44 protein-coding genes, 3 tRNA genes and 3 pseudogenes (1 of these 50 running past the window's edge) are annotated in these 57671 nt (G+C 71.9%); 30 read left to right on the top strand and 20 right to left on the bottom strand.

What is annotated here, in order from left to right; translation table 11 throughout:
- Positions 1–199: 199 nt before the first annotated feature.
- The 3 genes from ABZ953_RS01550 to ABZ953_RS01560 form a co-directional block, all read right to left on the bottom strand.
- Positions 200–904, bottom strand: a complete 705-nt coding sequence (locus tag ABZ953_RS01550; protein ID WP_361714863.1) for a hypothetical protein — start codon at positions 902–904, stop codon at positions 200–202.
- A gap of 107 nt (positions 905–1011) precedes the next feature.
- Positions 1012–2355, bottom strand: coding sequence for a helix-turn-helix domain-containing protein (locus ABZ953_RS01555; protein ID WP_361715637.1), 1344 nt, complete (start codon positions 2353–2355; stop codon positions 1012–1014).
- A gap of 57 nt (positions 2356–2412) precedes the next feature.
- Positions 2413–2565, bottom strand: coding sequence for a hypothetical protein (locus ABZ953_RS01560; protein WP_361714866.1), 153 nt, complete (start codon positions 2563–2565; stop codon positions 2413–2415).
- Between the two features lie 256 nt (positions 2566–2821).
- Here ABZ953_RS01560 and ABZ953_RS01565 point away from each other — a divergent pair, with 256 nt between their 5' ends.
- The 10 genes from ABZ953_RS01565 (at position 2822) to ABZ953_RS01610 (ending at position 15223) form a co-directional block, all read left to right on the top strand.
- The gene (locus ABZ953_RS01565; RefSeq protein WP_361714869.1) at positions 2822–3856 is read left to right on the top strand and encodes a DUF3068 domain-containing protein; all 1035 of its coding nucleotides are present in this window, start codon (positions 2822–2824) and stop codon (positions 3854–3856) included.
- Positions 3857–4091: 235 nt separating this feature from the next.
- Positions 4092–5276 (top strand): glycosyltransferase family 4 protein, encoded by a 1185-nt coding sequence (locus tag ABZ953_RS01570; protein WP_361714872.1) that lies wholly within the window; start codon positions 4092–4094, stop codon positions 5274–5276.
- Positions 5273–5992: a class I SAM-dependent methyltransferase gene (locus ABZ953_RS01575; protein WP_361714875.1), complete on the top strand. Its 720-nt coding sequence runs from the start codon at positions 5273–5275 to the stop codon at positions 5990–5992. The genes ABZ953_RS01570 and ABZ953_RS01575 overlap by 4 nt, the downstream gene beginning before the upstream one ends.
- Positions 5989–10377 carry a DUF3367 domain-containing protein gene (locus ABZ953_RS01580; RefSeq protein WP_361715640.1) on the top strand — a complete coding sequence of 1463 codons (4389 nt, stop codon included), beginning with the start codon at positions 5989–5991 and terminating at the stop codon, positions 10375–10377. The genes ABZ953_RS01575 and ABZ953_RS01580 overlap by 4 nt, the downstream gene beginning before the upstream one ends.
- On the top strand, positions 10374–11909 hold the full coding sequence (locus ABZ953_RS01585) for a condensation protein (protein ID WP_361714878.1): 1536 nt from the start codon (positions 10374–10376) through the stop codon (positions 11907–11909). The genes ABZ953_RS01580 and ABZ953_RS01585 overlap by 4 nt, the downstream gene beginning before the upstream one ends.
- Positions 11906–12649, top strand: coding sequence for a class I SAM-dependent methyltransferase (locus ABZ953_RS01590; protein ID WP_361714881.1), 744 nt, complete (start codon positions 11906–11908; stop codon positions 12647–12649). Before ABZ953_RS01585 ends, ABZ953_RS01590 begins: the two co-directional genes overlap by 4 nt.
- A 17-nt stretch (positions 12650–12666) precedes the next feature.
- Positions 12667–13575: a hypothetical protein gene (locus ABZ953_RS01595; protein WP_361715643.1), complete on the top strand. Its 909-nt coding sequence runs from the start codon at positions 12667–12669 to the stop codon at positions 13573–13575.
- Positions 13572–13799, top strand: a complete 228-nt coding sequence (locus ABZ953_RS01600; protein WP_361714884.1) for a Trm112 family protein — start codon at positions 13572–13574, stop codon at positions 13797–13799. The genes ABZ953_RS01595 and ABZ953_RS01600 overlap by 4 nt, the downstream gene beginning before the upstream one ends.
- A gap of 49 nt (positions 13800–13848) precedes the next feature.
- Positions 13849–14649 (top strand): FkbM family methyltransferase, encoded by an 801-nt coding sequence (locus ABZ953_RS01605; RefSeq protein ID WP_361714887.1) that lies wholly within the window; start codon positions 13849–13851, stop codon positions 14647–14649.
- The gene (locus ABZ953_RS01610) at positions 14630–15223 is read left to right on the top strand and encodes a hypothetical protein (protein ID WP_361714890.1); all 594 of its coding nucleotides are present in this window, start codon (positions 14630–14632) and stop codon (positions 15221–15223) included. The genes ABZ953_RS01605 and ABZ953_RS01610 overlap by 20 nt, the downstream gene beginning before the upstream one ends.
- On the opposite strand, the gene ABZ953_RS01615 is transcribed toward ABZ953_RS01610, so the two are convergent.
- Entirely contained in the window at positions 15213–15524 is a 312-nt protein-coding gene (locus tag ABZ953_RS01615; protein ID WP_361714893.1) for a hypothetical protein, read from the bottom strand. The genes ABZ953_RS01610 and ABZ953_RS01615 overlap by 11 nt on opposite strands.
- A gap of 166 nt (positions 15525–15690) precedes the next feature.
- On the opposite strand from ABZ953_RS01615, the gene ABZ953_RS01620 reads away from it, so the two are divergent.
- The 3 genes from ABZ953_RS01620 (at position 15691) to ABZ953_RS01630 (ending at position 18330) form a co-directional block, all read left to right on the top strand.
- A complete protein-coding gene (locus ABZ953_RS01620) occupies positions 15691–16596 on the top strand; it encodes a LysR family transcriptional regulator (RefSeq protein WP_361714896.1) in 906 nt (301 codons plus the stop codon).
- Between the two features lie 97 nt (positions 16597–16693).
- Positions 16694–17263 carry a cysteine dioxygenase family protein gene (locus tag ABZ953_RS01625; protein ID WP_361714899.1) on the top strand — a complete coding sequence of 190 codons (570 nt, stop codon included), beginning with the start codon at positions 16694–16696 and terminating at the stop codon, positions 17261–17263.
- The gene (locus tag ABZ953_RS01630) at positions 17263–18330 is read left to right on the top strand and encodes a putative sulfate exporter family transporter (protein WP_361714902.1); all 1068 of its coding nucleotides are present in this window, start codon (positions 17263–17265) and stop codon (positions 18328–18330) included. Before ABZ953_RS01625 ends, ABZ953_RS01630 begins: the two co-directional genes overlap by 1 nt.
- 81 nt (positions 18331–18411) lie before the next feature.
- Here ABZ953_RS01630 and ABZ953_RS01635 read toward each other — a convergent pair whose 3' ends face one another.
- Both ABZ953_RS01635 and ABZ953_RS01640 read right to left on the bottom strand, forming a co-directional pair.
- Positions 18412–19668: an acyltransferase gene (locus ABZ953_RS01635; RefSeq protein ID WP_361714905.1), complete on the bottom strand. Its 1257-nt coding sequence runs from the start codon at positions 19666–19668 to the stop codon at positions 18412–18414.
- Complete coding sequence (locus ABZ953_RS01640) at positions 19665–22202, bottom strand: glycosyltransferase (RefSeq protein ID WP_361714907.1); 2538 nt, start codon at positions 22200–22202, stop codon at positions 19665–19667. Before ABZ953_RS01640 ends, ABZ953_RS01635 begins: the two co-directional genes overlap by 4 nt.
- A 302-nt stretch (positions 22203–22504) precedes the next feature.
- Between ABZ953_RS01640 and ABZ953_RS01645 the strand changes: the two genes are divergently transcribed.
- Positions 22505–23995: an acyl-CoA synthetase gene (locus ABZ953_RS01645; protein WP_361714910.1), complete on the top strand. Its 1491-nt coding sequence runs from the start codon at positions 22505–22507 to the stop codon at positions 23993–23995.
- Between the two features lie 121 nt (positions 23996–24116).
- On the opposite strand, the gene ABZ953_RS01650 is transcribed toward ABZ953_RS01645, so the two are convergent.
- Positions 24117–27944, bottom strand: coding sequence for a S8 family serine peptidase (locus tag ABZ953_RS01650; RefSeq protein WP_361714913.1), 3828 nt, complete (start codon positions 27942–27944; stop codon positions 24117–24119).
- 312 nt (positions 27945–28256) lie between these two features.
- On the opposite strand from ABZ953_RS01650, the gene ABZ953_RS01655 reads away from it, so the two are divergent.
- The 6 genes from ABZ953_RS01655 (at position 28257) to ABZ953_RS01680 (ending at position 39019) form a co-directional block, all read left to right on the top strand.
- Positions 28257–28616 (top strand): CU044_2847 family protein, encoded by a 360-nt coding sequence (locus ABZ953_RS01655; protein ID WP_361714916.1) that lies wholly within the window; start codon positions 28257–28259, stop codon positions 28614–28616.
- Entirely contained in the window at positions 28613–30442 is a 1830-nt protein-coding gene (locus ABZ953_RS01660) for a trypsin-like peptidase domain-containing protein (RefSeq protein WP_361714918.1), read from the top strand. The genes ABZ953_RS01655 and ABZ953_RS01660 overlap by 4 nt, the downstream gene beginning before the upstream one ends.
- Positions 30443–30473: 31 nt before the next feature.
- Positions 30474–31541, top strand: coding sequence for a MoxR family ATPase (locus tag ABZ953_RS01665; protein WP_361714921.1), 1068 nt, complete (start codon positions 30474–30476; stop codon positions 31539–31541).
- On the top strand, positions 31531–35904 hold the full coding sequence (locus ABZ953_RS01670) for an SAV_2336 N-terminal domain-related protein (RefSeq protein WP_361714924.1): 4374 nt from the start codon (positions 31531–31533) through the stop codon (positions 35902–35904). The genes ABZ953_RS01665 and ABZ953_RS01670 overlap by 11 nt, the downstream gene beginning before the upstream one ends.
- 332 nt (positions 35905–36236) lie before the next feature.
- A complete protein-coding gene (locus ABZ953_RS01675; RefSeq protein WP_361714927.1) occupies positions 36237–37274 on the top strand; it encodes a rod shape-determining protein in 1038 nt (345 codons plus the stop codon).
- 155 nt (positions 37275–37429) lie between these two features.
- Positions 37430–39019, top strand: a complete 1590-nt coding sequence (locus ABZ953_RS01680; protein ID WP_361715646.1) for a GAF domain-containing protein — start codon at positions 37430–37432, stop codon at positions 39017–39019.
- 10 nt (positions 39020–39029) lie between these two features.
- On the opposite strand, the gene ABZ953_RS01685 is transcribed toward ABZ953_RS01680, so the two are convergent.
- From ABZ953_RS01685 to ABZ953_RS01695, 3 genes are all read right to left on the bottom strand, one after another.
- On the bottom strand, positions 39030–41006 hold the full coding sequence (locus ABZ953_RS01685; RefSeq protein WP_361714930.1) for an ABC transporter permease: 1977 nt from the start codon (positions 41004–41006) through the stop codon (positions 39030–39032).
- A gap of 20 nt (positions 41007–41026) precedes the next feature.
- Positions 41027–41833 carry a molybdate ABC transporter substrate-binding protein gene (gene modA, locus ABZ953_RS01690; protein ID WP_361714933.1) on the bottom strand — a complete coding sequence of 269 codons (807 nt, stop codon included), beginning with the start codon at positions 41831–41833 and terminating at the stop codon, positions 41027–41029.
- Between the two features lie 137 nt (positions 41834–41970).
- Positions 41971–42369 carry a helix-turn-helix transcriptional regulator gene (locus ABZ953_RS01695; protein ID WP_361714936.1) on the bottom strand — a complete coding sequence of 133 codons (399 nt, stop codon included), beginning with the start codon at positions 42367–42369 and terminating at the stop codon, positions 41971–41973.
- A 1182-nt stretch (positions 42370–43551) separates the two neighbouring features.
- Between ABZ953_RS01695 and ABZ953_RS01700 the strand changes: the two genes are divergently transcribed.
- Entirely contained in the window at positions 43552–43998 is a 447-nt protein-coding gene (locus ABZ953_RS01700) for a hypothetical protein (RefSeq protein ID WP_361714939.1), read from the top strand.
- Between the two features lie 5 nt (positions 43999–44003).
- On the top strand, positions 44004–44642 hold the full coding sequence (locus tag ABZ953_RS01705; RefSeq protein ID WP_361714942.1) for a hypothetical protein: 639 nt from the start codon (positions 44004–44006) through the stop codon (positions 44640–44642).
- Positions 44643–44767: 125 nt separating this feature from the next.
- Here ABZ953_RS01705 and ABZ953_RS01710 read toward each other — a convergent pair whose 3' ends face one another.
- The gene (locus ABZ953_RS01710) at positions 44768–46597 is read right to left on the bottom strand and encodes a hypothetical protein (protein ID WP_361714945.1); all 1830 of its coding nucleotides are present in this window, start codon (positions 46595–46597) and stop codon (positions 44768–44770) included.
- Between ABZ953_RS01710 and ABZ953_RS01715 the strand changes: the two are divergent.
- Positions 46547–46957, top strand: a pseudogene (locus ABZ953_RS01715) (type I-E CRISPR-associated endonuclease Cas1); the annotation flags it as partial. The gene ABZ953_RS01710 and the pseudogene ABZ953_RS01715 sit on opposite strands and share 51 nt — an antisense overlap.
- Positions 46954–47301, top strand: a complete 348-nt coding sequence (gene cas2e, locus ABZ953_RS01720; RefSeq protein ID WP_361714948.1) for a type I-E CRISPR-associated endoribonuclease Cas2e — start codon at positions 46954–46956, stop codon at positions 47299–47301. The pseudogene ABZ953_RS01715 and the gene cas2e, both read left to right, overlap by 4 nt.
- A 575-nt stretch (positions 47302–47876) precedes the next feature.
- On the opposite strand, the gene ABZ953_RS01725 is transcribed toward cas2e, so the two are convergent.
- Both ABZ953_RS01725 and ABZ953_RS01730 read right to left on the bottom strand, forming a co-directional pair.
- Positions 47877–48350 carry a carboxymuconolactone decarboxylase family protein gene (locus ABZ953_RS01725; RefSeq protein ID WP_361715649.1) on the bottom strand — a complete coding sequence of 158 codons (474 nt, stop codon included), beginning with the start codon at positions 48348–48350 and terminating at the stop codon, positions 47877–47879.
- Between the two features lie 336 nt (positions 48351–48686).
- A complete protein-coding gene (locus tag ABZ953_RS01730) occupies positions 48687–49442 on the bottom strand; it encodes an XRE family transcriptional regulator (protein WP_361714951.1) in 756 nt (251 codons plus the stop codon).
- 179 nt (positions 49443–49621) lie between these two features.
- Here ABZ953_RS01730 and ABZ953_RS01735 point away from each other — a divergent pair, with 179 nt between their 5' ends.
- Positions 49622–50140, top strand: a complete 519-nt coding sequence (locus ABZ953_RS01735) for a hypothetical protein (RefSeq protein ID WP_361714954.1) — start codon at positions 49622–49624, stop codon at positions 50138–50140.
- 86 nt (positions 50141–50226) lie between these two features.
- Here the strand turns inward: ABZ953_RS01735 and ABZ953_RS01740 are convergent, their stop codons facing one another.
- From ABZ953_RS01740 to ABZ953_RS01750, 3 genes and pseudogenes are all read right to left on the bottom strand, one after another.
- Complete coding sequence (locus ABZ953_RS01740) at positions 50227–50634, bottom strand: PIN domain nuclease (protein WP_361714957.1); 408 nt, start codon at positions 50632–50634, stop codon at positions 50227–50229.
- Positions 50631–50864 (bottom strand): type II toxin-antitoxin system VapB family antitoxin, encoded by a 234-nt coding sequence (locus ABZ953_RS01745; RefSeq protein WP_073724608.1) that lies wholly within the window; start codon positions 50862–50864, stop codon positions 50631–50633. Before ABZ953_RS01745 ends, ABZ953_RS01740 begins: the two co-directional genes overlap by 4 nt.
- Positions 50865–51113: 249 nt before the next feature.
- Positions 51114–51209 (bottom strand): annotated as a pseudogene (locus ABZ953_RS01750) (carboxymuconolactone decarboxylase family protein); the annotation flags it as partial.
- Positions 51210–51270: 61 nt separating this feature from the next.
- On the opposite strand from ABZ953_RS01750, the pseudogene ABZ953_RS01755 reads away from it, so the two are divergent.
- Positions 51271–51372 (top strand): annotated as a pseudogene (locus tag ABZ953_RS01755) (carboxymuconolactone decarboxylase family protein); the annotation flags it as partial.
- 145 nt (positions 51373–51517) lie between these two features.
- On the opposite strand, the gene ABZ953_RS01760 reads toward ABZ953_RS01755, so the two are convergent.
- Positions 51518–52648 (bottom strand): helix-turn-helix transcriptional regulator, encoded by a 1131-nt coding sequence (locus ABZ953_RS01760; RefSeq protein ID WP_361714961.1) that lies wholly within the window; start codon positions 52646–52648, stop codon positions 51518–51520.
- 158 nt (positions 52649–52806) lie between these two features.
- Between ABZ953_RS01760 and ABZ953_RS01765 the strand changes: the two genes are divergently transcribed.
- Positions 52807–53385 carry a hypothetical protein gene (locus ABZ953_RS01765; protein ID WP_361714964.1) on the top strand — a complete coding sequence of 193 codons (579 nt, stop codon included), beginning with the start codon at positions 52807–52809 and terminating at the stop codon, positions 53383–53385.
- A 152-nt stretch (positions 53386–53537) separates the two neighbouring features.
- Here ABZ953_RS01765 and ABZ953_RS01770 read toward each other — a convergent pair.
- The 3 genes from ABZ953_RS01770 to ABZ953_RS01780 all read right to left on the bottom strand — a co-directional run bounded on the left by ABZ953_RS01770 (position 53538) and on the right by ABZ953_RS01780 (position 53941).
- A tRNA-Ile gene (locus ABZ953_RS01770) sits at positions 53538–53614 on the bottom strand.
- A gap of 176 nt (positions 53615–53790) precedes the next feature.
- Positions 53791–53863 (bottom strand) — tRNA-Asn (locus ABZ953_RS01775).
- Positions 53864–53868: 5 nt separating this feature from the next.
- Positions 53869–53941 (bottom strand) — tRNA-Asn (locus ABZ953_RS01780).
- Positions 53942–54122: 181 nt separating this feature from the next.
- On the opposite strand from ABZ953_RS01780, the gene ABZ953_RS01785 reads away from it, so the two are divergent.
- The 3 genes from ABZ953_RS01785 to ABZ953_RS01795 form a co-directional block, all read left to right on the top strand.
- Positions 54123–54428, top strand: a complete 306-nt coding sequence (locus ABZ953_RS01785; protein WP_361714967.1) for a YtxH domain-containing protein — start codon at positions 54123–54125, stop codon at positions 54426–54428.
- A 159-nt stretch (positions 54429–54587) separates the two neighbouring features.
- Positions 54588–56015, top strand: coding sequence for an FGGY family carbohydrate kinase (locus tag ABZ953_RS01790; protein ID WP_361714970.1), 1428 nt, complete (start codon positions 54588–54590; stop codon positions 56013–56015).
- A gap of 196 nt (positions 56016–56211) precedes the next feature.
- Positions 56212–57671 carry the 5' portion of an ABC transporter ATP-binding protein gene (locus ABZ953_RS01795; protein WP_361714973.1) on the top strand. The gene runs 274 nt beyond the window's last position, so only the first 1460 of its 1734 coding nucleotides appear in the window; it begins with the start codon at positions 56212–56214; its stop codon lies beyond the right edge, outside the window.

The raw sequence follows: 57671 nt of genomic DNA on the forward strand, positions 1-57671 counted from the left end.
GGTGATCTCGGGTGCGGGTCCGCTGTGGTCGCTCGCGCAGTTCCCCGCGCCCCTGGGCCGTCCGGAGTGCTCGGCGCCCTGAGGTGAGGGGGGTGCGGGGGTGGTGATCTCGGGTGCGGGGCCGTCGTGGTCGCTCGCGCGGTTCCCCGCGCCCCTGGCCGTCCGGGGGCGCCCGGCGGCTGGAAGTGGAGCGCGACTGCTATGTGCACCACCACAGGAAGCGGTCGCAGGTTTGGGTGGGGGCGGGGGGCGTCGTTGGTTTGGGGTGAGTGGTGGCGGGTGGGGGTGTCGGGCGGGGTGGGGCCGGGGTGTTGCCCGGGGGTGCGGGGGCGTTTGAGGGTGGGGGGTCGGCGCTGTCGTCGCCCTCGTCGGCGCCCTGCGCCTTGTCGCCCTCGCGGCCCTCGTCCGCACCCTCGTCCCGCTGCCGCTTCCTCTCCGCCGCACGGCGGGCCGCCTCCGCCGACGGTGCCGCCGACGTGGCCGACGCGTCCTCCACCGCGGTGCCGCCGTCCGCACCCGCACCCGCGTCCGGGCCCGCGGACCCCGTGGGGGACGGATCCGCCGTCGCGTCGCCGTCCGGCACGGACGACGCCGCGGGGTCCTCGGACGCGCCCTCCGTGCCCAGCTCGGCGAGGCTCAGGCCGCCCGCCGCCAGTGCCAGGCCCGCCGTGACGAAGAGGATCTTGCGGCGCCTGCGCCGGTGCGCCCTGCGCCCGCGCTCCCTGCGGCGGCCGCGGCCTCGCGGGGACGACTCCTCGTACCCGTCGTCACCGGCGCCCGCTTCTCCCCGCGACGGCGCGGCGACCGACTGCGCATACTCCCGGCACGCTTCGGCCGGGGTTCCGCACCCCGGGCAGGCGAGGGCGCCATTGAGGTGCCTGCGGCACGGGTGGCAGTAGTCCATGAGGCCTGGAGGCTAAGTGCCGCATCGGCGACAGCGGAAGTCGACACTGTGAAAGTTGTGTGCGGAATCGAAAGGTCCGGTCGCGACCGGGGTTCGGGGGCAGGCGCTCAGGCTCTGCCCAGGAGTCCCCGCAACCGGCGGGCCCGCAGTACCAGTTCCAGTTCGAACCGGCGGTCCGGGTCGTCGATCTCGTCGCCCCAGAGTTCCCTGATCTGGCGCAGGCGGTAGCGCACCGTCTGCGGGTGAACGCCCAGGCGGGCCGCCACCTCGGGGGCGCCGCCGCGGGTTTCCAGCCAGGCGAGCAGGGTCTCCGCGAGGCGGCGCCCGTGGGCGGGGCCGCAGTGGTCGAGCGGGGCCAGACAGCGGCGGGCCAGGTCCTCGATGAGCTCTTCGGGCTGCAGGAGCACCAGCGCCTCCGTGTGCTCCGTGCAGTGCAGGACCTCACCGGAGGGCAGCAGGCCGCGCTCCATCAGGCGTACGGCGGCCTCCGCCCAGCGCAGCGACTTCGCCGCGTCGACCAGGGCCACGGGCGGGCCGATGGCGCCCGACCAGCCGGACATGGCGCGGCGCAGGAGCTCGGGGCGGCCTGCCGCGTCGGGGTCGGGCACCACCATGCGCGGCTGTTCGGCCTCCATGTCGAGGAGGACGCCCTGTCCCACCGCGGGCGCGACGGCCTCGCGCGCGGGGCGCAGGAGTACGCCGACGGCGACGCGTTCGGGCAGCTGCCAGCCGACGCGGGCGGCGCGTTCGCCGAGGCCGTTGCCGAAGGACGCGGGTCCGGTGCCCGACGAGGTGCCCGACGAGGTGCCGGATGAGGTGCCGGAACCGGTGCCGTGGAATGCCCCGGGTGCCCCGGGTGCTCCGGTCGTCGCTCCGGCGTCCGAGCGCCGCTCCGCCAGCAGCAGCTCCATCAACTTCCGTTGCAGGCGCAGGCGTTCACCCGCCTCGCGCGCCGCCGCCTCCGCGTATCCGCGTACGGACTGGTCGACGAGGCCGTCCAGGTACTCGAAGCCCGACTCGGCGAGCTCGTACATGGCCGGGGGCGGGATCTCGATCTGCTGGCCGATCTCGGCGAGGCGCCGCCAGGCGAGGCGCACCCCGAGGCGGTAGATCGCCTGCAACGAGTCGAGGGTGCGGCCGTGCAGGCCCTCGCCGCGGCCGAACTCCTGGAAGACCTCCAGGTGGTAGCGCGGCCGCCCCTCCTGGGACGCGATCTCCTTGACGAAGCCCTCCAGGGCGCGGCGGATGCCGATCAGGGCCATCGGCTCGCCCGAGTCGTCGAGGACGACGGGGAGGCCGGGGTACTCCGCGCGGATCTCGCGCAGGATGTCCTGGGCGAGCGCGGGGACCTCCTCCAGGGCGAGCGCGGCGAACTGCCGCACCTGCCGCGGCGGTACGTCACGCCAGGCGGAGCGGGCCGCCGGGCGGTCCGGGTCCTCGTCGGCGGTCATGGGAACGGGGGCGGCGGCGGTCTCGGCGGGCTGGATGTCGGTCGCGGCCACGGCCGGTCACTGTCCCCGCGCCGGTGTCTCGTAATGCACCAGTGGCGTGTTGGGCTGGTCCGGTGTGGCGTCGAGGAGCGCGACGATGCCGAGCGCGGCGCCCACAGCGAGGAGCGCGCCGGCGGCGACGGTCAGTGAAGCGGCGAGCAATCGGTGCATTGCGAGGGTCAGCCTCTCTGTCGGAGGTCGTCCCCACCCGGGTCACACAGCCCTGGTCACGCAGACTCTCGGCCAGGTCGAGCGGCTCGGCCGCAGTGCCCTGGTCACACAGCATGTGGTCACACAGCATTTACCGGCCCCGCCCGGCAAGTGCCCAGTCTCTGCAATGCATTGACACTTCGTCAAGGGTGCGCTTACGGTTCCCGGCCCATACGGCTCGGTAACACTCTCCCGCCCTCAGCCCAGGAGTGACCTCATGCGCCGCACCGCCTCTCCTCTGTCGCTGATCCTTCTCGGGCTCGGCGCGTTTCTTCTGGTCCTGGCACCGATGCTCGCCTGGTACGTCGAGCCGCGCGCGAAACGCACGCCGGTCGACATCGACACCGTCACCGTCTTCAAGGGCAAGGGGAGTTACTTCGACACCGAGAAGATCAAGACCGTGCACGACAAGAACCTCACCGTCACCCGGCAGGTGCGCGGCGACGTCGACGACAGCGAGGACAGCGGGCGGGCCGTCTGGGACGTGTCCACGTCCGTGGACCCGGACAAGTCGCTGCCCGCGGCGGACCCGCACGACTCGCTCCAGTGGACGCTGGAACGCTGGGTCACCGATCGGAAGACGAACGCGCCTGTGCACTGCTGCGGCGAGGAGCCCTACTTCGAGGGCGAGGCGTACCTGAAGTTCCCCTTCGACGTGGAGAAGCGGTCCTACCGCTGGTGGGACAACACGCTGGGCGCGACGGTGCCGCTGACCTACCGGGGCACGAAGAAGATCCAGGGGTACGAGGGTTACCGCTTCACGGCCACCGTGAAGGCCGCCAAGACGGGCACGCGTCAGGTGCCGGGGCGGATGGTCGGGCAGCCGCGGAAGAGCCAGGTGATCGCGGACGAGTACTACGCCAACCACGGCATCGAGCTCGTCGCCGACCAGCGCACGGGGCGGATCATCTACGCCGCCATCGGCCCCCGCAAGACGCTGCGCGCGCCGGGCTCGGACAAGGACTCGACGGTGCTGCTCGACAGCGAGCGGATCGCGTTCACGCCGGCCACGCAGAAGGAGCAGGTGAAGCTCGCCGACGACGACAGCGGCCGGTTGAAGCTGGTCGGCGAGACGCTTCCGGTCGCGGCGGCGGTGCTGGGCGGGGTGCTCGCGGTGGCCGGATCCGTGCTCCTCGCGCGAGGGCGTCGTGGCGACGGGGCAAACGGTCCCGGAAGGCCGGGTAAACCGGCGGAGCCGGGGAGTCCGAATCCTGGGACGTCGCCGACCTCCCTGCAGACGACCACGATGTGATGAGGTGTCAGCTGTTGAAAGCCCGGAAATTGTCACTTCCGTGAGTAGCCGCGCGGTACGGGGCGGCGAACACTGACCACCCCACCCGCGCACAGCCCCCGCATGAACCGAGCACCGCCCCGCACGGCCCCGCTCCACCCCGCTCCACCCCGCAGGATCCAGCAGAACCCAGTAGGACCGTTCTTCCCGACCGGACCCCCCACAGTTCCGCACCCTGAGACGAGTTGGAGCACGCATGCCCCAGCACGTACCGCCCTCGCTGCGCGCGGCCACCCCACGGCGCGCGCAGCGCCTTCCGGCGCCTCCCCCACACCCGCGCCGGATCGTCTTCCTCGCCCATCGCGACCTCGGCAACCCGGCCGCGGGCGGATCCGAACTCCTCGTCGACCGGCTCGCCGACGGACTCAGCAAACAGGGCCACCAAGTCACCCTGCTGTGCGGCGGACCCGCCGCCTACCGCGACTACCGCGTGGTCTCCGCGGGCAGCGACAAGGGCCACTACCTGCGGGCGCGCGCCGCGTTCGCCCGGCAGATCGGCGACTGCGACCTGCTCGTCGAGGTCTGCAACGGCATGCCGTACCTGGCGCCGCTGTGGCACCGCGGGCCCACCCTCTGCCTGGTCAACCACGTCCACACCGACCTGTGGGGAATGCGCTTCCAGGGCGCGCTCGCCCCTGCCGCCCGGCTCGGCCGCAGACTGGAACACTGGGCCCTCTCGGGGGCGCAGCGCGGCAACCTCCTGGTGGCCGTCTCGCCGTCGACCGCCACGGCGCTGCGCGGCATCGGCGTCGAGCGCGAGCGCATCCGGATCGTGCACAACGGCGTCGAGGAGCCGGGGCCGCTGCACGCCCGCTCCGACGAACCGCTGTTCCTGGCGATGGGCCGACTCGTCGAGTACAAGCGGATCGATCTGCTGCTGCGCCTGTGGGAGCGCGTCAGACCCGTCACGGGCGGCCGGCTCGTGATCGTGGGCGACGGCCCCGAGCGCCGCAGACTGGAGCAACTGGCCGGTACCGCCGTCGAGTTCAAGGGCCACGTCTCCGAGGCGGAGAAGCACCGGCTGCTCTGCGAGGCCTGGATGCTGCTCCATCCCTCGGCCGTGGAGGGCTGGGGGCTCGTCATCACGGAGGCGGCGACGCGCTCGACGCCCTCGATCGGTTTCGACGTCCCCGGCGTGCGCGACTCCATCGAGGACGGTGTGACGGGCCTGCTCGCGCGGGGCGAGAGTTCCTTCGCCGCCGCCTGGTGCACGCTGGCGCTCAGCGCCGAGCGCCGCAGGTCGCTCGGCAAAGCCGCCGGTGAGCGGGCCACCCAGTTCCGCTGGGGCAACACGGTGCGGCAGTTCCAGGCGGTGGCGGCCGAGGCGGCCGCCGCGCACCTGGCGGCCCCGGGTCCCCCGATACCCCAGGGGTCTGTGTGAAGGACCCGTCGCTGCGCCGTTCCGCCACCCTGTTCCGGGCCTTCCTGCGCGAGCAGCAGGAGCCCGAACGCTGCTACACGCTCCTCGCCCGTGACGCCGCCGACCAGGTCGAGGCGTACGGCCCGGTCGAGGGACGGGTCGTCGTCGATGTCGGCGGCGGGGGCGGCTACTTCACCGAGGAGTTCCGGCGGCGCGGCGCGCAGTGCTTCCTCTTCGAGCCGGATCCGGCCGAGTGGGGGGCCAAGCCGCCCGAGGGGGCGGTGGTGGCCGACGGGTACCTGCTGCCCCTCGCGGACGGCGTCGCCGACGTCACGTTCTCCTCGAACGTCCTGGAGCACGTCGACGACCCGCAGACGTTCCTGAGCGAGCTGGTCCGGGTGACCAGGACCGGCGGGCTCATCTACGTCTCGTTCACCAACTGGTACTCCCCGTGGGGCGGCCACGAGTGGGCGCCCTGGCACTACCTGGGCGCGGGCCGGGCCCGCGCCCGCTACGAGCGGCGCACCGGGCGGGCCGCGAAGCACACGCTCGGCGAGAACCTCTTCGCGCACCACGTCGGAACGACCCTGCGCCAGGTGCGGGAGCGCACCGACGTGGACGTCGTGTCGGCGCGCTCCCGCTACTGGCCGTTCCTGGCCGGGGCGATCACCAAAGTGCCGGGTGTGCGCGAGGTCGCGACCTGGAACCTCCTCCTCATCCTCAGGCGGTGTCCATGACCACGGTCCAGGCCCCACCCCCGGCGGCCGTAAGACCCACGACCGATGCCCCTGAACCCTCGCGGGGGCCGCGCTCGCGGCGCTGGTTGCTGGGGTTCTGGGCCGTGGTGTTCGTGGCGTTCCTCGCGGTGCAGCCGGGGCGGATGACGTTCGACACCAAGCTCGGTGTCACCGTCGACCCCTGGCAGTTCCTCTCCGACCTGGGCCAGTTGTGGCACGACCGGGGCGGCTTCGGCGGGATCCAGGACCAGTACGTCGGCTACGCCTTCCCGATGCTGCCGTTCTACGGCCTGGCGAAACTCGTGCACCTGCCGGTGTGGCTGGCCGAGCGGCTCTGGCTCTCGCTGATCGTGACGGCGGCGTTCTGGGGGGCGATGCGGCTCGCCGAGCGCCTCGGCATCGGCAGCCGTAACAGCCGTCTCCTTGGCGCGCTGGTGTTCGCGCTGTGGCCGACGTTCACCATCGTGGTCGGCTCGACGTCGGCGGCCGCGCTGCCCGGCGCGGTGCTGCCGTGGGTGCTGCTGCCGCTGACCGACGAGCGGATCAGCGCGCGCCTCGCCGCGTGCCGCTCGGCGCTGATCATCCCGTTCATGGGCGGCGTGAACGCGGCGGCGACGCTCGCCTCGCTGCTGCCCGTGGGCCTCTATCTCCTCTCCAGGCCGAACGGCCCGCGCAAGCGGAAGCTGATCACCTGGTGGGTGCCGGGCGTCGTCCTGGCCACCGCCTGGTGGGTGGTGCCGCTGCTGATGCTCGGCATCCACGGCGAGAACTTCCTGCCGTACGTGGAGAACGCGGCCACCACGACGGGCACGATGTCGGCGACGGAGACCCTGCGCGGCGCGGGCAACTGGGTCGCGTACCTGCACTTCGGCGAGGCCTGGCTGCCCGCGGGCTGGACGGTGGCGACCGCTGTCGTGGCCGTCGTCTGCTCGGCGCTCGGCGCGGCGCTCGGTCTCGCGGGCCTGGCCCGGCGCGATCTGCCGGAGCGGCGCTGGCTGGTCCTGACCGTCCTCTCCGTCGTCCTGGTGACGCTCGCCGGGTACGGCGGGGCATTCGGGGCGCCGTTCCACGGGACCGTCCAGTCCTGGCTGAACGGCGGCCTCGTCCCCTTCCGCAACATCTACAAGTTCCAGACGGGTCTGGCCCTCGCGCTCGCCTTCGGCCTGATGCACCTGGTGGGCGTGGCGGCCCAGGCGCGCGGTGCGCGGCCGGTGCGCGGCAGGCGGTACGCGCCGCTGATCGCCGCGGTCCTCGTGCTGCCCGGCCTGGCGTTGCCGTATCTCAACGGCTCGATCCTGCAGCCGGGTTCGTTCAAGAAGCTGCCGACGTACTGGCAGGCGACGGCCGACTGGCTGGAGAAGTACTCCCCCGACTCCCGTGCGCTCGTCGTCCCGGCGACCGCGCACGGCATCTACACCTGGGGCTCCCCCATCGACCAGCCCCTCGACGTGCTCGCCGACTCGCGCTGGGCGCAGCGCGACTACGTGCCGTTCGGCACGCCGGGCAACCGCCGCGCGATGGACGCGGTCGAGCAGGCGCTGATGACCGGCGGCCGAGTGCCGGGCCTGCGCGACTACTTGACGCGCGCCGGTCTCTACTACGTCGTCGTACGCAACGACCTCGACCCCGACCAGGTCGGCCACGTCCCGTCCGCGACGGTGAAGCGCACCCTGGAGGAGTCGGGCTTCAGCCGGGTGACGGGCCTCGGCCCGACCGAGACCGACGGGACGATCCACCACGACACCCCGCTCCAGATCGAGGGGCTCTACCCGCGCCAGCGCGCCGTGGAGATCTACGCCCCCGGCAAGGGCGCCGAGCGCCCCGGCCAGGCGGGCCTGAAGCCGGTCGCCAACACGGCGGTCGTCAGCGGCGGCCCGGAGTCCCTGCTCCCGCTCTCCGCCGACCCGACGATGCGGGATCGCCCGACCGTCCTGACCGGCGACAACCATCCGGGCGTCGGGGCGCCGGGGCTACAGGTGGTCGGCGACGGCCTGCGCCGCGCCGACACCCGCTTCGGCCTGGTCAACACCAACACCTCGTACACGTACACGCGCGACGAGCGGAACGCGGTCGACGCGCAGCAGGACGCGGGCAAGAAGCCGCACCAGATCCTGCCGACCAAGGGGATCGAGCACCAGACGACGGCGGAGCTGCGCGGCGCCAAGTCGGTCTCGGCGTCCAGCTACGGCAACTGGCTCTTCCACCTGCCGCAGTACGACCCGGTGAACGCCTTCGACGGCAACCCGGCCACGGCCTGGGCCGAGGGCAACGCCGATTCGGCGGACGGCGAGTGGATCAAGGCCGAGTTCCGCTCCGCGGTCCAGGTCCCGGCCTCCTTCCGCGTCACGCCGCTGCCGCAGGACGGTGTGCGGTCCGCGCCGACCCGGGTGCGTGTGGAGACGGAGCGGGGCAGCGTCACCAGCGATCTCCAGCCGAACGGCATGGCGCAGCGGATCAAGGCCCGCGAGGGCGCCACGAAGTGGATCAAGATCACGATCCTGGACACCCAGGTGGCGAGCCCCGGTCTGGCGGGCGCGGGCTTCGCGGAGATCAGCATCCCCGACGTGCGCGTCACCAAGCTCCTCCAACTCCCCACGGACGCCGAGAAGTCGACCGACGCCGGCGCGAAGACGTACTCGATGCACCGCTCCAGCGACCCGAGCGCCCTCTCGCCGGTGAACTCCGAGGCGGGCCTGCACCGCCGCTTCACGACGGCGGGCGACGGCGCGTACACGTTCAAGGCGAGCGCGGTGGCCGTGCCGGGCGCCGAACTGGACGAACTGCTCTACAAGGTCGCCCCCGAGCAGGAACAGCAGATCATCGCCACCGCGGACGCCACGGCGAAGCTCGGCACCGGCCTGTCGCCGCGCAACCTCACGGACGGCGATCTGACGACGGCCTGGATCGCGGGCTCCACCGACCGCCCGGTGATCCACCTCAAATGGCCGGACAAACAGCCGGTGGGCGAGATCGTGCTGCCCGCAGCGGGCGGCCTGTCCACCCGCCCCGTGAAGATCGAGATCAGCTCGCCGGACGGCGCGGCGACCGCGGGCGTCGACGAGAACGGCCAGGCCCGCTTCACTCCGATCACCACCGATCAGATGGACATCACCATCACGGAGACCGCGCCGCTGACCGTGCACAACCCGGTCGCGGACAGCGACCTCCAACTGCCCGTCGGCCTCACCGAGGTGTACGTCCCCGCGCTCGACAAGTACCGGACGCCGCAGCCCGCGGCCGACGAGCGCTTCTCGCTGCCCTGCGGCCAGGGCCCGGTGATGTCGATCGACGGCGAGCTGTACGAGACGAGCGCCAAGGGCAAGGTCCAGGACCTCACCGACCGGCGCCCGGTCGACATCACGCTCTGCCGACGCGGCGACAAGGACCCCGAGGTCCGGCTCGACGCGGGGGCGCACAGCGTGGAGACGGGCGACGCGGGCCCGCTCGCCGTCATGGACGCGTCGCTGACCCTCGGCACACCGACCGCGCCCGACACCACCTCGCGCGAACTGAAGGTCAAGGACTGGCTCGGCGACCGCCGCGAGCTCACGGTCGGTTCGGGCGCGGCCTCGTACCTCACGACGTACGAGAACGAGAACGACGGCTGGAAGGCCGAGCTCAACGGCAAGGAACTGACCTCGGTCCGGCTCGACGGCTGGCAGCAGGGCTGGCTCGTGCCGCAGGGCGAGGGCGGCACGGTCAAACTGAGCTACGAGCCGTCGCAGATCTACGAGATCGGGCTGATCCTGGCCGGTGTCGGCGTCCTCACGCTGATCGCCCTGGCGGTGCTGTGGCGCCGCGAGCGGAACCACGAGGCCCCCTCCCCCGCGCCGCCCGCCCCCGGCCTGATCCTCGGCACGGTGGCGCTCACGCTGGTGGCCGCGGTCGTCGCGGGCCCCTTCGCCCTGCTTGTCCCCGCCCTCGCGCTGCTCGCCCGATGGCGCCACGCGCTCCTGGTGCCGCTCGCGTTCCTCGCGATGACCGGCGCGGGCATCGCGGCGGCGACGGGCGCGGGGGAAGCGGTCACGGCGGACGAGGGAGCGTTCGGCCGTCCGGCCCAACTCCTCGCTCTCATCGCGCTGTTCGCGGCCCTGGTGTCGGTACGGGAGACACCGCCGCGCGCCGCGGATACGTTGGAGTACGGCCCGGTCGGCCCACCGCCGTACGCACCCGGTCCCGATCCCGACCCCGCGACGCCGCCCCTGCCCCGCCGCAAGCGCGACCCGGACACCCCGCCCGATGCGCCCCACCACGACGCGGGCCCGACCGTATCGGCCAGGGGCCCCGCCTCGGCCCAGCCGGAGCCCGCGCCGCCGGGCGCCAGAACCGTGCGCTTCCCGCGACGCAGGCGACCGTCCACGACAGCAGAAGGCACCCAGCGATGACCGCACTGGAACACCCCGCACGACGGCCGGGCGGCCCCGCACGGCCGCGGGACCGCGTGCCGTTCCCCGTCGTCGACGAGGTCTCCCGGCACTGCCTCCAGGAGGAGGAGCCGGAGACCGTGCACATCGAGGTGCACCTGCCGGGCACCCCGGACCCGGACCGCCTCACAGCAGCCTTCACCGAGGCCCTGCGCCGCCACCCCCGCATCCTGATGCGGGAGGCGCGGGGCCCGTGGTACCGCCGCCGCTACGAGTGGGAACTCACCGACACCCCCGACACCGAGGTGGTGACGTTCCCCGCCCCCGGCCCGGACGCCCTGAAACGAGCCCGCGAAAGGGCCCTGGCCGAGGCGCCACCCCTCTCCACCTCCCCACCCATCCGGCTTGAGGTGGTGGCACAACCCCCTCCCACGGGCGGCCGCGCATCCGAGCCGAGGGGACGTACCGGTATTTCCGCCCGGAGCACAGAGGCGCAAGCTCCGTCGGCCACAACCGAGGCAGAGTCGCAAGGATGGCGAGGACGGACATACCGGGGCGGCCCCGCCCCACAGCCGGAGGAGCGCACACCCGCACCCGCCCCCGGCTCCGTACTCCTCCTCACCATCAACCACACCGCCCTTGACGGCCCCGCCTGCCTCCGTGTCCTCGCCACCGCCGCCGAGCTCTACGGCGGCCGGGACAACTCCCCGGCGGCGCCCCCGACCCGTACCCCCACGAGCCCGGGAGCCCCCGGGGCCACCCCCGAACCGCCGCCCGACGCACCCTCCGGCTGGACACCCCCGGCACGGGTCGCCCGGGGCGCCCCGGAGCCCTCCCCGGGCAACGGGATGCTCGTGGCGGAGCTGCCGGTGCCCCGCCGCCCCAAGGGCTCGCCCTTCACCGTGAACGACCAGCTCATGGTCGCGACCGCGCTGATGATCGCTCACTGGAACCACGAACACGGCGCGCGCCCCCGCCCGTTCCGCATCACGATGCCCGTCGACGACCGCCCGCGCGACGCCACCATGCCGATCGGAAACGGCACCCGGCTGGTGGAAGTCCCCTTCGAGGCGGCCGAGTTGGCCATGCGGGACTGGACCCCGGAGGCCATCCACGACCTCCTGCGCCGCACCTCCGACCGCACCCGCGCCCTCAAGGCACTCCCCCGCCCCCAACTGGGCCACGGCGCAGCCCTCCTGACCGCGCCGGTGCTCCCCGTCACCCTCAGGGCCGCCGTCACCCGCGGCCTGCGCAGGGCGGCGGCGCCCTGGACGTCGACCACGCTCCTGAGCAACATCGGCCGCGTCCCGTACGCCCTCGACTTCGGCGACGCGGGCCGCGCGCACGCCGTGTGGTTCTCCGCACCGGCCCGCCTGCCCCGCGGCCTCACCGTGACCACCGCGTCGACGGCGGGCCGTCTGCACCTGGCGCTGCGCTGGTCGAAGACGCTGCTCAGCCACGGCGACGGCGCACACCTGCGCGACCTCTTCGAGCGCTACCTCCACGCGACGGAACACACCGAACCCCACCGGACCCACGGGGAGCCCACGTGACCACCGCGACCACCCAGCCCCAGCACCCCGCGGGCCTCCGGGACTTCTACGAGGACCCGGCCGTCCCCGTCGCCTCGGGAGACGCCCGAAGCCTCCGCCAGGCCCGCATCCTCGCCGCCGCACTGGGCCCCGCCACATCCCGTACCGCCACGGTCCTCGACATCGGCTGCGGCGACGGCACGGCAGCGGCGACCGCGGCGCCGCTCCTCGCGGGCCACCGCGTCATCGGCGTCGACTGGTCGCAGGACGCCCTGCGGCGCGCGCACGCCCGCCTGCCGTACGTCGTGCGGGGCGAACTCAGCGACGGCGGGCTGCCGTTCGCGTCCGGCGCCGCCGACGCAGTGCTGTTCAGCGAGGTCATCGAACACCTCGTCGATCCGGACAGCGCCCTCGACGAGCTCAGCAGGGTCCTCGCGCCGGGCGGGCACCTCATGCTCTCCACCCCCAACCTCGCCGCCTGGTACAACCGCGGGCTGCTCCTCGCCGGCGTACAGCCCGTCTTCTCCGAGGTGAGCCTGCGCGCCATCCACGGCCGCCCCGGCAAGGAGGTCGTGGGGCACCTGCGGCTGTACACGGCGCGCGCCCTGCGGGAGTTCGTCACGGCCGCGGGCTTCGAGGTGGTGCGGCTCTCCGGCGCGCCCTTCCACGGCGTACCGCGTCCGCTGCGCGCCCTGGACCGCCTTGCCTGCGCCGTGCCCGGCGCCGCATCGATCCTCCTGCTGCACGCCCGAAAGGTCTGAGGCCCGTGTGGTGGGGCGTGGCCGCGGCGCTGTTCGCGAACCTGCTCTACAGCACCGGATTCGTCCTGGAGAAGAAGGCGTTGACGGCCATGCAGGCGGTCAGCGTCCGCAACCCCGCGAAGCTCCTGAGGCAGGTGCTCGGCAGTCCGCTGTGGATCGGCGGCTCGCTCTCCCTCGCCGCGGGCTTCGGCGCCCAGCTCGCCGTGTACCGCACCCTGCCGATCGCCGCCGCGCAGGGCATCTTCGTCTCGGGCCTCGTCCTGCTCCTGCTGCTCTCCTCGGTGCTGCTCGGCGAGCGCACCTCGGGCCGGGAGCGGTACGCGGTCGGCGGCATCCTGATCGCGCTGCTCATGGTGGTCCTCTCGCTCAGCGAGGACAGCGACACGGTCAGCCGCAGCGCGCCCGTGGCGTTGATCCTCACGGTCTGCCTGCCGTCGCTCGCGGCGGGCGTCTGGCTGTACGGCTCCGCGGAGCGCCGCTCCAAGCACCGGCACCGGATGCCGACCGCCGGGGTCGAGTACGGCGTCGCGGTGGGCCTGCTCTACGGGGTGAGCTCGCTGGCCATCAAGGGCGTCTCCAGCTATCTGACGACGCGGGACATCGGCGGCGCGCTGGGCGACCTGCTGCGCTCGCCCTACCCCTATCTGCTGCTCTTCACGGGCGCGTTCGGCCTGGTCATGTCGCAGGCGGCCCTGCAGCGCTGCCGGGCGTCGCTGATCGTGCCGGTGTGCACGACGGTGACGTCACTGTTCACGGCGGTGCTCGGGACGCTCGCGTTCGGCGAGGCGCTGCCGCACGAGCCGGTGCGCCTCGCCCTGCGGATCACCGGCACGGTCCTCGCCGTCTCCGTGCTCCTCGCCATGCCGAAACACGACGACACCGCTCCCCGAACCGCCACCGCCCCCAAGGAGTTGACCAGCGGATGAACCCCGACGACCCGCTCCTGAAGATCCTCGCGTGCCCGCTGGACAAGGGCCCGCTGCACCTGCTGTCCCCGGCGGCACCCCTCGTACCGGAGGAGTCGCTGTACAACCCGCGGCTGCGCCGCCGCTATCCGGTTGTCGACGGCATCCCGCAGCTGCTGCCCTCCTCCGGCGAGCAGGTCCCGGACGACGAGCACGAACAGCTCCTCAAGCTGATGTCCCCGTGACGGCTGACGTCCCCGTGACGGCTGATGCCCCCATGACGAGAGGGTGCGCATGACCTTCGCCGCCCGCGTGGCGCCCTACGTCCCCGACCGGCTGATCGCCGCCCTGGCCCGGCTGGTCTACCCCCGCTTCGAACCGGAGCTCGCCCGCCTCGCCGACCTCTGCCCGCCGGGCTGCGGCACTGCCGTGGACGTCGGCGGCTGGTACGGCCCGTGGTCGCGCAGGCTCGCCTCGCGCGCGCGGCGCGTGGTGACCGTCGAGCCGGTGCCGCACCTGGCACGGCTGCTCGCCGCCAGCACGCCCCGCAACGTCCGGGTGGTCCAGGCAGCGGCGTCGGACCGACCCGGCACGGCCCGGCTCTGGCTGCCGCCCGGCGACCGGGGCGAGCGGGGCGTGTCGTCGCTGGTCCGGCGCGACATCCACGAGAACGCCGTCGACGTGCCGTGTCTGACCCTGGACGGGCTCGGCCTGCGGGACGTCCACTTCGTCAAGATCGACGTGGACGGCAACGAGCTGCGGGTGCTGCACGGCGCGCGGGAGCTGATCGCCCGCGACCGCCCGGCGCTCTTCATCGAGCTGGAGTCCCGCATCCAGCCGATCGCCCCGATCGTGGAGCTCCTGACCGGCCACGGCTACCGCGGCTGGGTCCTGCCGCGCGACACCTGGCTGCCGCTGGCCTCCTTCGACCTGGAGGCCCACCAGGCCGACACGTCGTACGTCGTCTCGCAGGGCCTCCTGCGCCGGGTCCTCACACCGAGACGCCCCCGGTACGTGAACTCGGTGCTGTTCCTTCCCGAAGGGCGCCGCCCCGGCGAGCGCGCGGTGCGCGACGATGGGGTGCATGCCCGCTAGCCCTTCCCGCGCCTCCGCCCCGTTCGGCGCGCTCGACTTCCAGCTCGTCCTGTTGCGCAGGATGGCCGACCACAACGCCGACCTGGTGGACGACGCCCGCCGCGACCTCGGCGTCTCCGTCGCCGAGATGCGCGAGGCCAACCGCCGCTGGCAGGCGATGGCGCGCTCGCCGCGCTCCCGGGGCGCCGCGTCCCGGTACCGCTCGGCGCTCGGCGCCCCGCAGACGGCCCGCCGCACCATCGGCGACCTGGAGTGCGAGGCGCTGCGCTGGCCGGTCCCGCTCTGGCCGGAGCTGCGCTTCGAGGTCCTGCTCGCGCCGAACGGCGCGGTGTGGAACGAGTGGCTTGTGCGCGCTCCCGGCGCCCCGGCGCCGGAGCTCCGCACGGTCGAGGACCTCACGCCGTGGTCCTGCACGGTCGACGAGGCGGCCCGCGCCTTCGCCCCGGCGCGCCCCATGGAGGGCACCGCCCCGACCCGGTGGGGGCTCCTGTTCGAGGCACCGGACGCGCGGGGCGAACGGCGGCCCTACGCGGCGGAGTTCACGTGGGGGCTGCTACAGCGGGTCAGAGAATGAAGACGCTCCGCGCCGTCTCCGTCAGGTAGGTGACGCCCGGATACACGAGCTCCTCGACCTGGCCGGTACAGCGCGGCCCGGTGTGGACCTCGGCGATGGCGTCGGTGTGATTCGTCACCGAGCTCGGGAAGCGGGGCACGGCGAAGCAGCCGCCGGGATTCTGGTGGCCGCGGCCGTTGACGATCAGGACGCCCTGCGCCGCGTACGCACAGGCCGGTACGGAGAGCGCCAGTGCCGCGGCCGTCACGAGCGCCCCGAGCGCCGTGGTCACCTTCGTCTTCGTCGTGCGTCGTCGCGTCATGTGCGTGCCCTCCACCGCGCGGACCGCTCACGACGCGCTCCGCTGAAGTCACCCAAGGTAGCGGTTCGAGCACGTCACGTAACCAACCCGTAATCGCCGTGCCCGCGAGGCAAAAGCCCGGACCCGGCCTTGTTCGCCGACTCCAACATCTGCTTATGATTCAACGGTGTTCGATTCACGGCACATCAAGACGTTCCACGAGGTGGTCCGCTCCGGTTCGTACTCGGCGGCCGCCCGCACTCTCGGCTATACGCAGCCGGCGATCACCCAGCAGATGAAGGCCCTCGAACGGTCCGTCGGCACCCCGCTGTTCACCCGCGTCGGCCGCCGCATGCGCCTCACGGAGGCCGGTGAGGCGCTGTCCCGGCACGCGGGGATCATCCTGGACGACATCTCCGCCGCTCAGCAGCAGATGACCGCGATCACCCGGCTGCGCTCGGGGCGGGTACGGGTCTGCGCGTTCCCCAGCGCGAACGCGACCCTCATCCCGGAGGCCCTGGCCCGGCTCGCCACGGGGCATCCGGGGGTGCGCGTGGAGCTCCTGGAGGACGAGCCGCCCGAATCGCTGCGGCGCGTGGTGCGCGGCGAGTGCGACATCACGCTCGCCTTCACCTATCCGGGACTGCACGACGAAGTGCCCGATGAGCTGGTCGAGATCCCGCTGATGGAGGACCAGCTGACCGTGCTGCTGCCCGCCGGGCACCGGATGGCGCGCCAGCGTTCGGTCAAGCTCGCCGAGCTGGCGGAGGAGCGGTGGATCGCGGGCTGCCCGCGCTGTCGCGCCAACTTCCTGCACGAGTGCGCCGAGCTGGGCTTCGCACCTGACATCGCCTTCACGACCGACGACAACCTGGTGGTGCAGAGTCTGGTCGCCGAGGGCCTGGGCATCGCGATGATGCCGGGGCTCGTCCTGAACTTCCTCTGCCACGGCAAGGTGACGGGCCGCGCCCTGGACCCTGCCTCGCGGCGCCAGGTGTCGGCGTACGTCCTCAAGGACCATCTGCGGATACCGGCCACCGCGCTCGTCCTCGACGAACTGAGGACCGTCGCCGCGAACCGCGTCGGCTGCTGACCGCCCGCCTGCCCTCCCTGATCCATAAGCAGAGTTTGGGGGGTGGCGAAAAGACTGTCGTTGGACGTGATGGATCGGGCGGCGCGACGCTGCCGGTATGAGCACTCCGACCGCGTACCGGGCCGCCCGGACCACAGAGCGCCTCGACACCCTCGTCGCCGACGTGCGCGAGGCCGTGGGGCGCGGCCTGCCTCCCGACCTGACCGCGTATCTGGTCGGCGAGCGGCTCGCCCCGCACCTCGGCGGCGCCGATCTGCTCACCGCCGAGCAGAGCGAGGGCGACCCCGACCACTACCGCCAGCACGTCCTGCACGCCGAGCAGGACGGCAGCTTCTCGATCGTGGCGCTCGTCTGGCTGCCGGGGCAGCGGACCTCCGTCCACGACCACGTGTCGTGGTGCGTGACCGGCGTGCACGAGGGCGAGGAGCAGGAGCGCCGCTACCGTCTCGTGCCCGCCGCCGGTCCTGGCGGCGCCGCCCGGCTCGTCGCCACCGAGGACGTCGTCAATCCGCAGGGCGCCGTCTGCGGCTTCGCACCGCCCGGCGACATCCACCGGGTGTGGAACGCCTGCGGGACGCGCGCGATATCGATCCACATCTACGGCGCGGACATCGCCCGGCTCGGCAGCAGCGTCCGCCGCGTGTACGAACTCCCGGCCGACCGGTAATGGCGCTGCTCGGGCAGCGCCCGACGACCCGTACGGCGCCGGCAGGGCCGCCCGTCGTACGCCCGCCCGGCAAGGCGGCGGGCCTGACGCTCGCCGCACTCGGCGTCGGTGTCGCCTGGGGCGTGCACCAGCTCGTGCCCGCTGTGCCGATGCTCACCGCCGCCGTGGTCCTCGGCATCGCGGCGGCCCACGTGCCGGGCGCCGCGCACGCGTTCGTGCGCGGCCCCGGCAAGGCAGGGCTCACGTTCGCCGGGAAGCGGCTGATGCGCGTCGGCGTCGTGCTGCTCGGTCTGAAGCTGAGCCTGGACGACGTGCTCGGGCTCGGCTGGGCGTCGGTCGCGATGGTCCTCTGCGTGGTCGCGGTCACCTTCTTCGGCACCTGGTGGCTGGGCCGCCGCATGGGGCTGCGCGGCGACCAGCCGCTCCTTATCGCCACCGGCTACTCGATCTGCGGCGCGTCCGCGATCGGCGCGGTCAGCGAGGTGTCCGAGAGCGACGAGCGGGACACGGCCACGTCGGTGGCGCTCGTGACCCTGTGCGGCACGCTCGCCATCGCCGTACTCCCCCTGCTCCAGCAGCCGTTGGGGCTCAGCGACGCGGAGTTCGGCCGCTGGGTCGGGGCGAGCGTGCACGACGTCGGGCAGGTCGTGGCGACCGCGCAGACCGCGGGCGCGGGGGCGCTCGGCGACGCGGTCCTGGTCAAGCTGATGCGGGTCGCGCTGCTCGCGCCGCTCGTCGCGGCGGTGGCGCTCTCGGTGCGGGCGCGGCGGCGCCACGGGCGCGGGGCCGAGGCCGCGGCGGGCACCAAACGGCCGCCCCTCGTGCCGCTGTTCGTCGTCGGCTTCCTCGCCATGGTCGCGCTGCGCACCACCGGGTGGCTGCCCGGCACGGCGATCGACGTCGCGCAGACGGCTCAGGAACTCCTGCTCGCCGCCGCCCTGTTCGGCCTGGGCAGCGCGGTCGACCTGCCGTCCCTGACCCGCACCGGCGGCCGGGTCGCGGCACTCGGGCTCGTCTCGTGGTTCGTGATCGCGGGGATCTCGTACGCGGGCGTGCTGCTGACCTGACCCGTTGGACACCCGCGGTCCGCGGCGACGCCGCCTCCCCGTCCCACGGGAGGCGGCGTCGCCGTGTGCGTACCGTCCTGTTCAGCGGGTCGTGGTGGTCTCCGGGTAGAACTCCCGGGCCCTCCCCCTGCTGTCCTTCGCCCTGCCGAGCAGGCTCGCCGGGTACTCCACGCACCAGTAGCTCGCCGTGCCGACCGCCAGGGCCACCAGGACCGCGACGAGCACCGCGACCGGGAAGCCCGCCTGTGCCGACGGCAGCAGACCCGACGTCCCCAGCCAGAGCATCACCGGCTCGTGCCAGATGTAGAGGCTGTAGCTGATGAGCCCTACCGCCGTGGCCCAGCGCGCCCTCAACAGGCCGTGCCAGCGCACCCGTTGCCGCTCCCGGTGCCGGATGTGCAGCGTCGCGTAGAGCAGCGCGAACCACAGCACGGCGGCGATCGGGTGGTAGAAGGTCTGCGCGAAGTTCTCCGGTGCGGAGAGGTGCGACAGGGTCAGCAGCCCGGCCAGGGCCGCGGCCGACAGTGCGGTCGTCCAGCGGGCCCGCAGCCTGCCCCGGTCGTCGCCGAGCGCCGTGAGCAGGACCGCGAGGGCCATCCCCGCGGCGAAGCCGCCGAAGCGGGCCTGCGGACCGAAGTACACCGGCCAGTCGGTGTGCGGCACACCGAGGACGTAGTGCGCCCCGTAGATCCAGGCGAGCGGTACGGCGAAGAGGACCGCGCAGCCCGACGCGCACAGCGCAACGCGGGCCCGCCGGGTGCGCAGCCCGCGGCAGGCGCGCACCGCGAGCGGCCCGAGGGCCACGAGCACCAGGTAGAAGGCGACCTCCAGGGAGAGCGACCAGGTCGGACCGAGCGTGTAGAAGATCCGCTCACGGTCGAAGACATGGGTGAACGTGAGGTGTTCGACCAGGTCCCGCCAGTCTCCGGGCAGCGTCGGATTGCGCGTCGACCAGACGACCAGGACCGCGAGGAAGTACAGCGGCAGGATGCGGATCGCGCGCCGGAAGAGGAAGACCCTGCCGGGCCTGACCGAGCCCTCCTTGCCGTCGATGGCGGCCCGCGCGTACGACAGCGTGAGGAGGTACGCGGACATCACGAAGAAGAGGTCGATCACTTCGAGGGAGAGCAGCGCCCCGAGGTAGGGGCTGTCGACCGGCGGATGCGAGCCCGCGGCGTCGTACGTGTAGTACTGCTGCCAGACGTGGAAGACCACCGTGCTGAGCACGGCCAGGCCGCGGAAGCCCTGGAGTTCGAGGGCACGGCCGCGGGTCGGCGGCTCCCGGTGGTCCGGGGCCCGGGGCGGCGCCGTGGTCTCGGGAGCGATGAGCGAGGTCATGAACCCCCTCCGGCCCCGGACGGCTCGGCGACGGCAACCGCAACGGCAACGGCGGGCGGCTCGACGGCAACGGCGGGCGGCTCGGTGGCAACGGCGGGCGGCTCGACGGCAACGGCGGGCGGCTCGGTGGCAACGGCGGGCGGCTCGGTGGCAACGGCGGGCGGCTCGGTGGCGACGGCGGCGCGCGGCGTCACCCGCCACTGCCGGTCCCCGAGCGCCTCCTTCAGATGGGCGGCCCGCGCCACCATGTTCTTGAAGTGGGTGTAGAAGAACGTCGACACGAACAGGTAGCGCCAGAACCAGCCCTTGCGGCGGCGCAGTTCTGGCACCGCGAGCCGCCAGGCGAACGCGGCCTGCACCAGGCCCGCCGACATCGTCACGGCCGCCGCGACGATGCAGACCGGCACCGCCCAGTCAAGCCGGTCGGCGCCGCCCGCGCGCCAGGCCGCGTGCAGCAGGATGGGCAGGATCTGCAACGTCAGCCACGGCTGGACCTCGCGCCAGCCGAGCAGCACGAACAGCCCCGCCTTCTGGCGCCGCGTGAAGACCGGCGAGCGCAGGCCCCGCCACAGGTGCCTGAGCGAGACCTGGAGCCAGCCCTGCGCCCAGCGCGAGCGCTGGTTCCACAGGGGCTTCAGGAGCGTCGGGGCCAGCTCGCGCGAGACGAGCGTGCGGTCCATGGCGATGCGCGCGCCTTCGCCGAGGGCCCGCATGGTGGAGTCGATGTCCTCGGTCAGCATCGAGCCGTGCATCCGTGTGCGGGCGAGCAGGTCGGTGCGCCAGAAGCCGTTGGAGCCGCCGAAGACGCCGAACCCGTAGAGCCGGGTGCGGCCGGGGTGGCTGACCGCGTAGATCGCCTCGAACTCGACGGCCACCAGCCTGGCGACCCAAGAGCTCTCGCCGTTACGTATGACGCAGTGGCCCTGCACCACGTCGTAGCCGTGGGACAGCCAGTCCCAGGCGTGCCGGAACGCGTCCGGCGCCGGATGGTGGTCGGCGTCGAAGATGCCGACGAACTCGCCGCGCACCCGCGTCACCGCCGCGTTGAGGTTCTGCGCCTTGGACGTGCTGCCCGCCACCGGGAGCAGCACCAGGCGCGGATCGCGCCGCGCGATCTCCCGCAGCGTCTCCTCGACGGGCAGCGGGTGCGGGGTGTTGTACGCGAGGACGATCTCGATTTCGTTCGGGTAGTCCAGGCGCAGGAACGACTCGACGGTGTCGACGATCGTCGCCGCCTCGTTCGGCAGGTACGCCGCGATGACCGCGCTCGCCACCGGATAGGGCTGACCGGGCGCGGCAGGACGCGGTGTCGCGTCGAGCGAGAAGAGGCACTCCAGGACGATGAGCAGAGCGGAGGCCACGAGCCCCGCGACGACCACCCAGTACGCGACCGCGGCGGCGTCCCAGCCTGCCGCGTACGCCTGTTGGTAGAGCAGGAACGGTACGCCCACGCCGAGCGCCGCCATCAGGACCGGCGAGAGCAGCGGCGTCACCGCCGCGAGCAGGGCGCGCGGGCCGGGCCGGGCGCGGCGGTGGCTGTGCGCGGCGGCGGTCCGCATCCACGGCTCGTACCGGACGGGCCGCAGATCGCGGTGGCGCAGGGCCTCCTCGGCCGCGTCCCTGGCCTGTTCGGCGGCCTGTGCGCTCGCGCCCTTGCCGGTGCAGGCGGACAGCGGGGCCCAGCCGACGGCCGGGGTGAGCCGGACGTTCTCGTCGGCGACGACGAACGGAGTACCGGCCACGGAGACGGCGAACTCCCGCAGGCTCGCGGTGGCCGTCTCCTCGTCGACGCCCGGCATCAGGACGAGCAGGCGCCCTTCGTCGTCCCAGCCGAGCCGGTCGCAGACGTTGCCGAGCCGCTCGCCCACCTGGGCGAGCCGCTCCGCGACCTCGCGCCGCACGCGCGGTCCGAGCCGGGTCTCCAGGGCCTCCGTCTCGGCGACGCGGACCACGGCGAGGATGCCGCCGCGCCGGGCCGCCGCGGGCCGCTGGAGTTCCCGGTCGAGCTCGGCCATGAAGTGCGGCGCCGAGTACAGGCCGGTACGCGGGTCGAGGAGCAACTGCTCGACGGGGACCGGGACCCGGTGCAGTTTGGCCGCGATACGGGCGGACAGCTCGTCCGGGTCGAACGCCTCCGACACACAGTCGTCGGCGCCGTACCGCAGCAGTTCGGCGACCGTAGCGGGGGCGCGCTCCGCGGTGACCATGACCAGCGGCAGCGCCTGGCCCGCCGGGTCGGCGCGCACCTCCCGGATGACGTCCCGGCCCTGCCTGCGGCCGTCGGGCCCGCCGTCGAGGGCGACGATCGCGTCGGGCGTGGCCAGCCTGACCTGTCGGCGGACGTCGCCGGGGACAGCATGCGTGACCTCGTGGCCGGTGAGACGGAGGGTGCGGGTGAGCTGTTCCCGGCCGGGTCCCGGGGCGCCGACCGCGAGCACGTGGGGGTGGCCCGGTGGCGCGGAGTCGGAGGTGGTGGACTGGTGCGGTATGAGCACCGGTGGGGAGGCGTCGGAACGCCTCAGAAGGTCGGACATGAAGGTGGTCCCATCCTGTTCGGATTGTGGGGGGAGGACCGGATTACCGAGGTGTTCGTAGGTGATAGGAGTAGGGCCAATTGGTCACATCAGCCTCAGCGATCACTGTGACACCGCACCTTCAGCGACGTAACACTCTCATTACGCGCCGGTGCAGAGACTGCACAGGCCCTGCACAGGGCGCGCAGAACGAACTGCCGGAATCGAACTGTCAGAAACAAACGACAGAAACGAACTGACAGAACAGACAGCGCGCCATCGACGAGCAGACATCGACGAGCAGACTTCGAGGAGTACGACACGTGGATCCCCTCTTCCCGGCTCTGACCGCCCCGCGCGGCGAGGCACTGCGCTTCGGCGACCGTTCCCTCTCGTACGCCGAACTCGCGGCGAACGCCGCTGCGTTGGCGACACGCCTTGACGGCGCGGGACGGGTCGCCGTCTGGGCCACCCCGTCCCTGGAGACCGCCGTGGGCGTGGTCGCCGCGCTGCTCGCCGGGGTACCGGCCGTGCCGCTCAACCCGAAGTCGGGCGACTCGGAACTGGCGCACATCCTCGGCGACAGCGCGCCGTCGCTGGTGCTGACCGAGCCGGGGGCGGAGCTGCCGCCCGCGCTCGCGGACCTGACGCGGCACGAGGTCGAGGTACGGCACGAGGTCGAGGTACGGCACGAGGTCGAGGTACGGACGGACGCGGGCGAGCCCGCCCCGGCTCCCCTCCCCGCCGAACCGGCCCCCGAGACCCCCGCCCTGATCGTCTACACCTCCGGCACCACGGGCCCGCCCAAGGGCGTCGTCCTGCCGCGCCGCGCGATCATCTCGACCCTGGACGCGCTCGCGGACGCCTGGCAGTGGACCGGCGACGACGTGGTCGTGCACGGTCTGCCGCTCTTCCACGTGCACGGCCTGATCCTCGGCATCCTCGGCCCGCTGCGGCGCGGCGGCTCCGTACGCCACCTCGGCCGCTTCAGCACGGAGGGCGTGACGCGCGAACTCGGCTCGGGCGCGACGATGCTGTTCGGCGTACCCACGATGCACCACCGCATCGCCGAAGCACTGCCCGGCGACCCGGAGTTGGCGAAGGCACTGGCGGGCGCGCGGCTCCTGGTGTCCGGTTCGGCCGCGCTCCCGGTCCACGACCACGAGCGGATCACGGGCGCGACGGGCCGTCACGTCATCGAGCGGTACGGCATGACGGAGACGCTCATGAACACGAGCGTCCGCGCGGACGGCGAGCCCCGCGCGGGCACGGTCGGCGTCCCGCTCCCCGGCGTCGAACTGCGCCTGACCGGCGAGACGGGCGAGGAGCTCGCGGCAGACGACCCCGAGGCGGTCGGCGAGATCCAGGTGCGCGGCCCCCACCTCTTCACCGAATACTTGAACCGCCCCGACGCGACGGCCCAGGCCTTCGCGGAGGGCGGCTGGTTCCGCACCGGCGACATGGCGGTGCGCGACCCCGACGGCTACGTCCGCATCGTCGGCCGCAAGGCCACCGACCTCATCAAGAGCGGCGGCTACAAGATCGGCGCGGGCGAGATCGAGAACGCGCTCCTGGAGTACGAGGGGGTACGGGAGGCAGCGGTCACCGGGGAGCCGGACCCGGACCTGGGCGAGCGGATCGTGGCGTGGATCGTCCCGGAGAACGCGGATGCCCTGCCGACGGCCGAGCAGTTGGCGGCGCATGTGGCGGCGCGCCTGGCGCCGCACAAGCGGCCGAGGGTGGTGCGGTATCTGGACGCGCTGCCGCGCAATGACATGGGCAAGATCATGAAGCGGGCGTTGCCGCAGGCTTGAGACATCTTGTCAGCCCGTCCGGCGATCGAGGACATCTTGAAGGGGAGTCCAGCTTGTAGGGGGGTCCAGGGGGCAGAGCCCCCCCCCTGGACCCCCCTGGCCCCCCCTACCGCACCCCCACCTACCGCACCCCCACCGCCCGAATGATTTCCTGCGACACGACCCCACCCCGGTCATCACTGGCCGATGCCCGCAGCGACACGGACTCGGCACCCCCGGGCACCTTCAACTTCCCTCTCCAGGACGCCTTCTTGCCCTCCCGGTCCAGGGAGACGGACGTCCACGACTTGCCCTCGTCGTACGACACAGAAAGCTCGCCACCCCCGACGGCCCCGGCGCCCCGCACCCCCTCCACATACTCGGCAGAGATCCCCACAGCCAAGGTCCGCCCACCCTTGGCCTCCCCCGCCAACGACGTATCCACATCGAAGCCGAGATTGAGAAGCGGCAGGAACGTCTTCCTGTCCGAGGCCGTCTCCTTCGACCTGAAGGTCCACTCGGCGTGCCCCTTCGAAGCGAGCACCCACCGCTCCGGAGCGAGGGTCGTATCGGTCACGACCTTGTACGTGTGCTCGCCCGGATCCGCATCCCACACGTACACGCCCGAACTCTTGCGCCGGTCGACGCTCACCCCGTCCACGAACACCTCGCTGACCTGCGTCATCGAGTCCTCGTTCCACACGTCGCCGAAGCCGGTGTGGTCGGGTCCCGAGTCGCCCCAGCCGGGCACGTTGAACTCCAGGTCGTTGCCGGTACGGGTCTGCCCCCAGCCGAGCCCGGTGCCGAGCCACGGGTGCAACACGGGTTTGAACCAATCGAGTTCAGCGTGCTGGCCGCCCTTGTACGTGACGAGGCCGCTCCGCTCCTCCAGCGCGCCGGGCCCGGTGGACACGGACTCGTGCCACTTCTGGCCCGCCCCCGTGGATACGTACTCCGTCCGCTCGACCGGGTAGTCGATCTTCTCCTGGAAGCCGAGGCCGACGGGGAAGGTGTCGGTGATCGAGTACCGGAACTCGCCGCCCGCAGCGGGCCGCGAGGCGTGGAAGGCACTCTCGACCACGCCCAGTTCACGCTTCTTCGGCTCGTACGTCAGGTCCCCGCCCCCGGGGACGGCACCCTCGTACCCCTTGGACAGGTCGTATACGTACGGGGTGTTGAGCGTGCCGGTGCTCTCGGCCTTCCTGCCCGCCTTCGCCGCCGCGACCAGCCGCGCGCCGTCCGCCGCGTCGACCGTGGCGATCTGCAGCGGCCGGTCACCGTTGTCGTCGGTGCCGAACCAGGCGTTGAGGCGGCCCGGCCGGTCATCCGTCACGAACAGCGCCTTGGCTCCCGCGTCCTGCGCGGCCTGCCCGAGCTGCGCCGGAGTGACGTCCGCCGTGCGCCGCACGACGACCGCCCTGCCGCGCACGTCCTTGCCCTCGTACGCGGCCGGGGTGCCGTCACCCGCGTCCACCAGGGCCCACCCGTGGCGACCCTCGGCGACCGTCCCGCCGGGCTGTGCGACGGCCTCCCGTACGCCCTTCACCTCCACGACCGGCTTGCCGAGGCGCCAGACCGTGCGGTACTCGAAGCTGCCCTCGGTGACCTTCTCGGTGGGCGCGGCGAAGATGCTGTCGTACTTCACGGGCACCTGGACGGCGCCCATCAGGTCGGCGCCGCCGGCCTTCCTGTCGTACTCCATGAGGAGCTGGCGGGTCTCGGTGCGCCGGTCGACCTCGGCCTTGATCCCCCGCAACTGGCGCCCGTCAAGGGTGACTTCGCGATCGCGGTCGAGCTTGATCTGCGGGGCGGCGAGGAAACCGAGGCCGAGGGAGTCCTTGCCCTTGCTGCCGCGCACGTCGAGGAACGACGTGAGGGCGTACGTACCCGGCTTCAGGCGCAGCTTCGACGTGCCGGACGCACCAACGGCGGCCTGGAAGGGGTCGGTGTCCTTGGCCAGCTGCTGCACCACCAGGTCGGCGGCGGTCGCGGCGCCGTCCCGGTCCTTGGCGTGGACGGTGAGCGTGTACCGCTCCTCCTCCTTGACCAGGCCGAACGCGGTGTGCGCGACCTCCTTGCCGCCGACGCTCGCGACGACCCGGCCGCTGGTGTTCCCCACGGGCGCCTTCGCGCCGTCGCCGGTGACGGTGGTCGACGCGGTGCCGTGGGCGGGGACGGTGAGGGTGGAATCAGCGAGGGTCACCACACCATCGGCGGCCCCTTGAGCAGCCAGCCCCAACTCGACGACCGCAGCTGAGGAGTTGGTGTAGGTGAGGGTTTTGGTGACCGGGTCGTTGGCGTCGTACGGCCAGCCGTAGAAGCCGAAGTCGGCGCTGCCACCGGCGGTCACCTGCGCGTCGATCGCATCGGGCACGCTGACCCGCCCCGCACCCAGCTCATAAGTAGGCGCGTCGAGCTGCTTCGACGTGGACATCAGCGCGTCCTTGAGCCGCGCGGGCGTCCAGTCGGGGTGCTTCTCGGCCAGCAGTGCGGCGACGCCCGCGACGTGCGGGGTCGCCATCGACGTACCACTCATCCCGGTGTAGAAGCCTTCGCCCGCGACCAGTTGGGAGCGGGCGGCGAGGATGTCGACGCCGGGCGCCGACAGGTCGGGCTTGAGCGCGTGGTCACCGGCGCGCGGCCCCTGGCTGGTGAAGTACGCGGCCTCGTCGGCGGAGTCGACGGCGCCGATCGTCAGCGCGGAGTCGGCGGCACCGGGCGATCCGATGGACGAGGGCGCGCCGGTGTTGCCCGCCGCGATGACGAAGAGGGCGCCGGTCTCCTTGGTCAGGGAGTTCACGGCGGCGGCCATCGGGTCGGTGCCGTCGCTGGCCTCCTGCGAGCCGAGGCTCATCGACACGACCTTGGCGTCGATGTCCCTGGCGGCCCACTCCATGCCCGCGATGATCTCCGACTCGCTGCCGAAGCCCTCGTTGCTGAGCACCTTGCCGACGGCGAGTGTCGCGCCGGGCGCCACACCCTTCTCCTTGTTCCCCTCGGAGGCGGCGCCGCTGCCGCCCACGGTCGACGTGACGTGGGTGCCGTGGCCGTTGCGGTCGGCGACCTCCTCACCGGGGATGAAACTCCTGGTCTCGCTGACGCGGTCCTTGAGGTCCGGGTGCCCGGTGTCGACGCCCGTGTCGAGGACGGCGACCTTCACGCCCTTGCCCGTGAGCCCGGCCTCCCACGCCTTGGGGGTGCCGATCTGCGCGTTGCTCTGCGCCATATCGGCCTCGACGCGCCCATCGAGCCACACCTTGTCGATGCCGGGCGCTCGACCGTTGCCGGGCGCTTTGCCATTGCCGGGGGCTTTGCCGTTGCCGGGGGCTCTGCCGTTGCCGGGGGCTCTGCCGTTGCCGGGGGCCTTGTCCCGCAGGGACCGCCAGAGTGCGCCCGGCTTCTCGGCGGTGACGGCGGCACCGTCCACGCTGGGCAGCGAGCGCACTTTCTTCACGCCACGCGGCAACTCGCGCGCCGCGCGACCCGCCCCCTTGTCATAGGTGACGATGAGCGGCAACCCCGCGTCCGCCTTCCCCGCCTTCACCCCTGCCTCGCCCGCTCCGGAAGTGCCGAAGCCCTGCCGTAGCAACTCCGTCACGTCGAACAGCCGCTCGTCGAGGGTGCCCGCGCGCAGATATGGCCGTGCCTCGTCCGGAAGGACGGTGACGTGCCCGTCCGAGATCCGGCTGCGCACCGCCCCGCTCGCCCCGGCGGGCCGCTCGACGGTGACGGACTGCTTGCCTCCGGGAAGCCGGTGGACGGTGACCTTGTCTCCGGTGATCAGGGTGACGGTCCCGGCGGCACGCGCGGCCTGCGCGGCATGCGCCGTACGGGCGGCCGGGGCCACCGAAGCCGCCGAACCGTCCGGGCTCGGCTCGGCGGTGGCGTGCTGCCCGGCAGGAAGCAGGGCGAACGCGAGACCGGCGGCGGCCACGAGCGGTGCTCTTCGCCGCACGGGGGCTCTGGTCATGAGGCTGTCTCTCTTCGTCTCTTCGTCTCTTCGTCTCTTCGTCGGACCCGGGCAGGGGTGGTGTCCGAGTGCTGCAAAGAGTGTCAAGGTCCTGCTGTTGTACGGGAGTTGACTGGGCGTGGCGGAAAGCCGCCAGGGCACCTTCCCGCCAGGGCCGCGCCGCTGTGCCGTGGGGCCGCCGGAACGCCGGAACGCTGGAACGCCGGAACGCCGGAACGCCGGAACGCCGGTGCGGATGACAGCCGCAAGCCGGGTCCGTAACAATGCCGTTGGCAGATGCGGGACATCGACACAGCTCAACGGGGGCGTCACATGGATGGCTTGGTGGAGTTCACGACCGACGACGGCGCGCGGGTCGTCGTCGCGGACGTGGACGAGGGGTCCGGCTCCCGCCTCGTCTCGCGCGGTGAAGGACCCGCCCTTGCGGCCCGTACGTTCGAGGCGTCGCTCGACGGCGCACGGGCGGCCGCCGCGTCCGCGCTGCGCGTGTTCCGTGACGGCAGCCTGCGGCCCGACTCGGTCGAGATCGAGTTCGGGGTGCGGATGTCGGCGGAGACCGGGGCCGTGATCGTGAAGGGACAGGCCGAGGGCCACCTCGTGGTCCGCCTCACCTGGTCGCCCGAGGCGCCGACGCCCCACCCGCCGTCGCCGGAGCCCGCCGCCACCTCATGAGCAGTACGTCCTGGCACGCCCGGATCGACTGCGGCCGCGAGACGGGCGCGGGGTTCCTGGTCTCCGAGCGGCACCTGCTCACCTGCGCTCACGTCGTCCGCGACAGGGGCGACCGCGAGATCACCGTCTCCTTCCCGCACCACAAGGCGCTCGGCACCGTCCCGGCCACCGTGTACGCCCACGGCGGCTGGGACGGTCGGCACGACGACCCCGGTGACCTGGCCGTCCTCGAACTGGAGCAACCCGTACGGGTCGCCCCCGCCGAGTTCGCCCTGCCCGAGGACGCCTACGACCACCCCCGGCCCAGGCTCCTCGTCTACGGGTTCCCCAAGGGGTACGACGAGGGCACGCTCGCCGAGTACCGCGCCACGGCCGCCCAGCTGATCGCCGACGAGTGGGTCCAGCTGGAGGCGTGGAGCGCCCACGGGCAGCCGCTGGCCCCGGGGTTCAGCGGAGCCGCGGTGACGCTCGCCGACTCCGGCCGGGTCGTGGGCATGGTGTCGGCGGCCGCGGGCGGATCCGGCGTACGCAACGGCCGGATGCTCCCCACCTCCGTCATGGCCCGCTACTGGCCGCCGCTCGGCGACCTCGTCCCCACGCCCGGTCACCGGCGGGCGGCGAAGGAGCAGTTGCGCGTACTGGTGGACAGGGTCGTCAGTACCGTCGCCGATACCAGTACCAATACCGGTGCCAGTGCCGGTGCCGTACCCGACCCGGAGCGCCTGTACCGCGACGCCGTGGGGCCGCTCGGCCCGCCCGTGCCGCCCGAGGGCTTCGCCTCGCTCTGGGCTGCGGCCTGGTACGTCCTTTCGGAGGTGGACGAGCCCGCCGCCGTTGCCCGGCTCACCGACCGCCTGGGCCACCTCCTCGAACCGCCCCGCGCGTACGCCACGCCCACCGCACCCGCACACCCCCCGACCCCCGCCCCCGCCCCCACTCCCGCTCCTGCTCCTACTCCTGCTCCCGGCGGACCGCCGCCCGCTTGGTCACCGATCCTCGTCGAGATCGACCACAGCGGCGCGGGCGGCGACCAGGTCCTCGTCGAGGTGTCCGCCTGCCGCGACGGCCACCGCCACCCCGTCGCCTCGCACACCCTGGCGCGCGACCGGGTGCCCGCCTACGTCCAGGCACGCATCGACGACGCCTTCTCCCATCTCGCGCCGGACGCCGACGAGTTACTGGCCTTCGTGCTGCCCCGGACGCTGCTCAACATGCCCGTCGCCCAGTGGGGTCGCGGCGTCGACGATCCGACCCCGCTCGGCTGCTCGTACCCGCTGGTCGTCGCCGACCGCGCGCGGCGCGCGGGAGGACTGCGCCACCAGCTGGCCCGCAAGTGGCGACACGTCGACGGCAGGCCCGCGGCGCCGCTGTACCGCGTCGACTGCGGCACCGAGGAGAAGCCGAACCGGCTCAGGTACCGGCTGCGCCAGGACGAGGCCGACCTGGCGGGCTTCACGCTCCCGCCGCGGGAGGCCGGGGTCGGCGCGCACTTCGACGCGACGCTGAACGTGCCGGTGCCGGTGGTGCTGTGGCCGCGCTCGGGGTGCGCCGCGCACTCCGGGAGCCCGGCCGGTACCGACGCAGTCGCCGCCGGTACCGGTACGGGCGGCGGCTGCGTCGGATCCTCGTTCCTGGACCGCGTAGCAGCGCACGTCGAGGGCCTGTCGCTGGCCGAACTCCCGCGCGCCATCCAGGCATTGCGGGAGACGGCCGACGCCGCGGACGACCCGGACGCACACTGGGCCAGAGACGTACAGCTCCTCTGGGACGACCCCCGCTGCCTCCCCGTACCGCCCCTCGCCCACCTGCACTCACCCGTCGCGTGACCCGCCAAGCCCTTACGGAGAAACCCGGATCATGTCCCTGTGGCCCGTCTACACCGGCACGAACGAGCCCCACGACGGCATCACCGAGCTGCCCCCGCCGCCGCCCTGGCGCGCCTTCGACGGCGGCCCGGTCCTCCCCGTCCCCGAGGACGACGGCTCCGCGACGTCACCGGACCGCAGGCACCGGGCCCAGACGTACCGGGCGACCGAGAGCTGCGTCCAGCTCGTCAACGCCGCCCTGTACCTGCGGCGTCCCCTCCTCGTGACGGGCCCGCCGGGCAGCGGCAAGTCGAGCCTCACGTACGCGGTGGCCAGGGAGCTGGGCCTCGGCCCGGTGCTGCGCTGGAACATCACGAGCCGCAGCGCCCTGCACGACGGGCTCTACCAGTACGACCCGCTCTCCCGGCTGTACGCGGCGGGCCGCGCGGCCCGCTCGGCGCGGCTCGGCGACGGGACGGGGCCCCGGGCGGACCGGGACGGACGCCCGGCGGACAGCGCGGGCGTCGAGGACCACCTGCGCCTCGGCCCGCTGGGCACCGCACTCCTCCCCTACGCCCGCCCCCGCGCCCTCCTCATCGACGAGATCGACAAGAGCGACCTCGACCTCCCCAACGACCTCCTGAACATCCTGGAGGAGGGCCAGTACGAGATCCCCGAGCTGGTCCGGATCGCCAAGCACACCCAGGAGGCGAGCCTCCTGGCCGACGGCTCCGACAGCTCCGACGACCCGGTCACCGTCGTACGCGGCCGGGTGCGCTGCCGCGCCTTCCCCTTCGTCGTCCTGACCAGCAACGGCGAACGCGAGTTCCCGCCCGCCTTCCTGCGCCGCTGCGTCACCCTCCGGCTGCGCCAGCCGCGCGACGAGCACCTGGAGGAGATCGTCCGCGCCCACCTGGGCGAACCCGACGCGTACGCCCGCAGCCTCATCACCCGCTTCCTGGAGCGCGGCACCGGCGGCGAGCTCGCCACCGACCAGCTCCTCAACGCCATCTACCTGACCGGCGCCGCGGGCATCGACGCCGCATCCCGCGACGAGCTCGCCCAGCAGCTGATGCCCTACCTCACGCAGTCGGCGGATCCGGGGCCCGATGAACTCTGACGCCCCCCGGCGCCGGGGCCCCCTGGCCCGCCTGTCCGACGTGCTGGCCCAGGCGGCGGACGGCGCACCTCCCACCCCCGTGGAGCTGGCCGAACTGCTGTGGCTCGCGGCGCAGCAGGACGCCCCGGCGAAGACCGCGAGCGCCCCCGGGGACGTACCGCCGTCGCCCGACGCCCCATCGACATCGACATCGACATCGACGGCACCCTCTGCCACGCCACCACATCCCGCCCCTTCCGACGACCGGGTGCCGCTCCACCTCCCCGCGCCGATGGCCGACGGCGGCGCACCGGACGCCCCGGGCCACACCGGTGCCCCGTCCGCCCTTGACGCCCCCGGCACGCCACCGCAACCCCCCGAACAGGCACAACACACCACCTCCCTGCGCGTGCCCGTCCCCCCGATGGTCACGCACCCCCTCGCCCTGCAACGCGCTCTGCGCCCGCTCAAGCGCCGCGTCCCCTCCCCTGTCGGCCACGTCATCGACGAGGCGGCCACCGCACACCGCATCGCCCGCATCGGCGGGCACCCCTGGGGCTGGCTTCCGGTGCTGCGCCCGGCGGAGGAGCGCTGGCTGCGGCTGTCCCTCGTGTGCGACGCCGGTCCGACCATGCCGATCTGGCACCCGCTGGTCCACGAACTCCACACGGCGCTGGCCCAGTCCGGCATCTTCCGCACGGTCGAGCTCCACCGCGCGGCCCCCGACGGCACGGTCCCGCCCCGGGCGGCCGCCGCGCCCGCCACCGGCCGCACCGTCACCCTCCTCGTCAGCGACTGCATGGGCCCGCAGTGGCGGCCCGGCGCGGCAGGCGCCCGCTGGTACCGCACCCTGCGCCGGTGGGCGGCACGGATGCCGCTGGCCGTGATCCAGCCACTCCCGGAGCGCCTCTGGCGCACCACGGCGCTCCCCACGACCCCGGGTTCCCTCGCCGCCCCGCACCCGGCCGCCCCCTCCGGCGCCCTCACCTTCACCCCGTACACGTCCGAGCCGTCACCACCCGGCGCCCTCCCGGTCCCCGTCCTGGAACCGGCACCGTCCTGGCTCGCGCACTGGGCGTCCCTGGTCGCGGACGGCAGCGGCGTCGAACTGCCCGCGTCGGTGGGGTGGTTGGGGCGCGAGCCGACCGCGACCCGCACGCTCCCGGGCGAGGAGGCCCCCGCCGAGGACGTCACGCGGCTCGCCCCCGAAGACCTCGTCCTGCGCTTCCGCTCCACGGCCTCCCCCGAGGCCTTCCGCCTGGCGGGCCACCTGGCCGTCGGCGAACCCCGGTTGCCGGTCATGCGCCTGGTCCAGGCGGCCGTGGAGGAACGACCGCGCCCGCAGCACCTGGCGGAGGTGATCCTCAGCGGCATGCTGACCGAAGGTCCGTCGGCGGCGCCGGGCTCCTACGTGTTCCGCGACGGCGTACGAGAGGTGCTGCTGCGCACCTTGCCGCGCACCGCACGGGGTCGTACGCGGGAACTCCTCGCTCGCATGGGCGAGTTGATCGACGACCGGGCGGGGGTGACGCCCGGGGAGCTGCGGGCGGTGGCGAGCGTGCCGAGTTCGAGGCAGGGCGCCGGGACCGGGACTCAGGGGCCCGCGCGGGAACCGTTCGCGACCGTCACGCCGGACACCGTGCGGCAGTTGGGTGCGCCGGGCCTCATCCCGCGGGTCGACGTACCGGACCTCGCCCAGCGGGCCGAGGAGCCGGGCCGCGGGCCGCTGATCGGCGGCCGTTACCGGGGCGTGGGGCAGATCGGGCTGAGCGGGCGGGTCTGGCGGGCCGAGGACCTGCATGAGACCGCGCACGAGAACCGGCACGAGAACCCGCACCAGAACCCGCACGGCGCGAACCGGACCGTCGTGGTGCAGCGCTTCCTGCGGGCCCCCCGGTGGCTCCGCCTCGACTTCGTCCACGCGGCGCGGCGGCTCTCCCGCTTCCGGCACCCGAACGTGGCAGCCGTGCACGACTACGGCTTCCACCGCCGCGTCCCCTATCTGGCCATGGAGTTCATCGAGGGGCAGAGCCTGGAGGAGCTGCTCACCGACCACCCGTGGGGGCTCCCCACCGACCTCCTCATGGAACTGGTGCCGCGCCTGGCCGACGCGGTCACCGCCCTCCACGCCGAAGGGATGGTCCACGGTGCCCTGACCCACGCCAACGTGCGGGTCTCGCCCCGCGGCCCGGTGCTCTGCGGCTTCACGCTCACCCCGTTCGGCGAAGTGAGCCGCACGGCCGAACTCCGCGCGCTCGGCCGCCTCGTCCGCAAGATGTACGAGCCGACGGAGGGCGCCTCATTCGACGCCCCATGGCTGCCGGAGGGCCGTCGACGGACCAGGCCCGGGGCCACGCGGGCCCCGCACGCGTACACCCTGTCCGAACAGGCCGCCGACACCCTGACGTCGGCCCTGCGCGACCTGCGCTCCCGCGACGCGGACGTCCTGCGCCGCGGCATCGGGCGGCTCGGTCAGCTCGCCTCGCCCTCGATCCACGAACGCACCTACTCCCTGCTCGGGCCGCTCAGCGTCACGCAGGCCCGCCGCCCCCTGCCCGTCGGCGAACCGAGGGGCCGGGCGATGCTCTGCATGCTGTTGCTCCGGCAGGGGCGTGCCATGACAGCGACGGAACTGGCAGCAGGCATCTGGGGCTCCGCTCCCCCCGCCAACGCGCCGCACCTCCTCGCCCTGTCCGCCGCTCGCCTCCGCGAGACCCTCGGCCCCGACTCGGTGGTGACGGCGGGGGACGGATACGCCCTGATGCTCACGTCGGATGTCGACGACGTCGACCTCTTCCAGTGCCGGAGACTGGCCGCCGAAGCGGAGGCGTACCGCCGCGATGGAGACATCGATGCCGCCCTGGACCGTGTCGCGGCCGCGCTGAGCCTGTGGGACGGCGACGTCCTGGAGGACATCCCGGGCCCGGCCGCGGAAGAGACCAGGGCCACCATCCGCGCCCTGCGGCAGTCCCTGCTCCACCTCCAGTGGGAACTCACCAAGGAACAGGAGGGCACCGAGGGAGCCGAGCAGGACCCCGCCGAACTCGACGAACTGCTCACGGAGTTGTCGATGGTCGAGGAGGCGGACAGGCTCGCCCCGCACGAGCGGTTCCCCGGCGCCCGCCCCGACTCCCTCGACGCCGCGACGACCAGCGCGACGGGCGAGCCCTCGCCCCCGTCCACCACCGTCTCCTTCGAGTATCTGGCGCGCCCCGCCGAGTCCCCCGAGGCCACCCTGCAGAGACTGGGCCGCGCCGTCTCGCACCTCCTCGTCGCGGGCGGGATCGGCCCGGACCGGTTCGAGATGCGCCCGCGCCCGCGCGGCTGGGACGTGACGATCGCCCCCGAGGTCCACGTCCTGCACGTGCTCCTCACGACGGTCGACGGGCTGCCCGACGCGCTCGACGGATTCCCGGTCCTCGGGCTCGGCGTCACCGTCACGCACGACGCGGACCCGACGGTGTCCGCGCCCTCCTTCCCCTCCGGCCTCGGCCACCTCTTCGACCGCACCGGCACCCGGGCCGTGGTGATCGTCTCCAGCGACCTGCACGACCGGCTCTACGAGTCCGGCCGGGCGGGGGCCCACCTCTTCGAGCCGGTGCCGCAGTCCGACGACTGGTACTGCGACGTCACCGCGCGCCCGCCCCGCGCTCTCCCGCCCGGTCCCGGCGACCTCCCCCGGCCCGTCGATTCCCTGATCCTCGGCTTCGACGGCACCCTCGCCCACCTCTACCCGGGCCGCACCGCACGCGACGCGGCCCGCTCCCTCGCCGCCCTGATCGCCGAGCTGCGCGACCCCGAGGCGGCCGAGGCGGGCGATCCCCTCCTGCCCGCAGGGGCCACCGCCTCCCTCGCGGACGACCGGATCCACCCCCTGGACATCCTGCGCGCCTTCGCTCAACACCCCACGCTTCCCCCGGAGTTGCACGCCCGCCTCGAAGCCATCGAGCTGCGTGCCGCCGCCACCGCGAAGCCGCCAGGACCCGCAGGCCTGCTCTCCGACGCCCTGCGGGCCCTGGCCAGACCGGGGGGCCTCCGCCTGGCCGTCGCGACGGACGTCTCGCCGCGTGCCGTCACCTCGTATCTCGCGGCCCAGGGCTTCCCCCTCCCCGAGGCCGCCGTCCACGGCCGCACCCCCGACCTCACCCTCCTCATGCCCGACCCCGACTGCCTGCGCCGGGCCATCGACCAGCTGGGCTCGTCCGCGGACCGGTGCGTGATGGTCGGCTCCTCGACGGCGGAGGCGGCCGCGGCGCAGAGCCTGGGCATTCCCTTCATCGGTCTCGCGGCCGACGGCGGGGCGCGCCGACGCCTGATCGACGCCGGGGCGCGCTTCACGCGCAGACTCCTGGGGGACGTGACGGTGGCGCTGCGCGAGAGGTGAGAGCCCCGGCAACCTCGGACGGGCGGCAACCTCGTACGGGCGGCAACCTCAGACAAGACGGCAACCTCAGACGAGACGGCAACCTCAGACAGGCGAGTATCCGCCTTTTCGGCAGCCGCCCCTCCGCGTCCACTGGAACCACCGCACTTCCTGTGGAACCACCGCACCTCCTGTGGAACCACCGCACTGCCCGCAACGCCGTGAACACCACCCGTGCGGCGGCACCCCGCCCGGCTCAGTCCAGCGCGCGAGGCGCCCGTACCCGTCGCACGATGCGAGACAGGACCGCCGACCGACGGTCCGTACGGTCTGCGCTCTCGGGAGGATCTGCCATGACCGTCAGTCTGGAGCAGTTGCGCCGCTGCCATATCGCCGTCGACCTCGGAGCCGCGAGGACGCGGGTGTTCGTGAAGGGCGCGGGCCTCGTCGTCGACGAGCCGAGCGCCGCCGCCGTCAACACGCGTACGGGCGCGCTCATCGCGGTCGGCCACTTCGCCGAGCAGATGACGGGACGTACGCCGGGCTACATCCGGGTCGTCCGCCCCGTCTCCGGCGGCACCGTCGTCGACATCGAGATGGCCCAGCGGATGCTGCGCAACCTGATCGGTGAGAAGCTCCGCCGCACCCTGCGCCGCAAGCCCCGGCTGCGCGCCGCCGTCTGCACCCCGCACGACGCGGATCCGCTCGCCCAGCGCGCCGCCACCGAGACCATGGTCGGGCTCGGCGCGCGCCGCGTGGAGCTGGTGGACACGCTCATCGCCGCGGCGGTCGGCTGCGGGCTCCCCGTGGAGCGCCCCGAAGCGACGATGATCCTCGTCTGCGGCGCCGCCACCACGCAGGTCGCGGTCCTCTCCCTCGGCGCGATCGTGACCGCCCAGCGGGTCCCGGTGGGCGGCGAGGCCATCGACAACGCGATCGTGCAGCACCTGCGCCACCACCACGAGTTGATGCTGCCCTCCCAGTCGGTACGCCCCCTCCAGCTCGCCCTGCACGGCAACGGCCTCACGCCGCAGGGTCCGGAGTCGACCGAGATCCACGGCAGGGACGTCGCGACGGGCCTGGCCCGCTCCGTCCAGGTGAACACGGCCGCGGTCCGCGACGCCATCCACACCCCGCTCACCGCCGTCCTCGACGGCATCGGCAAGGTGCTGCGCGACTGCCCGCCGGATCTGGTGGCCGACCTCGCGGACCGCGGAATCATGATGGTCGGCGGCAGCGCGCTGCTCCCGGGCCTCGACCAGATGCTGCGGGACGCGACCGGAATGCCCGTACATATCGCGGAACGGCCTGATGTGTGCGCCGTCCTCGGGCTCGGTGCGATGCTGGAGGGCAAGATCCAGCCGCTGTCCCTGGCTCCGCTGTCCGGCTGACCGCCCGGACGCCCGGACCTCCCGGACACCCGCCACCCCGACCACGGAGTACGTCGTACGTGACCGAGATGCCCGAAGGTAGCGAGGTGCCCAGAGGCAGCGAGGTGCCCGGAGGCAGCGAGGCGTCCGAAGGCGCGGACACGGCGCCGCCCTCGATGCAGCCGATCCTCGAAGCCGTCCTCAGCGTCGGCACGGACCTCGAACTCCGTGCCACGCTCCAGCACATCGTGGACAGCGCGGCGCGGCTGACCGGGGCGGATCTCGCCACGCTCGGCGGGCTGGGGGAACTCTTCGTGGCGGGCGGACCCGGCGCCTTCCCCGACGGCGTACCGGCCGTACGGCCGACCGCCGACGGCACCGTCATCGACGTTCCGGTCCAGGTCCACGACGAGCCGTTCGGCACGCTCCTGCTCGCGCGGAAGGCTCGGGGCGGCCCCTTCACCGAGGAGGACCGGCAGCTCCTGCGGGTCCTGGCGAGCCAGGCGGGCATCGCCATCGGCAACGCCCGGCTCTTCGAGGCGGCCCGGCAGCGGGAGCGCTGGATCGAGGGTGCGGCGGCGGTCACCACGGCCCTGCTCACCGGTGAGGCTGCGGCCGACGCGCTGATGACGGTCGCGGACCGGGCGCGGATCCTCGCGGGCGCGGCGGCGGGGGTGATCCTGCAGCCCACGGATGCGGGGGGCATGAGCATCGTCGCGGCGGCCACGGACGGCGCGCCCCACGGCTGGGGCACGACGGCAGGCACCCGGCCCGGCCACGCCACGCCCACAGCCACATCACCAGCCCCTGTGCCACCTACGCCACCCGCACCTCCTACGCCACCGAGGGCATCGAGGGCGGGGGCGGCCCACCCCTACCCCCCGAGCCACAACGACCTCATCGGCACCACCATCGCCCCCGGCAGCGAGGTGCTCGAAAAGCTCCTCGGGGGGGAGCCGGTATTCATCGAGGACTCGGCGACCGACCCCCGCATGACGACGCACGTACGCGTCCGCTTCGGCCCCAGCATGATGCTGCCGCTACAGGCCGGCGGCCGCCTCATCGGCACGCTCGCCCTGCCCCGGCGGCGCGGCGCACCCGCCTACACCTCGGCCGAGCGCCTGCTCGCCACGCAGTTCGCGTCGCAGGCCGCGCTGGCCCTCGTACTGGCCGACGCCCAGCAGAGCCGACAGCGCCTCGCGGTCTTCGAGGACCGCGACCGGATCGCCCGCGACCTGCACGACCTCGTCGTACAGCGGCTCTTCGCCACCGGCATGATGCTGGACGCGACCCGCAGCAGGGCCCGGTCGACGCAGGTCGAGTCCACGCTCGACCACGCCGTCGACGAGCTGGAGTCCACCATCCAGGAGGTGCGCACGGCCATCTTCGCGCTCCAGCAGCCGCCCGCCGACGCCCCGGCCACGTTCCGCGGCAAGGTCCTCCGCGAGACGGCGGGCGCGTCGGCGGTGCTCGGCATCCAGCCGTCGGTGCACTTCGCCGGGGCCGTCGACACCAAGGTCACGGATCCGACCGCCGGCCATCTGCTCGCCGCGCTGCGCCGGGCGCTCGCCGCCGCGTCGCGCCGCACCGGCGTCACCCGGGTCGACGTGGCGATCGACGCGAAGGCGACGCTGCCCGACCGGCGGGAGGGGGTACGCCTGACGGTGTACGACGACGGGGACACGGACGGCGTGGAGGCGGGCACGACGGTGACCTGGCAGGCACCACTGCAGCCCACCGGCCCCGCCTCTCCCACCTCTCCCTGACGACCGGGCCTCAGAGCGCGACGACCGAAACCTCCGTGGCCTTCACACTCGTCCACACCTCCGACCCGTCCGCGAGGCCGAGGTCGAGTGCGGCCTGCGGAGTGATCTCGGCGATCAGGTCGGGCGCCTCGCGCGAGGCGATCAGGACGCGCAACCGGCTGCCCGCGGCGGTGATCTCCCGTACCGTGCCCGGCCATACGTTGCGCGGGCTGCCCTCGGGCCGCTCGCGGTGCACGGACACCGCCTCCGGGGCGATGACGGCGAGCGCCCGCGCCCCCGCCTCCAGCGGATCGGCGACGACCAGGCGCCCCTCTCCCGCGAGCGCGAGCGAACCGTCGGCGTCCGCGGTGCCGGGCCAGGCGTTGCGGCCGAGCATGCGGGCCACCCAGGGCGAGCGCGGGTGCCGGGTGACCTCGGCGGGCGGCGCGTCCTGCAACGTACGGCCTTCGTCGAGTACGAGGACCCGGTCGGCCAGCGAGACGGCCTCGACGGGGTCGTGCGTGACGATGAGGCACACCCCGCCGAACCCGTCGAGGTGCCGGCGCAGGGTGTGGCGGACGTGGGCGCGGGTGGTCTGGTCGAGGGCGGCGAGCGGCTCGTCGAGGAGCAGCAGCCGGGGCCGCGCGGCCAACGCCCGCGCCAGCGCGACCCGTTGGGCCTGGCCGCCGGAGAGCTGTGCGGGCTTGCGGTGTGCGAGGTGTCCGACGCCGAGCCGGTCGAGCCACGTCCGTGCCTCCCGGCGGGCCTCGGCCCGCCGGACGCCCTGCGCGCGCAGTCCGTAGGCGGTGTTGCCGAGGGCGTTGAGGTGCGGGAAGAGGGCGCCTTCCTGGGGGACCCAGGCCACCCCGCGGCGGTGCGGCGGCAGCCCGGTGACGTCGCGCTCGCCGAGCCGCAGCCGGGCGTGGGCGCGCGGGGTCAGGCCGAGGAGGGCGCGCAGCAGGGTGGTCTTGCCCGCGCCGTTGGGTCCGACGACGGCGATGGTGGTGCCGGGTTCGGCGTCGAGGGTGAGTTCGTTGTGGCCGGTGACGTCGGCGTGCAGGGCCCACTGCCCGCCCGGCCCCCCGTCCTTCACGGCCGGGGCGACCTCCGGAACCCCGCGCTCGCCCTCCATGGAGCCCTCACCCTCCTTGGAGCCCTCACCCTCCTCGGAGTCGGTGGGAACGGGCTCCCGCACCCCCCGCCCGGCGGCCCCCGTCGTCCACCGCCCGCGCAGCCCGGCGAGAACGGCCATGGCGATGGCGAGCAGCAGCAGGGACAGCGAGGTCGCGGCCTCCGGGGACTCCTGGAGCAGCAGGTACACCTGGAGGGGCAGGGTCTGCGTGGTCCCCGGCAGGTTCCCCGCGAAGGTGATGGTCGCCCCGAACTCGCCGAGGGCCCGCGCCCAGGTCAGCGCGGCGCCCGCGATGAGCCCCGGGGCGACCATCGGCAGGGTGACGGTGAGGAACACCCGTACCGGGGAGGCGCCGAGCGAGGCGGCCGTCTCCTCGAAGCCGGGCCGCAGACCGCCGAGGGCGCCCTCCAGGCTGATGACGAGAAACGGCATGGCGACGAAGGTCGCCGCGACGACGGCACCTGACGTATGGAAGGGGAGCACGATCCCGAAGGTGTTCTCCAGCCAGGGCCCGAGCAGCCCGCGCCGCCCGAACCCGAGCAGGAGCGCGACGCCGCCGACGGTGGGCGGCAGCACCATCGGCAGCAGCACGAGGGACCGTACGAGCGCCTTCCCCCGGAACTCCACCCGGGCAAGGAGCCAGGCCAGCGGCACCCCGAGCACCAGGGAGAGCCCGAGCGCCCAGAAGGACACGAGCAGCGACAGCTTCAGGGCCTGGGTGACGCCGGGGGCGCTCAGGTGTGTGCCGAGGTCGCCCCACTCGGTCCGGGCGAGAATGCCGACGAGCGGCATCAGCAGGAACGCGACGGCGAGCAGGGCGGGAACGGCAAGGGTGAGCGGCGGACGCGTACGGACGCGTGAACGTGAACGGAGCATGGCAGTGGCTGCTACGGCTTCTACGGCTTCTGGAAGCCCGCGTCCCGCAGAATCTTCTGCGCTTCGGGCGTGCTGAGCCACTTCACGAACCCGGCGGCGGCGTCACCGTTCTTCGACCCCTTGAGGGTCGCGGCCGGGTAGGAGGCGACGGCGTTCTGCGCGTCGGGGATCGTCACGGCGTCGACCTTGTCGGGAGCGGTGGCGGCGTCCGTCCGGTACACGATGCCTGCGTCGGCCTCGCCGAGCTCGACCTTGCTGAGGACGGAGCGGACGTTGGCCTCCTTGGAAACGGGCTTCACGGAGACGTTCTGGGCATCGAGCACCTGCTTGCTGTACCGCCCGACGGGCACGGTGTCATCGGCAAGCACGACCTTCAACTTACTGTCGCCGAGATCCTTGAGCCCCTTCACCTTCTCCGGATTGCCCTCACGGGTGGCGATGACGAGCCGGTTCTTGGCGATGACGGTGGGCTGTCCGGTCTCCCCCTTCAGCCCGTCCATGGTCTTGGTGTCGGCGGTGACCAGGACATCGGCGGGCGCCCCCTGCTTGACCTGCGCGGCAAGCTCCTGCGACCCGGCAGGCGAGACGGTGATGTCCGTCCCCGGGTGCGCCTTCTCGTACGTCTTCTCGGCGGTGGCGAAGACATCGGTGAGGGAAGAGGCGGCAAGAACGGTGAGCTTCACGCTCTTGCCCCCACCACCCCCAACCCCCTCCTTACCCTCACTGTCGTCATCACTCCCACAGGCGGCGAGGGGGACGAGCAGCGCGGCGGTCACGAGAGCGGCGGCGGTACGGCGGACGGTGCGAGCGGAGAACGTCGGGGACATACAGGGCTCCTGGCATTGGGTGAGCGGAGGGGGGCCGAAGGGCAGAAACGGGAAACCGAAAGCGGAATGCGAACGCGAGCCGAACCAATCCGGTGCTGCCCGTACTGCTTGTACTGCCTGTACTGCCTGTACTGCGCTCAGGCCCGATCGATATGAACGTTGGTGGACTTCACCCGGGCGGTGGCCTGCATCCCGACCTCGAGGCCGAGCTCCTCCACCGCCTCCCTGGTCAGCAGCGAGACCAGCCGGTGCGGACCCGCCTGAATCTCCACCTGGGCAGCCACGTCACCGAGCTTCACAGCGGTGACGATGCCGGGAAAGGCGTTACGAGCGGTGGTGTACGAGACCTCGTCCTCCCCCGCCCCACCGCCCTGCGCGACCTCGACGGAGAAGGCGGCAAGATCCCGCCCATCAATGAGCCGCCGCCCGCCTTCATCCCGGTGCGTGACAACGCGACCGGCGTCGGCCCAACGACGAGCGGTATCGGGACTGACCCCGAGCAGACGCGCGGCCTGCCCAATTGTGTAGGACTGCATGTGCGACAAGATACGGCCGATTGCCTAGCATCTCGAAAACTTCAGCCGGATCTACATCGCACCTGCGACCCCCCTCGTAGAAACACCCAACCCTCCGCACACCCCCGCCACCCAACTCTCCCCCACCCCACACAGCGCACCCGACACCCTGCACTCACCCCAGACGGACGTAAGCACGACAAGGCATGCAGCCTCACGACTCAGCCCCCCAAGGCCCACCGCCGCCCACTACATTCCCGATGGAGCACCCCCAGGCCACACCTCCCGCCCCCCAAGGAGCCCAGCCATGCCGACCAAGCCGGGACAGGCCCGCAGCCCCCACCCCCATACGCCCCAATTGTCGCACTCCGCAAAAGACAACAAAAACAGCACCTTCGCCCAATAAGAGCGCAGGTCACGCCCTGTGGTCCCCGCGCATGCGGGGGTGGTCCCGTATAGCTGGTGCCGCCGGTGGTCCCGAGGTCGTGGTCCCCGCGCATGCGGGGGTGGCCCCCGCCTCGCCACCCGGACGGGCAGCACTGCCGGGTGGTCCCCGCGCATGCGGGGGTGGTCCCCAGGGTGCCGGGGAGGGCTGCGGACCTCCGCCTCGGACGGCTTCAGTACCTGTACCGACAGGACAACGCAGGCGCCGTGGCCGCGCTGGCCAGGCTCCGGCGCTGTGTGGGCAAAGACGGGCTGCTGGAACTAGCCGCAATATGGGCCGAGTTGCACTCCGACGCTAAGAACGGATACGGAGACGGGTGAGGGCCGTACGCCTCCTCCGCTGGGTCAGGACGTATAACAAGCAGCGTGAACTGGCCGAGGAGAGGGCTGTATTCCTCGCTGCTACTCTTTGGCCCCTTCACTAACAGCCCGCCAAAGAGGCCGACATGCACTCACGCGGCTGGGCCGCGCTCTTCCGCTACGCGGCTGTCGACCAAGCCGTTCGACGTCCGTGCTTCCACGGAAGCCTTCTGCCGTCTGCTGATCTGATCACACCCTGCCACGGGCGTTCTGTCGTGTCAGCAGGATCAGCCAGCTCCCACCCGAAGCCGATCGGGGTGCAGGTCAGGTGGCGGTCTGCGGAGCGGATTCATTCACTTGTGAGGAGCACCGATGTCTGGGCGGAGCCGGCTGTTAATTCAAGCGATGGCTATGGAAATTCTGGGGACAGCCAGTCGCTGCGCATGTCATGGTCGAGTCATGAAGAAGATCGCAACGTTAGCCACTGCGGCGCTCGCAGCGAGCACGCTTCTCGTCGGTCTGGCCACACCCGTGAACGCGGCGCCCGACTGGAACAAGCGCATCAGGTGCAAGCAGAAGGACTGGGAAGGCAGAACCATCCCGACCCGTTATGGCAACAGCAAGTTCGGCTGGAACCACTTCACTCATAGGCACAACATCAAGAAGTGCAAGGTCGTCGAAGGCCCGCTCAACGGAAAGCCGGACAAGAGGGACGGCGCACGGCTTGAGTACTACGGTGTCGCCATCAACGGCAGCCGCCACGTGAAGATCGTCGTCATCGTCCAGTGGGCCCGTAAGACGAGCGATGGTGACTACGATGCAGGCCGAGGCCAGAAGATCGGCGTCATCAACGCGTTCTGCAAGAATCAGCCCCAAAACAAGTGTCCAAACTGGGTGAGTCAATGACATCCATGCACGCCGAGATCGCGGAGCAGCAGGCGGACATTACCCGTCTGCTACTCCACCATGTCCATGCGCCAGTCACCGGCACGCACTTCATTCGGGGCGTCCTACCCGCATCTGCGCCGTCTTCGGTGATCCGCGTTGTTATGGGTGAAGCGAACGCCTACGCGCCGGATGAGCTGATCGCTTACGAGATCCCTCTGCAATGGGACAGCGAACCAGCCACGGCGCACGGCATTACGGCGCTTCTACGTACCCTCGTCACGGATACCCGCATCTACTCGAGTGAGCGCATCAGCCAGGTGATGGGCATGCTCCTCGTCCGCGTGGACCTCTCAGCCCTGGAGGCACCGGCCCCCACCACGGACGACCGCGCTCTCGTGATCCTGCGCTGCTTCGCTCAGCCATACACGGAAGAGGAGCCGAGCCCTCTGCTGCGCGGATTCTGCTTCCGGGACGAGGACCGACTGCGTCTTTACCTCAACGCCGCAGACGCCCCCGAGGCCATCGCCGTAGACGTGCGCCCGTCAAACGCCACCACTGCCTTGCTGGCCTCCCTGCCGTCGCTGCTCGACGAAGAGCAGTACTGGACAGAGGACGACTCCGATCCACACTGCACCCACGTCGTGAACCTCACTGACTGGTAGCCCAGATGGTGCTGGTGCGGGTCGGGGGGCTTGGGGCGCTACTCCGCGGGGTCTTCGTCGAGCGAGGCCAGAACTGCAAGACGTAGTGCTCAACGCCGTGAGGGACTCCGTGGCGCGCTTTTCCTTTACCTCGGCACGCCCACTGCAAACTGCCCGGACCTGCCAGGTTCCTGGTCCCGACGACAAAGTGACCGGTTCTGGCATCGGACCACCGGCGACTCCGCGTACTTCGAGACTCCCTGACGTGCAGACAATCTCCGCAAGGCCGGATGCCTCCCAGCTGCCAGCCGGCTCCGACGGCTCTGTGTCCCATACTTCGACGACCAGCGTGGCGGTGTGCGTGTGGCCGCGGCGGCGGCCGCGCGGTCCATGTCGCCGTGGGGCCAGTAGATGTCGCCTTCGACGCGGTGTTGGCGGCCCGCCCAGCCCAGGGTCTGCGCGGTGTCGTGCGCTGTGGGGAAGTCGCCGGCGAGGCGGGCAAGGTGGGCCAGGCCCCGGCGGGCCGCGGGGGCGAGGCGGCCGGTTCCGTTGGCGACAAGCTGCATGCCGTGGCGGGAGGAGGCGGAGTCTCCGAGGTCGCGCTGCGCCTTGGCAAGGTAGTAGACGGTCATTTCGTGCAGGTCGGCGGGCAGCAGTTGGGTGCGTGCGACGGCGGCGAGGCGGGAGACGGTCAGTGAGCGGTGCTCGTGCTGGCGGCGGGCAAGTGTCGCCAGGAGTTCGACGAGAGCGGCGGCCGCCGTCACCATGCCGTCATCGGCGTCGTGCCGGGCCGGCGGGGCGAGCGGTTCCCATACCGAGTCGCCGACGTAGGCCCAGGCGGCGTCGGCCAGCCAGTTCAGGTCGAGACGGAAGTCGCGGGCCAGGGCTAGGCCCTGGCGCAGGCAGCCGACCAGCAGCGTCCGTTGGGGGCCGGTGCGGGCCTGGAACTGTTCGCCGAGCGCGGTCAGCGCGCGCTGGGCGGCCTGTTCCCAGTCGCGTGCCGTCCAGCGGTCGTCGGTCTGGTCGTCGGCACCGCGGACGGTGGAGCGGATCAGCCCGTGCAGGTGGTAGGGCCACAGGCCGAAGGCGTTCTCGCGGACGAAGGGCCGCTCGATCAGCCGCAGGGCCGGTGCTTGGTGGGTCAGTCCGGCGGCTGCGGTGGCCAGGTCCAGGTCGAAGGAGTCGAGAAGGGCCACGGAGCGCAGGACGTGCCGCTCGTTGGCGGTGAGGTCGGACAGGGTGCGGGCGATCAGCGCCGGGAAGTCGTGGTCGAAGTCGGTCGGCTGCGGCGTGCGGCCGGTGCGGCGGATCTCCAGGAACCGCATCACCGACAGATCGAGGTAGAGCGGCAGACCGTGGGAGCGGTCGCTGATGACCTGCCGGATCTCCTGGCTGATGAGGGGTTCGCCCTCGTGGGTGAGGCGGCGGGCGAGGTGGTCGTCACAGTCCTCGGGGGAGAAGTCACCGACCAGGATCTGGCGTCCGTGGCCGTGGGGTGGCCGGGCGGCGCGGGCGGCCGGGACAGCGGCGGGGACTGCCAGGCCCGGCCAGGCGGCCGGGCCGGTGTAGTCGAGCTGCCCCTGGAGAGCGGGGTCGGCCCATTGCAGGCGGGAGCGGCCGGTGATGACGAAGAAGCAGTTCGGCATCAGCCACACCAGCCGCTGGATGAGGCGTTCCAGGTCGCGGTGGGTGCGGTCGCCGACGTCCTCGAAGGTGTCCAGCAGGATCACCGGCATGACGCGCTGGTCCGCCGGGAGCCGGGCGAGCTCCCACGTCAGCAGATGGGGATAGAAGGACAGGGCTTCCAGGTCGGCCTCGGCCTCCAGGAGGTCCGCCAGCCGCGCGCACCCGGCGAGCGCCCGTACGGTCTGGCGCCGCTCGCGCAGCGCCCCGGCCAGGGAGCCGATCACCGCACCGACCGCCCTCCCAACCAGGCGGTCACCGCTGCGGCCCAGTGCATGTACGGCGTCGCCCACTCCGTCGTCTCCGCCCTCGGCTGTTCACCCGCCCTCGGATTCGTGCACTCCGGCCATGAACGGTCCTTCGTGCTCAACGTGGCCGACCTCTACAAGACGGACATAGCCATCCCGGCGGCTTTCGACGCGGCTGCCGAGGGCCCGGAGGATGTCGCCTCCCGTACCCGCAGAGCCCTGCGCGACCGCATCAGCCGGACGAACTTGCTCGATCGGTGTGTACAGGACATCAAGAACCTCCTCGGCTACTCCGGAAGACCGGACACCACAGCTGCGGAGCAGGACCACATGTCCTTGCAGTCGGACAGCGGCACGCAGGTCGAGGGTGGCCGGAACTACGCCACGGACGAGCCGATCTGGTGACGATCATCGTCCTCGCCAACTGCCCCCCAGGACTCCGAGGGTTTCTCACTCGCTGGCTCCTGGAAAGCTCCCCGGGCGTCTTCCTGGGCGCACCCAATGCCCCAATACGGGACATCCTCTGGGCAGAAGTCCGCCAGTACGCGGGGCAGGGCCGCGCGCTGCTCGCCTACCAGACCGACAACGAGCAGGGCTTCGCCTTCGAAACCCACGACCACGCTTGGCACCCCACCGACCACGAGGGCCTCACCCTGCTCCACCGACCGTCCACCACCACCCAGCAGCCCTCACCGCCTCGGGAGGGCTGGAGCAAGGCATCTAAACGACGCCGCTTCGGTGGACGCTGAGGCTGAGGAGGACGACCGGACGACCGATAGCTGTTCTATTCCGATAGGGGTCGATTGCCAGTAATGCGCGATTTCCTCAGAACAGGTAGAAACCGCGCCCTGGCCCCCTAAACAAGGAGGTCAGATCCTGTGGTCCCCGCGCGTGCGGGGGTGGTCCCCACAGCGTGTCGACATCGCCTGCAGCCGCAGAGTGGTCCCCGCGCGTGCGGGGGTGGTCCCTTGGCGACCTTGTCCCAGACGGCCTTGATGCCGTGGTCCCCGCGCGTGCAGGGGTGGTCCCGAGACGAGAGGCGAGGTGCCGGGCAGCACCGCGTGGTCCCCGCGCGTGCGGGGGTGGTGCCACATCGAACGCCGCCCCACCATGGCAATGCAGGTGGTCCCCGCGCGTGCGGGGGTGGTCCCTTGAAGGAAGGCCACACGTACGCCTTCTTTGCGTGATCCCCGCTCGTGCGGGGGCCGACACCCGCACGGCTCCAGCCGCGCCATCGAGGCGTAGCCTCCGCTCGCGGCGGCGGTCACGAACTGAAGCCTTCGCGCGCAAGCTGACCGAGCCGGACGAACCGGCAGTGGCCGCGTCAGCCGAACTGCCCCGGCTCATAGTCCCCGGCCGGCTGGCGGGTCATCACATTGCCTCGGTTGAAGGCGTTGATCACGGCGATCTGGGCCACCAGAGTGGCGAGCTGCTCCTCGTCGTAGTGCTTCGCCGCGTTCGCCCAGACCTCGTCCGAGACGCCGGTGCTCGCGTCCGCGAGGCGCGTGCCCTGTTCCGTCAGTTCCAGGGCCGCGCGCTCCGCGTCGGTGAAGACCGTGGCCTCGCGCCAAGCCGCGACCAGGTGAACGCGGACCGCACTCTCACCGGCCGCAAGGGCATCCTTGGTGTGCATGTCGAGGCAACCGCTGCAGCCGTTGATCTGGCTCGCGCGGATCTTCACCAGTTCCAACGTCGCAATCGGCACCGACATCCCGGCCAGCGCCGCGTTCGCCGCGATGATGTGCTTCCACACCTTGCCTGCGACCGGATTGTCGCGCATGTTCAAGCGGGCATCCATGGTGGTCACGGTGAGCTCCTCCGTCGTCGACGTCTGTACCCATGGGACGGATCGCGAGCCCCGCGTTGTGACATGGGCGGCGGATTCACCCGGTCCGGCGGGTCCCGTTCCTGCTCGGTCAACGCCTCCGGCAACACAGGGTGGGGCGACTAACTCGCCCAGCAATGCCGACAGACCCGGCAACGAGGTGGCTTCCGAGCTGCTGCCCTCGGTGGGCTCCACCGGGGACTGCGTGAGCGGCGCTATGCGTTCATTGGGCCCGGGGCCGGAGGCGGCTGCTCAACCGGGAGCTGCATCGCGAGGCCCCGAAGAGCAATTCGCTTGGGCACCGCCGCTCTAGTCCGGGGCTCGGCTGTACTGCTCCAACACCGCTTTCGACGTCCCGGCCTCTATGAGTCGCAGCTCCCACGGGCCGGTGTTGATATCGAACTCCTTGCCGAACCCCACCCACTTACCGCCCATCCGGCGCCCGGTCGGCTCGGCCAGCATCTGCAGGGCCCCGAAGTAGCGGGCGCCGCGGTAGTACCCGTCTACCGCGGTCTGTTCGGTCCATGTGCCCGTGACCGTCGCGCCGTCGAGCTGCAGATCGAGCGCGAGCGGGCTGTCCGGGTTGAGCGAGGCGCCGGGCAGGCTACGGCCGGTGAGCCGGGCGCCGTGCTGCAACAACACGACGTAGTGCTTCCCGGTGTAGACCTCCCCGCCCCGACCGCTCGACACGTACTCGTACGTTGACAGCCACACCCCCGAGTAGTTCCCGCGGAGCGCGGTGTGCGGCGCACCTTGGCTCGCTGGAACGGTGAGGGCCGGGTCGTCGAGGTCGTGACCGCCCTGCCCGTCCTCGGACACGACAACAGCGGAGGCGCCGAACCCGAGCGCCTCGATGGGCATTCCGGTGACGCGCTCCAGAGCGCGCGCGTACAACGGGCGAGGGGCGGCGGTATCGCCGGACTCCCACCGCTGCACGAGCCTCTTGGACGCGTCGTTGGGCTGGCCGAGTTGCTGCCCCGCGTCACGGACCGCGCGGGCGAACTCGTCCTGGGACAGGATCAGGCCCTTGCGGACCGCCTGCAGTGTCACGTTCGGCGTCGCCATGTGATCGACGGTACGCCCACGCGCTCGCGAATGACACCGAAATGACGCCCCCTATGACGCCGATATGACGTCGCATTCGTCGTCGCGCCCGGTACGGAAACAAAGACACCGTGATCTACACAGAGCCCCGGCGGCCGTGTGACCGGCCCCCGGGCATGGCCGACCAGGTAGGAGCCGACATGACCGACAGCACGAGCCGATCTCTGAGCGTGGGAAGCGGCACATTCCCGCAGTCGGTGAACGCGGCCTTCGACTGGCTGGCGCGCGCTCAGCAAGAGCCGCAGCAAGTCCACCGGGAGTGGCGAGAGCGGGGCATCGCCCTGCTGCCGCTCGGCAAAAGGTTCAACTCGGTGTGCCTGCCCGCACCGATCGTGCACGCAGGCGCCGGTACCGACGACCTCGACGTGGTGACCCGGACGCTGGCCGAGCTGCTCCGCGGCCCAGTCATCCACAACGCCCCGCAGAACACGTACTACGCCCTGGTCGACAAGGGCCCGACGGCACGGTGGCGCTACCCCCACGAGGCTCCGATGCTGGGCGCCGGGCACTTCCTGAGCGTGCCCGCCTCCGACCTCCACGGCCCGACCGGCCTGCACTGGGCGATGCGTCCCCGCATCGTCGGCGACCTGTGCCCCGTGCCGGCCGTCGCCGCGCTCGTCCACATCGCCCGCGGCGCGCTCGCTGGAGGGCACCCGTGAGCCTCATCGAGAACATCGAGCTGAGCAGGCATGAGCGGGGCCATCCCCGCAGGTGAGGGGATGGCCTCGAATGCCGCCGCCAGCAGTCAGGCGCGTACGTCCCGCTGCTGCACTTCCTTCAGGACAGTCGCCACCGTGGCGAAGTCGTTGTCCACGTGGAGCACCATGTGACCGTGATGGGCCGCTGTCGCACACACCAAGAGATCGATGGCTCCGGCGGCTCGGTGCTGCCCCTGCTGGGTCAGCTTGTACTGCGCGGTATCGACCCAGCGCCACGCATTCTTGGGAACCGGCGAGAACTGGCAGAGAGCATCCAACTCTTCGGCCAACTCATCCCGGTGGGCCGGACTTGTGGCCGAGTAGAGGAACTCCGCCCGCGTGGGCTCACAGATATGAAACACGCCGGCGGCGATGTGCCCTTCCCAGGGCCGCAACGCCCCTGGAGTGCGGAAGAGATGCCACAGAGCGGAAGTGTCGAGGAGGTACGTGATCACTCGAAGGCTGCCCGCCGGGCGCGCTTGGCAGCCGCGTGCGCCGCAGCCGCAGCCTCGAACTCACCCCGTTCGCCCCGCGCGGCCAACTTTTCGGCAGCCTCCAGCCGCTTGATGCGCGCCACGTAGTCCCGCAGAGCCCCGTTGACCGTCTCTTTTTTCGTCGAGACACCCATGAGCCGCATCGCCTCGGCCAGCGCCTCGTCATCGAGATCAACCTGGGTAACAGACACACCAGCCACCCCTCACCACGAGTACATGATGTACATAACCATGATACATCACCAACATCCCCTACCAAGCCCATCACGCGGCAGAGGCGACCCGATCGCCGAGAGGCCGCGAACCACGGACACCACCACACCCCTGGCCAGGCACGCCCCGCCGCGCATCGAGCCGTGGTCTCCGCTCGCGGTGGCGGTCACGAACCGAAGCCGTCGCGCACAGGCTGAGCGAAGCCGGACGAACCGGTAGCGGCCGCGTCAGCCGAACTGGCCCGGCTCATAGTCCCCGGTCGGCTGGCGAGTCATGACATTGCCCCGGTTGAAGGCGTTGATCACGGCGACCTGGCCACCAAGGTCGCGAGCTGCTGAGGCGGACCGCGCTCTCACCGGCGGCAAGGGCGTCTTTGGTGTGCATGCCGCCCCGGAACTGGCGGAACAGGGCACGCGCCTCGCGGACGCGAGCACCGGCGTCTCGGACGAGGCCTGGGCGAACGCCGCGAAGCACTACGACGAGGACGGGTTCTGTCGCGAGTCTTGGACACTTTCCCGTCACACATACTCATGCGTACGGCCGAGAGGGGCCCCAGTATTCAACCGGGTCGCTCCCCCACTCTGAGCCCCCTTCTACCTTCGGGTGGGAGGGAGGCCTCCGTCATGCCTCGTCAGCTCGGCACCACTTCACGCGCCGTGTCGGCCAGCCAAGAGGGACCGTTCCTCTCGATGACGCGCAACGTCGTTCGCAGGCGTCTGCGGTTACGTGATGAGGCCACGTTGCGCAGGATCGGCGGTAGGCGCAGCAGGGGCTCCTCGGCCTGCTGCCAAGCCCCGAGCCGGACGAGGGCGTCGAGCTCGGCGGTGGCGTAGTACAAGGCTCCGCGCCCAGTCGGGTTGATCGCAGCGACCAGCTCCCGGGTCCGCTCAAAGCCCGGCACGGCACGCGCGGGCTGATCCAGCAACAGAGCGACCTCCGCCTCATGCCCGGTGACTTCAAGGTCGTTGACCCACCACGACCACAGCGGATCACGAGGGTCCAGGGAATCCTCCAAGCTGCTGCGAGCCCTCCCGATCGCATGCCGTGCCCGCGCGTGATCACCGGCTGCGGCAAGGGCACGGCCCCGCCGAAGCTCGGTGAGTAGCGCCACACGCGGAGGGACGCCGCGTCCAGTGATCTCCTCGCAGAGGGCCAGGGCCTCTCCCACCCGGCCGCTTGCGACGGCCTCCATGGACAGGAGATCCATGGCGAACCACTGCATAGGGCAGTCGCCCGCGCTCCGTGCCGTGTGCAGGGACTCCAACCAAGCAGCCCGAGCCTCGTCATGGCGCGCCGCATCGAACAGCAACCAGCCTGCGATCTCCGCGAGCTCGGCGACAACACGCAGATGAGCCTTGTCGCCCTCTGTGATCTTCGCGCGTTCGGAGCGCCACACCTGGATCGCCGCATCCGCCACATGGTCGCCGCCGTGCGCGTTGTCGTGGGCGAGCAGCCACCCCGCCCGTTCCAGCACGACGGCGTGCGGGTGATCATCCTGCGGTTCATCGACCTCCCCGCGGGCCCGTGCCGCGAGGCCAATCAGTTCGGCCGCGGGAACGCCGAGGACCGTGGCGAGGGGAGCCGGCCACGCGTCCGGCAACCGCTGCCCGCGCTCCCATCGGGAGACCTCGTTGCGGGTCAGTGTGGCCGTGCCGCTGAGCAGGCATAACCGTGCGGCGAGCTGGGCCTGCGACAGCTGGACGTGCTTGCGCAGAGCCGCGAGGTGCGCGCCGAAATCACGCCGTGCAGTCACGTGGTCCATACAAGAGACCTCCCACCCGCCACGCTACCTGCGCAACTGGCCCCCAGCGGGCCCCTAGTGGGCACCTCCCCCGTACTGACGACGCGCTTCGATGGGGAAACGGACCCCGGCGACCGTGTCAACGGCCCCCGGGCATGGCCGACCAGGTAGGAGCCGACATGACCGACAGCATGAGCCGATCTCTGAGCGTGGGAAGCGGTGCGTTCCCGCAGTCGGTGAGCGCGGCCTTCGACTGGCTGGCGCGCGCTCAGCAGGAGCCGCAGCAAGCCCACCGGGGGTGGCGGGAGCGGGGTATCGCCCTGTTGCCGCTCGGTAAGCGGTTCAACTCGGTGTGCCTGCCCGGACGGATCGTGTATGCGGGCGTCGGTCCCGACGACCTCGACGTGGTGACCCGGACGCTGGCCGAGCTGCTCCGCGGCCCGGTCATCCACAACGCCCCGCAGAACACGTACTACGCGCTGGTCGAGAAGGGCCCGACGGCACGGTGGCCCTACCCCGACGAGGCTCCGATGCTGGGCGGTGCGGCCTGGAGGGCACCCGTGAGCCTCATGGAGAAGGGCGAGCTGGTGCGGCACGAGCAGGAGGTCTACGAGATCCTCCTCCTGCACACCGTGGAGTGCGACGCCTGTAGGGCCGAGGAGGAGTGCGAGGAAGCGGCACGGGTCCGGCGGGCGCTACGCGAGACCCGGCTCGTCCTCCACCGCGCCGCCGAGCCTGCCGCGGCCAACGATGAATGAGGGCTCTCGCTAGATGAGTGAGAGCTCTCGCTGATCGTCGAGGAGGGCAACCTCTTGATCGGCCGACGACCACTCGCACGCCACTCAGAAGAGGGCCGCTCGGGGGTTTGCGCGGTTGACGCAGGTGGAATCGTTCCTGCGCCACCACGCGATGGTGGGGCGGGTGGGACTCGAACCCACGGCCGACGGATTATGAGTCCGCTGCTCTAACCGGCTGAGCTACCGCCCCTAACGGCGCGTCGCGCACATTTGTGCGCGCCGTCTGCCGCAGCATAGCCGCTCATACGATCTCCTGCTTCGGATGGTCGGCATCGCTCGACCATGAGGACCTCACGGCTGCCCGCATGGTTCCACCGGGCACGGAAAAGGACCCCCGAGGTGCTCCTCGGGGGTCCTTCCGTACAGCTCTCCCGACTGGACTCGAACCAGTAACCTGCCGGTTAACAGCCGGCTGCTCTGCCAATTGAGCTACAGGAGACCGAGCTCCCCCGACTGGACTCGAACCAGTAACCTGCCGGTTAACAGCCGGCTGCTCTGCCAATTGAGCTACAGGGGATCGTCTCGTTGCATCGAACGCACCTACCTGGGAACTCTCCGGGCGGCGGGCGGTCGCTGCGACACATACATTAGCGCAAGCAGGGGGGTGCTCCGCCAATCGGTATCCCTCAGGCGATCAACAGGCGACCAGCAGGCGAGCGACAGACGTGCGAAGCCGACGCAAGGAAAGGGTGGCAGCCATGCGGTACCGGCTCACATTCGTGGTGGGACTGGCCCTCGGGTACGTGCTCGGGACCCGGGCCGGACGCGAGCGCTATGAGCAGTTGAAGAAGTCCGCTCGTGAGATCTCGCAGAACCCGGCCGTGCGCAACACCGTCGAGTCCGCGACGCAGCAGGGGCGTGAGGTGGCGGGCAAGGCCTTCCACTCGGTGTCCGAGAAGGTCGGGGACAAGATGCCCGACGCGGTGGCCGACCGGGTCCGCTCCCTGCGCGAGCAGCGGGGGCCTGGCGGCGCCGAGGACGACTGGGGCACCAGCAACACCTGAGTGGAGTGAGACGCGGGCCGCCCCCTAAAGGCTGACTCCGGGGCGGCCCGCGCCCAGAGGGATGCGTCCAGCGGGATGCGCCCAGAAGGATCATGCTGAGGGATCACGTAGAGCGAACACAGGTACGGACCCCGCCCCCCGTGCGGCAGAATTCCACGTATGGGGATAGTCGCAGGGCTGGACAGTTCGCCCGATTTCACGCGCATCGTGGTCTGTGACGCAGACACGGGCGCCGTACTCAAGCAGGGCTATGCCCCGCATCCGCTCGAGAGCGCCGAGGGCGGGTCCAGGCCGTCCGACGTCGATCCACAGGCTTGGCTGCTCTCTCTCGGCGAGGCAGCGGGCGGGGGACTGCTCGAAGGCGTGCAGGCCATCGGCGTCTCCGCCCAGCAGAACGCGCTCGTACCGCTTGACCAGCACGGCAACACCGTGCGGCCCGCGATGATCGGCAACGACCGGCGGGCGCAGGTCTCCGCCGTCGACCTCATCGACCGGCTCGGCGGCCGCGAGGCCTGGGCGCAGGCCGTGGGGTGCGTGCCGCAGTCCGCGCATCCGGTGACGAAGCTCCGCTGGCTGGCGAAGACGGAGCCGGACGCCGCGCGGCGGATCGCCGCCCTCATGCAGGCCCCGGACTGGCTCGTCTGGCAGCTGCTCGGCAGGCCCGCCCGGCGCACGACCGACCGCGGCGGCGCCTCGGGCACCGGCTACTGGTCCGCGGCGAGCGGCTCGTACCGCCCCGACCTCGTCGAACTGGCCCTGGGCCACCAGGCGATGCTGCCCGAGGTGATCGGGCCCGCCGAGGCCGCGGGTACGACGCCCGAGGGGCTGCTGATCTCCGCGGGTACCGGCGAGACGATGGCGGCGGCCTTCGGGCTCGGGGTGCAGCAGGGCGACGCGGTCGTGTCGCTCGGCGCCTCGGGGTCCGTGATGGCCGTGCACCACGAGGCGCTGACCGACGGCCGCGGCATCGTCACCTCGCTCGCGGACGCCACCGGGCTGCACCTGCCGGTGGTCCACACGCAGAACGCCGTACGGGTGCTGCGCGGCACGGCAGAGATGCTCGGCGTCGCGGACCTGCAGGAGCTCTCCGACCTCGCCATGAAGTCGACGCCGGGCGCGCACGGGCTCGTACTCCTCCCCTATCTGGAGGGCGAGAAGACGCCGAACCTGCCGCATGCGGCGGGGACGCTGACCGGGCTGCGGCGCGAGTCGATGAAGCCCGAGCATCTGGCGCGGGCCGCGTTCGAGGGCATGCTGTGCGGCCTCGGGGACGCGCTCGACGTACTGCGGGGGCGTGGGGTGGAGGTGCGGCGAGTGTTCCTGCTCGGCGCCGCCGCGGAGCTGCCCGCCGTGCAGGCCGCGGCGCCGATGCTGCTCGGTACGCAGGTCGTGGTGCCGCAGCCCGCGGACTACGCGGCGATCGGCGCGGCGCGGCAGGCGGCGTGGGCGCTGACCGGGCAGTTGCCGCTCTGGCAGGGGGCCGCGGCGCAGGTGTTCGAGCCGGGCGAGGAGCTCGCGGTGGGGCAGGCGGTGCGGCAGCAGTACGTGACCGTGCGGGAGCAGTCCCATCCGGGGGCTTTTGCCTAGGCCTGGGGTGCCTACCCAGGCGCCACGCACGGCCCGTCCGTGGTGTCCAAGATCCTTAAGTGGTCCCACTTCTTTACCCGGGCTGAAATTTGACCCGGTCATGGGTTAATCAGTTGCACGCCCCCGGGTCGGGTGTCGCAGGATTGGTGTCGACCTCGCCCAACTTGCCGACACCCGACTCCTCGAGAGACCGAGCGTGCTCATAAGACTCCTGCGGACGTACCTGGGTCCGTATCAGAAACCCATCGCCCTGCTGGTGCTGCTGCAGTTCCTGCAGACGTGCGCCGCGCTCTATCTGCCCAGCCTGAACGCCGACATCATTGACAACGGTGTCGTCGAGGGAGACACGGGCTACATCCTCAGCTTCGGCGGCATCATGATCGCCGTCACCGTCGTGCAGATGGTCTGCAACATCGGGGCCGTCTTCTACGGTGCGCGGACCTCCGCCGCCCTCGGCCGTGACGTCCGGGCCGCCGTCTTCGACCGTGTGCAGTCGTTCTCCGCGCGCGAGGTGGGCCAGTTCGGGGCGCCGTCGCTGATCACGCGGACCACCAATGACGTCCAGCAGGTGCAGATGCTGGTCCTGATGTCGTTCACGCTGATGGTGTCCGCGCCCATCATGTGCGTCGGCGGCATCGTGATGGCGCTCGGCCTTGACGTGCCGCTCTCCGGCGTCCTTGTCGCCGTCGTGCCCGTGCTCGGCATCAGCGTGAGCCTGATCGTGCGGCGGCTGCGGCCCCTGTTCCGCACCATGCAGGTGCGCCTCGACACGGTGAACCGGGTGCTGCGCGAGCAGATCACCGGCAACCGCGTCATCCGCGCCTTCGTCCGCGACGACTACGAGAAGGAGCGCTTCCGGAAGGCCAACGCCGACCTCACCGACGTCTCGCTCAACACCGGCAAGCTGCTCGCGCTGATGTTCCCGATCGTCATGACCGTCGTGAACATCTCCTCGATCGCGGTGGTGTGGTTCGGCGCGCACCGCATCGACAGCGGCGGCATGCAGATCGGCGCGCTCACCGCGTTCCTCGCCTATCTGATGCAGATCGTGATGTCCGTGATGATGGCCACCTTCATGTTCATGATGGTGCCGCGCGCGGAGGTCTGCGCCGAGCGCATCGAGGAGGTCCTGGACACCGACAGCAGCGTGGTGCCCCCGGCCGCCCCCGTACGCGAGCTGCGCAGCCACGGTCACCTGGAGATCCGGGACGTGGGCTTCCGCTACCCCGGCGCCGAGGAGCCCGTCCTCAAGTCCGTCCACCTGGTCGCCCGGCCCGGCGAGACGACCGCCGTGATCGGGTCGACCGGCAGCGGCAAGTCGACGCTGCTCAGCCTCGTACCGCGGCTGATCGACGCGACCGAGGGCGAGGTCCTGGTCGGCGGCGTGGACGTCGGCACCGTCGAACCCGCGCTGCTCGCGAAGACCGTGAGCCTGGTGCCGCAGAAGCCGTACCTGTTCGCCGGGACCGTGGCGAGCAACCTGCGCTACGGAAACCCCGACGCCACCGACGAGGAGCTCTGGCACGCGCTGGAGGTCGCCCAGGCCAAGGAGTTCGTCGAGGGCCTTGAGGAAGGCCTGGCCGCGCCCGTGTCGCAGGGCGGCACCAACGTCTCCGGCGGGCAGCGCCAGCGCCTCTCCATCGCGCGCACGCTCGT

The sequence above is a fragment of the Streptomyces sp. NPDC046465 genome, assembly GCF_040646035.1.
Taxonomy (GTDB): Bacteria; Actinomycetota; Actinomycetes; order Streptomycetales; family Streptomycetaceae; genus Streptomyces.

Bases quoted from the DNA above. Each gene is read 5' to 3' on its own strand.
- ABZ953_RS01730 (WP_361714951.1), bottom strand. From the start codon at position 49,442: ATGGCGACGCCGAACGTGACACTGCAGGCGGTCCGCAAGGGCCTGATC.
- ABZ953_RS01640 (WP_361714907.1), bottom strand. From the start codon at position 22,202: ATGTCCGACCTTCTGAGGCGTTCCGACGCCTCCCCACCGGTGCTCATA.
- ABZ953_RS01685 (WP_361714930.1), bottom strand. From the start codon at position 41,006: ATGCTCCGTTCACGTTCACGCGTCCGTACGCGTCCGCCGCTCACCCTT.
- modA (WP_361714933.1), bottom strand. From the start codon at position 41,833: ATGTCCCCGACGTTCTCCGCTCGCACCGTCCGCCGTACCGCCGCCGCT.
- ABZ953_RS01550 (WP_361714863.1), bottom strand. From the start codon at position 904: ATGGACTACTGCCACCCGTGCCGCAGGCACCTCAATGGCGCCCTCGCC.
- ABZ953_RS01605 (WP_361714887.1), top strand. From the start codon at position 13,849: ATGACCTTCGCCGCCCGCGTGGCGCCCTACGTCCCCGACCGGCTGATC.
- ABZ953_RS01680 (WP_361715646.1), top strand. From the start codon at position 37,430: ATGCAGCCGATCCTCGAAGCCGTCCTCAGCGTCGGCACGGACCTCGAA.
- ABZ953_RS01610 (WP_361714890.1), top strand. From the start codon at position 14,630: ATGGGGTGCATGCCCGCTAGCCCTTCCCGCGCCTCCGCCCCGTTCGGC.
- ABZ953_RS01635 (WP_361714905.1), bottom strand. From the start codon at position 19,668: ATGACCTCGCTCATCGCTCCCGAGACCACGGCGCCGCCCCGGGCCCCG.
- ABZ953_RS01625 (WP_361714899.1), top strand. From the start codon at position 16,694: ATGAGCACTCCGACCGCGTACCGGGCCGCCCGGACCACAGAGCGCCTC.
- ABZ953_RS01695 (WP_361714936.1), bottom strand. From the start codon at position 42,369: ATGCAGTCCTACACAATTGGGCAGGCCGCGCGTCTGCTCGGGGTCAGT.
- ABZ953_RS01725 (WP_361715649.1), bottom strand. From the start codon at position 48,350: ATGGATGCCCGCTTGAACATGCGCGACAATCCGGTCGCAGGCAAGGTG.
- ABZ953_RS01700 (WP_361714939.1), top strand. From the start codon at position 43,552: ATGAAGAAGATCGCAACGTTAGCCACTGCGGCGCTCGCAGCGAGCACG.
- ABZ953_RS01665 (WP_361714921.1), top strand. From the start codon at position 30,474: ATGTCCCTGTGGCCCGTCTACACCGGCACGAACGAGCCCCACGACGGC.
- ABZ953_RS01600 (WP_361714884.1), top strand. From the start codon at position 13,572: ATGAACCCCGACGACCCGCTCCTGAAGATCCTCGCGTGCCCGCTGGAC.
- ABZ953_RS01560 (WP_361714866.1), bottom strand. From the start codon at position 2,565: ATGCACCGATTGCTCGCCGCTTCACTGACCGTCGCCGCCGGCGCGCTC.
- ABZ953_RS01675 (WP_361714927.1), top strand. From the start codon at position 36,237: ATGACCGTCAGTCTGGAGCAGTTGCGCCGCTGCCATATCGCCGTCGAC.
- ABZ953_RS01580 (WP_361715640.1), top strand. From the start codon at position 5,989: ATGACCACGGTCCAGGCCCCACCCCCGGCGGCCGTAAGACCCACGACC.
- ABZ953_RS01790 (WP_361714970.1), top strand. From the start codon at position 54,588: ATGGGGATAGTCGCAGGGCTGGACAGTTCGCCCGATTTCACGCGCATC.
- ABZ953_RS01670 (WP_361714924.1), top strand. From the start codon at position 31,531: ATGAACTCTGACGCCCCCCGGCGCCGGGGCCCCCTGGCCCGCCTGTCC.
- ABZ953_RS01570 (WP_361714872.1), top strand. From the start codon at position 4,092: ATGCCCCAGCACGTACCGCCCTCGCTGCGCGCGGCCACCCCACGGCGC.
- ABZ953_RS01705 (WP_361714942.1), top strand. From the start codon at position 44,004: ATGCACGCCGAGATCGCGGAGCAGCAGGCGGACATTACCCGTCTGCTA.
- ABZ953_RS01585 (WP_361714878.1), top strand. From the start codon at position 10,374: ATGACCGCACTGGAACACCCCGCACGACGGCCGGGCGGCCCCGCACGG.
- ABZ953_RS01630 (WP_361714902.1), top strand. From the start codon at position 17,263: ATGGCGCTGCTCGGGCAGCGCCCGACGACCCGTACGGCGCCGGCAGGG.
- ABZ953_RS01765 (WP_361714964.1), top strand. From the start codon at position 52,807: ATGACCGACAGCATGAGCCGATCTCTGAGCGTGGGAAGCGGTGCGTTC.
- ABZ953_RS01660 (WP_361714918.1), top strand. From the start codon at position 28,613: ATGAGCAGTACGTCCTGGCACGCCCGGATCGACTGCGGCCGCGAGACG.
- ABZ953_RS01615 (WP_361714893.1), bottom strand. From the start codon at position 15,524: ATGACGCGACGACGCACGACGAAGACGAAGGTGACCACGGCGCTCGGG.
- ABZ953_RS01655 (WP_361714916.1), top strand. From the start codon at position 28,257: ATGGATGGCTTGGTGGAGTTCACGACCGACGACGGCGCGCGGGTCGTC.
- ABZ953_RS01785 (WP_361714967.1), top strand. From the start codon at position 54,123: ATGCGGTACCGGCTCACATTCGTGGTGGGACTGGCCCTCGGGTACGTG.
- ABZ953_RS01650 (WP_361714913.1), bottom strand. From the start codon at position 27,944: ATGACCAGAGCCCCCGTGCGGCGAAGAGCACCGCTCGTGGCCGCCGCC.
- ABZ953_RS01735 (WP_361714954.1), top strand. From the start codon at position 49,622: ATGACCGACAGCACGAGCCGATCTCTGAGCGTGGGAAGCGGCACATTC.
- ABZ953_RS01760 (WP_361714961.1), bottom strand. From the start codon at position 52,648: ATGGACCACGTGACTGCACGGCGTGATTTCGGCGCGCACCTCGCGGCT.
- ABZ953_RS01565 (WP_361714869.1), top strand. From the start codon at position 2,822: ATGCGCCGCACCGCCTCTCCTCTGTCGCTGATCCTTCTCGGGCTCGGC.
- ABZ953_RS01555 (WP_361715637.1), bottom strand. From the start codon at position 2,355: ATGACCGCCGACGAGGACCCGGACCGCCCGGCGGCCCGCTCCGCCTGG.